51 protein-coding genes and 6 tRNA genes (1 of these 57 running past the window's edge) are annotated in these 56,222 nt (G+C 71.0%); 33 read left to right on the top strand and 24 right to left on the bottom strand.

Annotated elements, in window-relative coordinates; all coding sequences use genetic code 11:
- The 3 genes in view from ACWGPF_RS01295 to ACWGPF_RS01285 are tightly spaced (at most 8 nt apart) and all read right to left on the bottom strand, a layout consistent with a single transcriptional unit that may run on beyond the window.
- Positions 1–23 carry the beginning of a hypothetical protein gene (locus tag ACWGPF_RS01295; protein WP_452331092.1) on the bottom strand. 385 nt of this gene lie to the left of the window's left edge, so 23 of the gene's 408 nt are visible here — the first part of the coding sequence; the start codon lies at positions 21–23; the stop codon falls past the left edge of the window.
- Positions 20–472: a hypothetical protein gene (locus ACWGPF_RS01290; protein WP_452331091.1), complete on the bottom strand. Its 453-nt coding sequence runs from the start codon at positions 470–472 to the stop codon at positions 20–22. The genes ACWGPF_RS01295 and ACWGPF_RS01290 overlap by 4 nt, the downstream gene beginning before the upstream one ends.
- Before the next feature lie 8 nt (positions 473–480).
- On the bottom strand, positions 481–948 hold the full coding sequence (locus ACWGPF_RS01285) for a hypothetical protein (protein WP_452331090.1): 468 nt from the start codon (positions 946–948) through the stop codon (positions 481–483).
- Between the two features lie 35 nt (positions 949–983).
- On the opposite strand from ACWGPF_RS01285, the gene ACWGPF_RS01280 reads away from it, so the two are divergent.
- Positions 984–2,102 (top strand): hypothetical protein, encoded by a 1,119-nt coding sequence (locus tag ACWGPF_RS01280; RefSeq protein WP_452331089.1) that lies wholly within the window; start codon positions 984–986, stop codon positions 2,100–2,102.
- Positions 2,103–2,119: 17 nt separating this feature from the next.
- Here the strand turns inward: ACWGPF_RS01280 and ACWGPF_RS01275 are convergent, their stop codons facing one another.
- From ACWGPF_RS01275 to glnA, 3 genes are all read right to left on the bottom strand, one after another.
- Positions 2,120–3,304: a tyrosine-type recombinase/integrase gene (locus ACWGPF_RS01275; protein WP_452331088.1), complete on the bottom strand. Its 1,185-nt coding sequence runs from the start codon at positions 3,302–3,304 to the stop codon at positions 2,120–2,122.
- Between the two features lie 23 nt (positions 3,305–3,327).
- The gene (locus ACWGPF_RS01270; RefSeq protein WP_452331087.1) at positions 3,328–3,531 is read right to left on the bottom strand and encodes a helix-turn-helix domain-containing protein; all 204 of its coding nucleotides are present in this window, start codon (positions 3,529–3,531) and stop codon (positions 3,328–3,330) included.
- A 193-nt stretch (positions 3,532–3,724) separates the two neighbouring features.
- Positions 3,725–5,149 carry a type I glutamate--ammonia ligase gene (gene glnA, locus ACWGPF_RS01265; RefSeq protein WP_452331086.1) on the bottom strand — a complete coding sequence of 475 codons (1,425 nt, stop codon included), beginning with the start codon at positions 5,147–5,149 and terminating at the stop codon, positions 3,725–3,727.
- A 137-nt stretch (positions 5,150–5,286) separates the two neighbouring features.
- Here glnA and ACWGPF_RS01260 point away from each other — a divergent pair, with 137 nt between their 5' ends.
- Positions 5,287–5,718: an RDD family protein gene (locus ACWGPF_RS01260; RefSeq protein WP_452331085.1), complete on the top strand. Its 432-nt coding sequence runs from the start codon at positions 5,287–5,289 to the stop codon at positions 5,716–5,718.
- A 59-nt stretch (positions 5,719–5,777) separates the two neighbouring features.
- On the opposite strand, the gene ACWGPF_RS01255 is transcribed toward ACWGPF_RS01260, so the two are convergent.
- On the bottom strand, positions 5,778–6,485 hold the full coding sequence (locus ACWGPF_RS01255) for a DUF4191 domain-containing protein (protein ID WP_452331084.1): 708 nt from the start codon (positions 6,483–6,485) through the stop codon (positions 5,778–5,780).
- A 144-nt stretch (positions 6,486–6,629) separates the two neighbouring features.
- Between ACWGPF_RS01255 and ACWGPF_RS01250 the strand changes: the two genes are divergently transcribed.
- Positions 6,630–7,976, top strand: coding sequence for a hypothetical protein (locus tag ACWGPF_RS01250; RefSeq protein WP_452331083.1), 1,347 nt, complete (start codon positions 6,630–6,632; stop codon positions 7,974–7,976).
- A 42-nt stretch (positions 7,977–8,018) separates the two neighbouring features.
- Here ACWGPF_RS01250 and sucB read toward each other — a convergent pair whose 3' ends face one another.
- The 3 genes from sucB to ACWGPF_RS01235 all read right to left on the bottom strand — a co-directional run bounded on the left by sucB (position 8,019) and on the right by ACWGPF_RS01235 (position 12,699).
- Entirely contained in the window at positions 8,019–9,767 is a 1,749-nt protein-coding gene (gene sucB, locus ACWGPF_RS01245) for a 2-oxoglutarate dehydrogenase, E2 component, dihydrolipoamide succinyltransferase (protein ID WP_452331082.1), read from the bottom strand.
- A gap of 68 nt (positions 9,768–9,835) precedes the next feature.
- Positions 9,836–11,209: a dihydrolipoyl dehydrogenase gene (gene lpdA / locus ACWGPF_RS01240; RefSeq protein ID WP_452331081.1), complete on the bottom strand. Its 1,374-nt coding sequence runs from the start codon at positions 11,207–11,209 to the stop codon at positions 9,836–9,838.
- A complete protein-coding gene (locus tag ACWGPF_RS01235) occupies positions 11,206–12,699 on the bottom strand; it encodes a leucyl aminopeptidase (RefSeq protein WP_452331080.1) in 1,494 nt (497 codons plus the stop codon). The genes lpdA and ACWGPF_RS01235 overlap by 4 nt, the downstream gene beginning before the upstream one ends.
- Positions 12,700–12,774: 75 nt before the next feature.
- Between ACWGPF_RS01235 and ACWGPF_RS01230 the strand changes: the two genes are divergently transcribed.
- The 3 genes from ACWGPF_RS01230 to ACWGPF_RS01220 all read left to right on the top strand — a co-directional run bounded on the left by ACWGPF_RS01230 (position 12,775) and on the right by ACWGPF_RS01220 (position 15,914).
- Complete coding sequence (locus ACWGPF_RS01230) at positions 12,775–13,707, top strand: proteasome assembly chaperone family protein (protein WP_452331079.1); 933 nt, start codon at positions 12,775–12,777, stop codon at positions 13,705–13,707.
- Positions 13,708–13,923: 216 nt separating this feature from the next.
- Positions 13,924–15,219, top strand: a complete 1,296-nt coding sequence (locus tag ACWGPF_RS01225) for an RNA polymerase sigma factor (protein ID WP_452331078.1) — start codon at positions 13,924–13,926, stop codon at positions 15,217–15,219.
- Complete coding sequence (locus ACWGPF_RS01220) at positions 15,219–15,914, top strand: coenzyme F420-0:L-glutamate ligase (protein WP_452331077.1); 696 nt, start codon at positions 15,219–15,221, stop codon at positions 15,912–15,914. Before ACWGPF_RS01225 ends, ACWGPF_RS01220 begins: the two co-directional genes overlap by 1 nt.
- Positions 15,915–15,963: 49 nt before the next feature.
- Here the strand turns inward: ACWGPF_RS01220 and ACWGPF_RS01215 are convergent, their stop codons facing one another.
- On the bottom strand, positions 15,964–16,986 hold the full coding sequence (locus ACWGPF_RS01215; protein ID WP_452331076.1) for a sugar-transfer associated ATP-grasp domain-containing protein: 1,023 nt from the start codon (positions 16,984–16,986) through the stop codon (positions 15,964–15,966).
- Positions 16,987–17,035: 49 nt separating this feature from the next.
- On the opposite strand from ACWGPF_RS01215, the gene ACWGPF_RS01210 reads away from it, so the two are divergent.
- Positions 17,036–17,719: an alanine racemase C-terminal domain-containing protein gene (locus ACWGPF_RS01210; RefSeq protein ID WP_452331075.1), complete on the top strand. Its 684-nt coding sequence runs from the start codon at positions 17,036–17,038 to the stop codon at positions 17,717–17,719.
- Entirely contained in the window at positions 17,716–18,753 is a 1,038-nt protein-coding gene (locus tag ACWGPF_RS01205; RefSeq protein WP_452331074.1) for an alanine racemase, read from the top strand. Before ACWGPF_RS01210 ends, ACWGPF_RS01205 begins: the two co-directional genes overlap by 4 nt.
- A gap of 61 nt (positions 18,754–18,814) precedes the next feature.
- Here the strand turns inward: ACWGPF_RS01205 and ACWGPF_RS01200 are convergent, their stop codons facing one another.
- Positions 18,815–19,030, bottom strand: coding sequence for a DUF7455 domain-containing protein (locus ACWGPF_RS01200; RefSeq protein WP_345435982.1), 216 nt, complete (start codon positions 19,028–19,030; stop codon positions 18,815–18,817).
- 166 nt (positions 19,031–19,196) lie between these two features.
- On the opposite strand from ACWGPF_RS01200, the gene ACWGPF_RS01195 reads away from it, so the two are divergent.
- Positions 19,197–21,278: a DNA gyrase/topoisomerase IV subunit B gene (locus tag ACWGPF_RS01195; RefSeq protein ID WP_452331073.1), complete on the top strand. Its 2,082-nt coding sequence runs from the start codon at positions 19,197–19,199 to the stop codon at positions 21,276–21,278.
- 75 nt (positions 21,279–21,353) lie between these two features.
- Here ACWGPF_RS01195 and ACWGPF_RS01190 read toward each other — a convergent pair whose 3' ends face one another.
- On the bottom strand, positions 21,354–23,801 hold the full coding sequence (locus ACWGPF_RS01190) for a DNA gyrase/topoisomerase IV subunit A (protein WP_452331072.1): 2,448 nt from the start codon (positions 23,799–23,801) through the stop codon (positions 21,354–21,356).
- 110 nt (positions 23,802–23,911) lie between these two features.
- On the opposite strand from ACWGPF_RS01190, the gene ACWGPF_RS01185 reads away from it, so the two are divergent.
- Complete coding sequence (locus ACWGPF_RS01185) at positions 23,912–25,039, top strand: alkaline phosphatase family protein (protein WP_452331071.1); 1,128 nt, start codon at positions 23,912–23,914, stop codon at positions 25,037–25,039.
- Positions 25,040–25,045: 6 nt separating this feature from the next.
- Here ACWGPF_RS01185 and sepH read toward each other — a convergent pair whose 3' ends face one another.
- Positions 25,046–26,086 carry a septation protein SepH gene (gene sepH, locus ACWGPF_RS01180; protein ID WP_452331070.1) on the bottom strand — a complete coding sequence of 347 codons (1,041 nt, stop codon included), beginning with the start codon at positions 26,084–26,086 and terminating at the stop codon, positions 25,046–25,048.
- A gap of 230 nt (positions 26,087–26,316) precedes the next feature.
- Here sepH and ACWGPF_RS01175 point away from each other — a divergent pair, with 230 nt between their 5' ends.
- Positions 26,317–26,610 carry a DUF4193 domain-containing protein gene (locus ACWGPF_RS01175; protein ID WP_345435972.1) on the top strand — a complete coding sequence of 98 codons (294 nt, stop codon included), beginning with the start codon at positions 26,317–26,319 and terminating at the stop codon, positions 26,608–26,610.
- 15 nt (positions 26,611–26,625) lie between these two features.
- Here ACWGPF_RS01175 and ACWGPF_RS01170 read toward each other — a convergent pair whose 3' ends face one another.
- On the bottom strand, positions 26,626–27,123 hold the full coding sequence (locus ACWGPF_RS01170; protein ID WP_452331069.1) for a DUF3093 domain-containing protein: 498 nt from the start codon (positions 27,121–27,123) through the stop codon (positions 26,626–26,628).
- 12 nt (positions 27,124–27,135) lie between these two features.
- Between ACWGPF_RS01170 and dut the strand changes: the two genes are divergently transcribed.
- From dut to dxs, 5 genes are all read left to right on the top strand, one after another.
- The gene (gene dut, locus ACWGPF_RS01165) at positions 27,136–27,585 is read left to right on the top strand and encodes a dUTP diphosphatase (RefSeq protein ID WP_345435968.1); all 450 of its coding nucleotides are present in this window, start codon (positions 27,136–27,138) and stop codon (positions 27,583–27,585) included.
- Entirely contained in the window at positions 27,582–28,196 is a 615-nt protein-coding gene (locus ACWGPF_RS01160) for a DUF3710 domain-containing protein (protein WP_452331068.1), read from the top strand. Before dut ends, ACWGPF_RS01160 begins: the two co-directional genes overlap by 4 nt.
- On the top strand, positions 28,193–28,918 hold the full coding sequence (locus ACWGPF_RS01155) for a DUF3159 domain-containing protein (protein WP_452331067.1): 726 nt from the start codon (positions 28,193–28,195) through the stop codon (positions 28,916–28,918). Before ACWGPF_RS01160 ends, ACWGPF_RS01155 begins: the two co-directional genes overlap by 4 nt.
- A gap of 189 nt (positions 28,919–29,107) precedes the next feature.
- Positions 29,108–31,951 carry an aconitate hydratase gene (locus ACWGPF_RS01150; protein WP_452331066.1) on the top strand — a complete coding sequence of 948 codons (2,844 nt, stop codon included), beginning with the start codon at positions 29,108–29,110 and terminating at the stop codon, positions 31,949–31,951.
- Between the two features lie 118 nt (positions 31,952–32,069).
- Entirely contained in the window at positions 32,070–34,022 is a 1,953-nt protein-coding gene (dxs, locus tag ACWGPF_RS01145; protein WP_452331065.1) for a 1-deoxy-D-xylulose-5-phosphate synthase, read from the top strand.
- Positions 34,023–34,074: 52 nt separating this feature from the next.
- Here the strand turns inward: dxs and ACWGPF_RS01140 are convergent, their stop codons facing one another.
- The 4 genes from ACWGPF_RS01140 to ACWGPF_RS01125 form a co-directional block, all read right to left on the bottom strand.
- A complete protein-coding gene (locus ACWGPF_RS01140) occupies positions 34,075–36,213 on the bottom strand; it encodes a 3-hydroxyacyl-CoA dehydrogenase NAD-binding domain-containing protein (protein ID WP_452331213.1) in 2,139 nt (712 codons plus the stop codon).
- 5 nt (positions 36,214–36,218) lie between these two features.
- On the bottom strand, positions 36,219–37,427 hold the full coding sequence (locus ACWGPF_RS01135) for a thiolase family protein (RefSeq protein ID WP_452331064.1): 1,209 nt from the start codon (positions 37,425–37,427) through the stop codon (positions 36,219–36,221).
- A gap of 73 nt (positions 37,428–37,500) precedes the next feature.
- A complete protein-coding gene (locus ACWGPF_RS01130; RefSeq protein WP_452331063.1) occupies positions 37,501–38,697 on the bottom strand; it encodes an HRDC domain-containing protein in 1,197 nt (398 codons plus the stop codon).
- A complete protein-coding gene (locus ACWGPF_RS01125; RefSeq protein ID WP_452331062.1) occupies positions 38,694–39,269 on the bottom strand; it encodes a DUF3000 domain-containing protein in 576 nt (191 codons plus the stop codon). Before ACWGPF_RS01125 ends, ACWGPF_RS01130 begins: the two co-directional genes overlap by 4 nt.
- Before the next feature lie 25 nt (positions 39,270–39,294).
- On the opposite strand from ACWGPF_RS01125, the gene ACWGPF_RS01120 reads away from it, so the two are divergent.
- Positions 39,295–40,491, top strand: coding sequence for an alpha/beta hydrolase family protein (locus ACWGPF_RS01120; protein WP_452331061.1), 1,197 nt, complete (start codon positions 39,295–39,297; stop codon positions 40,489–40,491).
- A 3-nt stretch (positions 40,492–40,494) separates the two neighbouring features.
- Here the strand turns inward: ACWGPF_RS01120 and ACWGPF_RS01115 are convergent, their stop codons facing one another.
- Complete coding sequence (locus ACWGPF_RS01115; protein WP_452331060.1) at positions 40,495–40,929, bottom strand: SufE family protein; 435 nt, start codon at positions 40,927–40,929, stop codon at positions 40,495–40,497.
- A 10-nt stretch (positions 40,930–40,939) separates the two neighbouring features.
- Positions 40,940–41,842, bottom strand: a complete 903-nt coding sequence (locus tag ACWGPF_RS01110; protein WP_452331059.1) for a sulfurtransferase — start codon at positions 41,840–41,842, stop codon at positions 40,940–40,942.
- Between the two features lie 109 nt (positions 41,843–41,951).
- On the opposite strand from ACWGPF_RS01110, the gene zapE reads away from it, so the two are divergent.
- The 4 genes from zapE (at position 41,952) to ACWGPF_RS01090 (ending at position 45,673) form a co-directional block, all read left to right on the top strand.
- Positions 41,952–42,974 (top strand): cell division protein ZapE, encoded by a 1,023-nt coding sequence (gene zapE, locus ACWGPF_RS01105; protein ID WP_452331058.1) that lies wholly within the window; start codon positions 41,952–41,954, stop codon positions 42,972–42,974.
- Positions 42,975–43,157: 183 nt separating this feature from the next.
- Positions 43,158–44,420: an ammonium transporter gene (locus ACWGPF_RS01100; protein WP_452331057.1), complete on the top strand. Its 1,263-nt coding sequence runs from the start codon at positions 43,158–43,160 to the stop codon at positions 44,418–44,420.
- Between the two features lie 108 nt (positions 44,421–44,528).
- Entirely contained in the window at positions 44,529–45,134 is a 606-nt protein-coding gene (locus tag ACWGPF_RS01095) for a type II toxin-antitoxin system PemK/MazF family toxin (RefSeq protein WP_452331056.1), read from the top strand.
- Positions 45,131–45,673, top strand: coding sequence for a GNAT family N-acetyltransferase (locus tag ACWGPF_RS01090; protein WP_452331055.1), 543 nt, complete (start codon positions 45,131–45,133; stop codon positions 45,671–45,673). The genes ACWGPF_RS01095 and ACWGPF_RS01090 overlap by 4 nt, the downstream gene beginning before the upstream one ends.
- A gap of 57 nt (positions 45,674–45,730) precedes the next feature.
- On the opposite strand, the gene ACWGPF_RS01085 is transcribed toward ACWGPF_RS01090, so the two are convergent.
- Positions 45,731–45,806, bottom strand: a tRNA-Val gene (locus tag ACWGPF_RS01085).
- Between the two features lie 199 nt (positions 45,807–46,005).
- Between ACWGPF_RS01085 and ACWGPF_RS01080 the strand changes: the two genes are divergently transcribed.
- From ACWGPF_RS01080 to ACWGPF_RS01050, 7 genes are all read left to right on the top strand, one after another.
- Positions 46,006–46,078: transfer RNA gene (locus ACWGPF_RS01080), tRNA-Gly, on the top strand.
- 50 nt (positions 46,079–46,128) lie between these two features.
- Positions 46,129–46,199: transfer RNA gene (locus ACWGPF_RS01075), tRNA-Cys, on the top strand.
- Positions 46,200–46,226: 27 nt separating this feature from the next.
- Positions 46,227–46,298: transfer RNA gene (locus tag ACWGPF_RS01070), tRNA-Val, on the top strand.
- 1 nt (position 46,299) lies between these two features.
- Positions 46,300–46,372, top strand: a tRNA-Gly gene (locus ACWGPF_RS01065).
- Between the two features lie 37 nt (positions 46,373–46,409).
- Positions 46,410–46,484, top strand: a tRNA-Val gene (locus ACWGPF_RS01060).
- A 68-nt stretch (positions 46,485–46,552) separates the two neighbouring features.
- Complete coding sequence (gene thrS / locus ACWGPF_RS01055; RefSeq protein ID WP_452331054.1) at positions 46,553–48,526, top strand: threonine--tRNA ligase; 1,974 nt, start codon at positions 46,553–46,555, stop codon at positions 48,524–48,526.
- Between the two features lies 1 nt (position 48,527).
- On the top strand, positions 48,528–49,097 hold the full coding sequence (locus ACWGPF_RS01050; protein ID WP_452331053.1) for an HIT family protein: 570 nt from the start codon (positions 48,528–48,530) through the stop codon (positions 49,095–49,097).
- Positions 49,098–49,175: 78 nt separating this feature from the next.
- Here ACWGPF_RS01050 and ACWGPF_RS01045 read toward each other — a convergent pair whose 3' ends face one another.
- The gene (locus tag ACWGPF_RS01045; RefSeq protein ID WP_452331052.1) at positions 49,176–50,504 is read right to left on the bottom strand and encodes an aminotransferase class I/II-fold pyridoxal phosphate-dependent enzyme; all 1,329 of its coding nucleotides are present in this window, start codon (positions 50,502–50,504) and stop codon (positions 49,176–49,178) included.
- 98 nt (positions 50,505–50,602) lie between these two features.
- On the opposite strand from ACWGPF_RS01045, the gene pdxS reads away from it, so the two are divergent.
- Both pdxS and pdxT read left to right on the top strand, forming a co-directional pair.
- Positions 50,603–51,493 (top strand): pyridoxal 5'-phosphate synthase lyase subunit PdxS, encoded by an 891-nt coding sequence (gene pdxS, locus ACWGPF_RS01040; protein WP_452331051.1) that lies wholly within the window; start codon positions 50,603–50,605, stop codon positions 51,491–51,493.
- Positions 51,490–52,086, top strand: a complete 597-nt coding sequence (gene pdxT / locus ACWGPF_RS01035) for a pyridoxal 5'-phosphate synthase glutaminase subunit PdxT (RefSeq protein WP_452331050.1) — start codon at positions 51,490–51,492, stop codon at positions 52,084–52,086. The genes pdxS and pdxT overlap by 4 nt, the downstream gene beginning before the upstream one ends.
- A 158-nt stretch (positions 52,087–52,244) precedes the next feature.
- On the opposite strand, the gene pdxY is transcribed toward pdxT, so the two are convergent.
- Positions 52,245–53,096, bottom strand: coding sequence for a pyridoxal kinase PdxY (pdxY, locus tag ACWGPF_RS01030; protein ID WP_452331049.1), 852 nt, complete (start codon positions 53,094–53,096; stop codon positions 52,245–52,247).
- A gap of 98 nt (positions 53,097–53,194) precedes the next feature.
- Here pdxY and ACWGPF_RS01025 point away from each other — a divergent pair, with 98 nt between their 5' ends.
- Genes ACWGPF_RS01025 through ACWGPF_RS01015 form a run of 3 tightly spaced genes read left to right on the top strand, consistent with a single transcriptional unit; the run spans position 53,195 to position 56,130 of the window.
- Positions 53,195–54,115 (top strand): L,D-transpeptidase, encoded by a 921-nt coding sequence (locus ACWGPF_RS01025; protein ID WP_452331048.1) that lies wholly within the window; start codon positions 53,195–53,197, stop codon positions 54,113–54,115.
- Positions 54,116–54,135: 20 nt separating this feature from the next.
- On the top strand, positions 54,136–55,314 hold the full coding sequence (locus ACWGPF_RS01020; RefSeq protein ID WP_452331047.1) for a pyridoxal phosphate-dependent aminotransferase: 1,179 nt from the start codon (positions 54,136–54,138) through the stop codon (positions 55,312–55,314).
- A 57-nt stretch (positions 55,315–55,371) separates the two neighbouring features.
- A complete protein-coding gene (locus ACWGPF_RS01015) occupies positions 55,372–56,130 on the top strand; it encodes a YebC/PmpR family DNA-binding transcriptional regulator (RefSeq protein WP_345435924.1) in 759 nt (252 codons plus the stop codon).
- Positions 56,131–56,222: the final 92 nt, after the last annotated feature.

Genomic DNA, 56,222 nt, shown 5'->3' with positions numbered 1-56,222 from the left:
GCCTCCACGATGATGGGTGTCATTTCGTCACCTCGAGGTGCTCTTCGACCACCCCGGCGCCCGCGAGCATCAGCGTGCGCACATCAGCGCCGAGCGGCGCTCGTAGCCACCGAATGTCGCGTCTCAGGGACGGTGAAACTGCGGCGTGCGTGATCGTGACGATGGGCACCTGGTTCTGTGTGGCGATGGCGCCGAGCACATCAAGACGGGGCCGTTGAGTGCTCCACCGCGCACGACGTGGCAATAGTCGAGCGGCCCCACGCCAACCGAGATCGAAAAGCGCCTTCTCAGAGCGTTCGCCCTGCACGGGGACGGTCTCGTCGAGATGAAGGAGGGCGCCGAGGTCGAGATCGGAAAGCTCGCGCATCTCGTTTGCGGTTTCGAGGACTACGCGAAGGTCCGTGAGAGGGCTCGCGAGGACGCTGCTGTCCAGAAACACGAGCCCGCGCGGACTCTCGAGCGGCGCGAGCATCGCCTGCCTCACCACGGTTGCTCCGGGATGCGGTCGAGGAGAGATGCCAGCGCACGGTCGAGCATCTCGTTCGGGTCATCGGCAGCGATGTCGTGGTCGAACACCTGGATGTGTGAGGCCACTTGCTCCGAGAGCGGAGTGATTGTCAGCATCACAGTCGGTACCTGGGGCTGTGTGGCAGCGGCAGCAACGATGGCGGCTTCTCGGTCTCCGTGGGAGCGACCGAAAGGCAGCGCCGGCAACAGTGCCCATGCAGCTCGGTGGCCGAACAGTTCGATCGCACCCGCGACGTCGCGCCGAGCGCCACCATGGATGCTGGGAGTCCGCATCCCGCGGGGGTGGATGATTAAGACCTCGAGGTCATCGTGCAATATCGCCGCGTGTGCGCGAAGAACGAAGGACGCGACGTCCAAGAGCGGGTGTGCGACAAAGCTTGCACACACGATGACGCGCCCACGCTCCTCGACCTCATCCACGCATGTCTTATGCGCGGGCGCATACGCTGAGAATCATGCCGCTCAGCGTTCATCCAGTCGCAGACCTTTTGCCTGCGATGTCGGAAGACGAGCTTGCCGAACTCACACACGACATCGAGGTCCACGGCCAGCGCGAGCCTGCGATCGTGCTCCGCAGCGCTGACGGAACCCGTGCGCTTCTCGACGGTCGGCACCGGGCACTGGCGTGCGAGGCGCTCGGCATCGAGCTCACGACACGAGACGTCGAACTCAGTGACGACGAGGCGCGAGCGCTCGTGCTCAGCCTAAATCTGCATCGCAGGCACCTGACGGCGAGCCAGCGCGCCCTCATCGCTGCTCGCCTTGCTGCCGATTCGAGGCAGGGGCGCAAACCGGCAGCGCTGCCTGTTTGCGCCATGACACAGCCGGAAGCTGCTGCTGCGCTTGGCGTGAGCTCGCGCCTCGTCCGCGATGCCGTCGCCGTCGTACGTGGGGATGACCAGGAGCTCGTCGAACGGGTTGCCTCAGGCGAGGTCACAGTCACGGAAGCAGCTGCCGAGCATCGACGCGAGCGCACAGCTGGGCAGGCGGCATCCGCGATCTACCTGACGCATCGCAGAACGTCGGCGAGTGACGAATGGCTTACGCCGGCACATATCGTAGAGCGGGTCGTCGCGTGCCTTGGGGGAGTGGACCTCGACCCGGCCGCCGACCCTGAGCACTCGGTTCCGGCGGCCCGGCACGTCACCGCCGTGGACGATGGGCTCGCACAGGCGAACTGGGCGAACGAAGATGGGTCGCCCAGCTCCGTATTCTTGAACCCTCCGTTCAATGGTGGAAGCAACGATGGCCCGAGCACTTGGACACGGCGTCTCGTCACCGAGTGGGAGGCTGGCCACGTTTCGCGCGCACTGTTGCTCGTGCCGCATCGCCCCGGTTCCCAATGGCAGGCCGAGCTGGCCCGCTTCCCACGGGTCGAAGTTCGCGACCGTCAGGCCTTCGTGCCTGGTGCGACCAATCCTGCTCGCGTTCGTTGGGAGCGCGGCACCGCAGAGCGCAAGAACATGCTGGCCCAGTTCGCGACGATCATTCTCGGCATCGGTGTGTCGCCGGCGCAGCTCGCGGAGCACTTCGGTGACCTCGGGACCGTCATGGTGCGCTATGCAGGCGGGTAGTAGCGCACCTGACGGCATCACAGCCCGAAGACCGCGTCGATAGCGACGGCATCCACCGTCTCGACTTCTGGCGTGATGTAGTGCCTCTGGGTGGTCTTCGTGTTCGCGTGAGCGAGCAGCTCTGCAGCTCGGGTGACGTCTTCGGCGCGAGAGACAGCCGTCGCAACCGTGCGGCGAAGCGTATGAGGGGTCAGTTGCCGCGGAGTGAGCCCCGTCTCGGCCAGTGCCGCGACGACCTCGGGACGCCATGTCACTGAATCGAAATGAGCGCTGACGATGGACGGTGAGACCCATGGTGACTCATCGAGTTGTATGCGCCCGATCACCGGGTCGTCCTGGCCGCGCCTGAACGCCGGCGCCTCCTGTCGAGCGGCGCGAAGAGCGCGCATTGCAATGCCGTCGTCTGCGAGCTGGACGAACCGCTCCTGCCCCTCATACTTCAACTGCGGCTGACGGAAGACTGGCTGTCCAGTCAGTTGGACAACGGTTCCACACACCTCGACGACGCCGTTCTCGAAGTCAACGTCGCGCCAGCGGATAGCTAGAGCCTCAGCGATACGGATGCCGCCAAGCCCCACGATGATATCGACGGCCAGCTGCGCGTTCCTCCGATTGCTATAGCGCACGCCCTCGTCGACGAATGCCGCGAATGACGTACGGAAGACCCTCAGTTGGTGAGGGGTGATCGAGACCGGCTTGGCCACCTTCTTGGGCCGCGGCCGCTGGGTGACAGCGAGCGGGTCGACCGGCAGGATACGGGCAACGACCGCCCAACGGAGGGCCTGCGAGAGCACACCGCGGAGCACGGAGTACTCATGCGCAGAGTTCTCGGCGGCGAGCTCATTGACGATCTTCTGGACCCGCTGTGGCGTCAGCTCGATAGCCGGAATCGCGCCGTAACTGCGACCGAGCTTGCGCGACTTGACGTAGTACATCCGCTTCGTCTGCTCGCGGATGTTCCGAATGCTCACCACATCGGCACACCAAGTGTCCAGCAAGTCGCGAAAGGTTGAATCGGAACCCGCGAGGCCGTCAGTGAGCGCGAGCTGAGCCGCCTTGTTGCGGAGGAGGGCTGCTGCGTCGTCCTTGCTTGGTGCGGTCGCTCGGAGTTTGCGACGCTCGCCGGACGCGTCCCGCGTCCAGGCCGTTGCAGAGACCCTTGAGCCCGACACGGTGTACGCGATGCTGCCGAGCTCGCCCACAGCGAGGGCGGGCCGACCGCGACTCATGCTGCGGACCCGATGTTGGACTGAGCGCGCATCCACTCGAGGAGTTGGTCCTCGGGGTAGCGGATGTGCCGGCCGAAGGAGATGAACGGTGGGCCGTCGTCAGACTGTCGCCATCGGTCCAGAGTGCGCACGGGGATGCCCGTGTACTCGGCGAGGTCGTCGACGGTCAGGAGGACTGGGAGCAGGTTGTAGGTCTTCACCTCCGCCCTATGCGTCGAGTTGCGCGCGAGCGTGCGCGAGTGCGCAGACCGTGCTCGCGAGGGCGTCTCAGGACCAATATGTGGTCGTTTTGTGGACACCGCGGGGTGAATAAGTGGACTCCTGGAGGACAGCAAAAGGCCCAGCTCCCTTGATTTCTCGCGGGAGCTGGGCCGGATGCGGGCCTAGCGAGGGTCAGACGCCGAAGTACAGCTCGTACTCGAAGGGGTGAGGACGCTGCGCGAGCGGCTTGATCTCGTTCTCCTCCTTGTACTCGATCCACGTGTCGATGAGCTCCTGCGTGAACACGCCGCCCTCGAGGAGGAACTGGTGGTCGGCGCGGAGTGCGTCGAGCGAGTCCTGCAGCGAGTTCGGGACCTGAGGGATGTTCTTGGCCTCCTCGGCGGGGAGCTCGTAGAGGTCCTTGTCGACCGGCTCGTGCGGCTCGATGCGGTTCTTGATGCCGTCGAGGCCCGCCATGAGCTGCGCCGCGAACGCGAGGTACGGGTTGCCCGATGCGTCGGGGGCGCGGAACTCGATGCGCTTGGCCTTCGGGTTCGAGCCCGTGATCGGGATGCGGATGGCCGCCGAGCGGTTCCCGGCCGAGTACACGAGGTTGACGGGTGCCTCGAAGCCCTTCACCAGACGGTGGTAGCTGTTGAGGGTCGGGTTCGTGAACGCGAGCACGGCGGGCGCGTGGGCGAGGATGCCGCCGATGTACCAGCGCGCGATGTCGCTGAGCCCGCCGTAGCCGGCCTCGTCGTAGAAGAGCGGCTTGCCGTCGCTCCACAGCGACTGGTGCGTGTGCATGCCCGAGCCGTTGTCGCCGAACAGCGGCTTCGGCATGAAGGTCGCGACCTTGCCCCACTCCTCGGCCACGTTCTTGACGATGTACTTGAACTTCAGGATGTCGTCGGCCGCGTGCACCATGGTGTCGAAGCGGTAGTTGATCTCCTGCTGTCCGCCCGTGCCCACCTCGTGGTGCGCGCGCTCGAGGACGAGACCGGCGTCGATCAGCTTGAGGCTGATGTCGTCGCGCAGGTCGGCCGTCTTGTCGACGGGCGAGACGGGGAAGTAGCCGCCCTTGTACGGGGTCTTGTTGGCGAGGTTCCCGCCCTCCTCGGTGCGGCCCGTGTTCCACGCGCCCTCCTCGGAGTCGACCGAGTAGAAGCTCGCGTTCTGCTTCACCTCGTAGCGCACATCGTCGAAGATGTAGAACTCGGCCTCGGGGGCGAAGAACGCCGTGTCGGCGATGCCGGTGGAGGCGAGGTACTTCTCCGCCTTCTTCGCGACCTGGCGCGGGTCCTTCGCGTAGATCTCGCCGTTGCGCGGGTTGTAGATGTCGAAGACCATGATGAGGGTCTTCGCCTCGCGGAACGGGTCGAGGTACGCGGTCGTCACGTCCGGGATGAGCTGCATGTCGGACTCGTGGATGTTCGCGAAGCCGCGGATCGAGGAGCCGTCGAAGAGCTGGCCGACCGTGAAGAACTCCTCATCCACCGTGGAAGCAGGGATGTTGAAGTGCTGCTGCACGCCGGGAAGGTCCGTGAAGCGGATGTCGAGGAACTTGACGTCCTCGTCCTTGATGAACTTCAGGACCTCGGAGGAATCTTTGAACATTGAGGCTCCAGTTTCGGGAACTCGGGTGGGGCGATCCGTGGGACGGACGTCGCCGCCAACCTACGGGCAGAGGATTGCCTGGCGGTATCCCCTTTGTTTCCGGCATGTTACAGGGCGGGCTGATCTAGGCTCGACAGGTGACGACCTCGACCTCCGCCGACTACCCGGGCGCCCGCCTGGGGCTGCCCTCGACGGGCTCCGGCAGCATCGCGCGCCCCGGCCGCCGCATCGGCGCACTCCTCATCGACTACGCCGCCGCGACCCTCATCGCGACGGCCTTCTTCTCGTTCGACCAGTTCGCCCTGCCCGCTGAGGCGGGATGGACGCAGTTCGCCCCGATGGCGGTGTTCGCCGCGCTGCAGGTCCTCTTCATCCCGACCCTGGGCGGCAGCCCGGGGCATCGTCTGCTCGGCATGCGGGTGGTGCGGGCGGATGGCGCGTGGACGGGCGTCTGGCGACCGCTCGTGCGCACGCTCCTCCTCGTCGTCGTGATCCCCGCCGTGATCTGGGACGCCGACCAGCGCGGACTCCACGACAAGGCCGCGGGAACCATCCTCGTGCGAGCCTGAGCCGGAGACGACGAGAGCCCCGCCGATCAGCGGGGCTCTCGTGACGTTCGGACAGCGGATCAGCGCGGTCGCTGCGCGCGCACCTTCGTGGGGTCGATCCCCTTCGGGATCGGCAGGGACGCGAGCGACTGCGAGACCGATTCGATGCGCTGGACGACGGCGCCCATGGTGGCGCGGTCGATGGCCTTCGGAAGCGCCTTGATCGTCTTCGAGAGGCGGTCGATGGGAACCTCGCCTTCGCCGTGCCCGATGTAGAACTCGTGGACCGGCACGCCCTGTGCGACGCGCTGGGCCTTCATCCGCTCGTCGCGCATGAGGCGCGTGAGCCGCCCGCGCGAGCCCTCGCCCACGATGACGATCCCGCCCTTGCCGACCGCGCGGTAGACGGCCTCCTGCGTCTTCGGGTTGATGCCGACGGGCATGTCGTCGGCGCGCCAGCTCCGCCCCAGCATGTTGGCCAGCACATGGCCGGATGCGCCGGGCATGCCGTCGAGCTTGCGGTACATGGCGCGCGTGGAGAGCTGCGTCATCGTGATCATGGCGCCGAGCGCGCCGACCATGAGGCCTGTGATCGCCCAGAGCAGGATGCCCCACCAGACGGGCTGCAGGAGGAAGCCGGCGACGACGCCGAGCGCGACGCCCACCGCGATGATGGCGATGAGCAGCCAGCCGAGCCACGGGAACGCCTCACGGGTGAAGGTGAAGAGTGACTTGATCTGGGAGAAGAAGCCGGGTCGCTTCTCCGCGGGTGCGCTGCGTGCTGCCATAGCTCGATTCTACCGGCGTCGGATGGCCCTCCGCGGCCCGAGGGGGCCGTCCTCCCGTCCCCAGCCCTCGTCGTGCGGCGTGTGCTCTCCACATCGCCCGGTCCGGGGCGATCACGCCGGATGGATGCGTGCATCGTGGAGGGCATGAGCTGGGATGCCGTCGTCACGGGAACTGCTCCGCCTCCCACGGAGCCGACCGGTGCGTACCGCGCCGTCCGACGGGTGTCGCCGCCCTCGTCGCCGCTCGAAGGGATCATCGCCTCGCAGGGAGGAGAGGACTCGGTCGTGCTCGTCCCGGTCGAGCATCTCCACGAGTGGGAGGGGTGGCGCACCGCCGGCTCCCAGCACGTGCTGGCGCCGCTCGACGTCGTGCGCCTGGCCGACGGACACGCTGTCGTCCTGCCACGCTGCGACGACACCGTGGAGGCGCGTCTCGCGCAGCGCGTCGCCCGTGGGCCGGTGCTGCGCGGCGGAGAGGCGGTGACGCTCGCGGTGAGCCTGCTCCGTGGCGTGCAGGAGGCGTGGGCGCAGCGGCCGCCCGGCGCCGAGGCTCCGCGGGGGCGGTGGTGGCTCTCGGCCGATGCGCGGCCGCTGTTCGCCTTCGGTGACGGGGATCCCGCGGAGGTGTCGGCGGCCAGGCTGCTCGCGGCCGCGGGGGAGTGCTGCCCCGACAAGGTCGTGCGTCGTGTGCTCGACGATGTGCGGGTCGCGCTCGAACGACCGCGTGCGCTGCGGCGCACGGGTCCCGAGCTGGAGGCGCGCCTCTTCGAGGCGTGCGCGCCTCAGCCGTTCGCGGAAGACGGCCCATCGTTGGTCCGCCCGGACGACGCCGAGCTGCGTGAGGACGCGCGCCCCGTTACGCCATCGGAGGGATGGCTCGCACGCCGCGTCGACGTCGGAATCGGCGACCTCGTGGCGGATGCGTTCGCCGAGGTCGGCCGCCGGATACGCGCAGGAACCACCGCACGGGGCGTCCGACCGTCGCGCGCGGCCCGGCGACGCGCCTCGCGTGCAGGAGGTCCGGTCCGTCGACGTGCGCCGATCATCGTCGGTGCGATCTGCGGCGGTGCCGTGCTGGCGGTGGGGCTCGCGTGGCCGTCGACGAGCGACGACGCCGCGCCAGCGCCCGAGCACACCGGCATGGCGGATGACGGGGGCGCGTCTTCGGCCGGCGTGCTTGCGACGTCGACACCGCTCGCACCCTCTGCGGAGGCGACGCCTCCGGCCGAGCACGCGCCGGCCGAGCACGGGCCGTCCGCACACGCGAGGGCGTCCGCGGCGCCGACGCCGTCCGCCGAGGAGGAGACCCCCGAGCAGGCGACCGCACGGCTCATCGACGGCGCGGCGGCCCCTGCGCTCGTGGACGACTTCGGCGATGTCGCTGTCACGCGCGTCGAGGGTGACGGCATCGTGCGCCACGTCGTCCTCGAACGGGTCGACGGGGTGTGGCAGCTCCGGCAGACGTATGAGACGGCGGAGGGGGCGGGATGAGCGCGTGGCGCCCATCCCGCCCCCTCCGGGAGCGGCGGTGTCTCAGATGCCGAGGTCCCCCGCGAAGTCGGCTGCCTCGAGGCGGGCCTTCACGGTCGACAGGAAGCGCGCGGCATCGGCGCCGTCGATCGTGCGGTGGTCGTACGAGAGCGCGAGGTACACGTACGAGCGGATGCCGATCGCCTCCACGCCGTCGACCTTCACGACGCCGGGGCGCTTGAACACGACGCCGGTACCGAGGATGGCCGACTGCGGCAGGAAGACGACGGGCGTGTCGAACAGCGCGCCGCGCGAACCCGTGTTCGTGAGCGTGAAGGTGCCGCCGGCGAGCTCGTCGGGCTTCAGCTTGTTGTCGCGCGTGCGCGCGGCGAGGTCGGCGATCTCGTGTGCGATCTGCGCGAGGTTCTTCGACCCGGCGTCGCGGACGACCGGGGTGAGGAGGCCGCGCTCCGTGTCGACGGCGATCGAGAGGTTCTCGGATGCCGGGTACACGATGTTGTTGTCGGCGTCGACCGTGGAGTTCACGATCGGGAAGGCCTGCAGCGCCTCCGCGGCGGCGAGCGCGAAGAAGGGCAGGAACGACAGCTTGTCGCCCGTCTTCTCGAGGAACGAGCCCTTCACCTGGTCGCGGTAGCCGGCGAGCTTCGTCACGTCGACCTCGACGACCGTCGTCAGCTGGGCGGTCTGCTGCATCGACTCGACGGCGCGCGTGGCGAGCACCTTGCGCAGGCGCGACATCGGCGCGGTCGTCCCGCGCAGCGGCGACGGCTCGGGCTTCACGGCAGCGGGCGCGGCGGGGGCGGCGGTGGCGGGCGCCGAAGCCGACTCCGCCGCCTTCAGCACGTCCTCCTTGCGGATGCGGCCGCCGACGCCCGTGCCCGAGACGGTCGCGAGGTCGACGCCGTTCTGCGCTGCGAGACGTCGCACGAGCGGGGTGACGTAGATCTTGTCGTCGCCGGCGGGGGCGGCCGGAGCCGGGGCTGCGGCAGGTGCCGGGGCAGCGGCGGGCGCCGGGGCAGCGGCAGGTGCCGGGGCAGCGGCGGGCGCCGGGGCAGCGGCGGGCGCCGGGGCAGCGGGTGCGGCTGCCGCGGGGGCCGCCTCAGGAGCCGGTGCCGGTGCCGCAGCGGGTGCCGGTGCCGCAGCGGGTGCCGGTGCCGCGGGCGCGCCGCTTCCGACGCGTGCGAGCACGGAGCCCACCTCGACGGTCTCGTCCTCCTGGACGAGGATCTCCTGCACGGTGCCCGCGACGGGCGAGGGGATCTCGGTGTCGACCTTGTCGGTGGAGATCTCGAGCAGGGGCTCGTCGACCTCGACGCTGTCGCCGACCTGCTTCAGCCAGCGGGTGACCGTGCCTTCGGTGACGCTCTCTCCGAGCTCGGGGAGGACCACATCCGATGCGTCGGACGACGCGGAGGGCGCCTCGGCCGGAGCCTCGGCGGCGGGGGCCGGGGCCGCGGCGGCGGGGGCCGGGGCCGCGGGAGCCTCCGGGGCGGGCGCCTGCTCTGCGGCGGGCGCCTCGGCGGCAGGAGCCGCGGGCGCCTCCTGGGCGCCGGATCCGTCGCCCAGTCGGGCGAGCTCGGCGCCGACCTCGACGGTCTCGTCCTCCTGAACGAGGATCGCCTCCAGAACGCCGCTCACGGGCGAGGGGATCTCGGTGTCGACCTTGTCGGTCGACACCTCGAGAAGCGGCTCGTCCGCTGCGACGGTATCGCCGACCTGCTTCAGCCAGCGGGTGACCGTTCCCTCGGTGACGCTCTCTCCGAGAGCGGGGAGGACGACGGAAGTGCTCATGTCAGGAGTCTCCTTCGGAGTGTCGAATTCTCATCTAGCTTAGTGATGCTGCGGGGTGCTCGAGGGCGTCAGAGCGCGTGGAGCGGCTTTCCGGCCAGCGCGAGGAAGGCCTCGCCGAGCGCCTCGCTCTGCGTGGGGTGCGCATGGAGGAGCGGCGCGATGTCCTCGGGATGGGCCTCCCACGCGACGGCGAGCTGCCCCTCCGTGATGAGCTCGCCCACGCGGTCGCCTGCGAGGTGCACGCCGAGCACGGGCCCGTCGACGCGGCGGACGACCTTCACGAGGCCGGCCGTGCCGATGATCTCGCTCTTCGCGTTGCCCGCGAGGTTGAACTCGGTCGTCGCGATGGCGTCGTCGCCGTGCGCCGCGCGCGCCTGCTCCTCCGTGAGCCCGACGGAGGCGAGCTCGGGATGCGAGTACGTCACGCGGGGGATCTGCGCGTCGGCGACCGGCGCGCTCGTCAGCCCCGCGATGCGCTCGGCGACGGCGATGCCCTGCTGGAATCCGCGGTGGGCGAGCTGCAGCCCCCTGACGATGTCGCCCACGGCCCACACATGGGCGACCGAGGTGCGCAGCAGGTCGTCGGTGGTCACGAAGCCGCGGTCGCGGGCGACCCCCGTCTCATCCAGGCCGATGCCGTCGGTCGCAGGGCCGCGTCCGACGGCGACGAGGAGGACGTCCGCCGTGAGGGCCTCGCCGTTCTCCAGCGTCACGGTCACGGAGGAATCGTCCTGCGAGACCGACGAGAACCGCACGCCGAGCGACGTGCGGATGCCCCGCTTGCGGTAGGCGCGCTCGAGCGCCTTGCTGAGCGCGGCATCCTCGTTCGGCACGAGCCGGTCGAGCGCCTCGACGATCGTCACCTCGGCACCGAGCGAACGCCAGACGCTCGCGAACTCGACGCCGATGACGCCGCCGCCCAGGATGATCGCGCGGCCGGGCACGGTGGCCAGGGCGAGTGCTCCCTCGCTGTCGATGACGCGTCCGCCGAACTCCAGTCCCGGAAGGCCGCGGCTGTACGAGCCCGTCGCGATGACGACGTCGCCGCCGCGGTAGAGGTCGTCGCCGACGCGCACGGCGGGTCCCGGCTCCAGTGTGCCGGCGCCGGAGACGACCTCGATGCCGCGCGCCTTGACGAGTCCCTCGAGACCCTTGTGCTTCTTCGAGACGATGCCGTCGCGGTACGCGGCGATGCGCGCGGGGTCGATGCCCGTGAGCTCGGCGCCGATGCCGTAGGCGCCCGCCTCGCGGACGGTGTCGGCGACCTCGGCGGCGTGCAGCATCGCCTTCGTCGGCACGCAGCCGCGGTGGAGGCACGTGCCGCCCAGTTTGTCCTTCTCGACGACGATGACGCTCTTGCCGAGCTCGGCGGCTCGCAGCGCGGCCGCGTAGCCTCCGCTGCCGCCTCCGAGCACGACGACGTCGACGGTGCGATCGCTCACAGGACCTCGCCTCCTGCCGCGACGAAGTCGAGCAGCGCGCGCACCGTGGCGCCCGTCGGCCCCTTGTCTGTGAACCCGTACGCCGCTCCCGTGCTCATGGAGGAGCCGGCGATGTCGAGGTGCACCCAGGGGATGCGCGGGGCGTCGTCCTCGTCCGCCGTGCGCCCGACGAAGCGCTGCAGGAAGAGACCCGCGTAGAGCGCCCCGCCCGCGCGGTTGCCGACGTTCGCGTTGCGGACGTCGGCGATCCGCGAGTCCAGCTCGTCCGCGATGTGCTCGGGGAGGGGGAGTGCCCACGCGAGCTCGCCCGTGCGGTCGGCTGCGCGGAGGAAGGCGTCGACGGCGTCGCCGTGCCCCATGACGCCCGTGTGGCGCGTGCCGAGAGCCACCACCATGGCGCCCGTCAACGTGGCGACGTCGACGACGACGTCGGGGTGCTCGCGGCTTGCCGCGACGAGGCCGTCGGCGAGCACGAGGCGGCCTTCGGCATCGGTGTTGGTGACCTCGACCGTGGTGCCGTCGGCGATCACGAGCACGTCGCCGGGCCGCGTCGCGCGCCCCGACGGCATGTTGTCGGCGATGCACAGCCACCCCGTGACCCGCACGGGGAGGGCGAGCTGGGCGGCGGCCCGGACGACCGCCAGCACCTCGGCGGCGCCCGTCATGTCCTCCTGCATGCCGACCATCGACGCGGCGGGCTTGAGCGACAGACCGCCGGTGTCGAACGTGATGCCCTTGCCGACGAGCGCGACGTGCCGCGCGGCTCCCTCCGGCGCATAGTCGAGCCGCACGAGGCGCGGCGGTCGATCGGAGCCCTGGCCGACGCCGAGGATGCCACCGAAACCGTCCTCGGCCAGCCGCGCCTCGTCCCACACCGTCGCCGTCACCGGCAGGTCGGCGGTCGTCTCCAGAGCGATGTCGGCGAGTCGAGCGGGGCTCTGCCACTCCGCAGGCGTCGACACGAGGTCCTTGACGAGGGCGACGGCCTCGGCGCCCGCCCGGATGGCGGCGAGGTCGGCGTCGTCGGCACCGTCGGGAGCGTGCACGACGACGCGGCGCGCACGTCGGCGCTTCGCCTTCTTCTCCTCGGAATCGGACTTGTAGTCGTCGAAGGCGTACCCGCCGAGCGCCGCCCCCTCCGCGGCGGCGAGCCATCCGCCCTCGATCTCCGCCGGGACCGACACGGCGACGATGTCGAAGCCGGTGAGCTGCCGGATGGCGGCGCCCACCGCGTCGCGCACCGTGCGTGCGTCGGGGGCGCGTCCGAGGCCGACGACGGCGAGGGGGAGATCCGAGAAGCCGGGTGCGTGGACGCGGGCGAATGCGCCCTTCGCCGCGGTGAATCCGATGGCGTCGAGTGCGGCGGCGAGCTCTGCCGGTCGTGCCGGCGCGGCGTCGTCTCCTGCGGGATCGGGGATCGCGATCACGAGGGCATCGGCACCCTCCGCGGGGACAGCTGTCGGGGACAGCGCGATATCGGGGTGCGACATGCCTCCCATCCTAGGTTCCGGTCCTTCACCGGGTGCGACGGCCCGCGAGGGCGCGCCGCCTCGTAGCATGGAGGAATGCCCGTCCCCCGAGACCTCAGCGAACGCGCCGCCGACGCCCCCGTCGTCCCCGGCGGGCTTCCTCTCGTCGTGCTGCTCACCGGGTTCACCGACGCGGGCGGCGCGGTGTCCGGCGCGATCGACTACATGCGCGCGGTCGTCGACCAGCGCATCGTGGCCGTGTTCTCGAACGACGCGCTCCTCGACTACCGTGCGCGCCGCCCGATCGTGACCTTCGACAAGGACCACCTGACGGAGTACCGTCCGCCGCGCCTCGAGCTGTCGCTCGCGCAGGACGCGCTCGGGCAGCCCTTCCTCCTGCTCTCGGGGTACGAGCCCGACTTCGTGTGGGACGGCTTCGTCGACACGGTGCTGTCCTTCGCGCGCGAGTTCGACGTCTCGGGGCTGACCTGGGTGCATGCGATCGCCATGCCGGTGCCCCACACGCGCGATCTGGGGGCGACCGTCAGCGGCAACCGGCCGGAGCTCATCGCGGCGCAGTCGATCTGGCAGCCGCGCACGCAGGTGCCCGCGACAGCCGGGCATCTGCTCGAGTTCCGGGCGGCGCAGACGGGGCTCCTCGTCGCCGGCTTCGTCCTCCTCATCCCGCACTACCTCGCGGAGACGGACTACCCCGCGGCGACGCTCTCGGCGATCGACCGGATCGCCTCGTCGACGGGGCGCGTCTTCGACGTCGACGCCCTGCGCACGGAGAACACCGAGTACCTCGCGAAGGTGGGGGAGCAGATCGCCGGGAACGACGAGCTCGGCCGCATGATCGCGGGTCTCGAGGAGCGCTACGACGCCTACATGGCCGGTCTCGTCGACGGCACGTCGCCGCGCTCGGGTCTGCACGAGAGCGACCTGCCGAGCGCGGACGAGCTCGCCGCCGAGCTCGAGCGCTATCTCGCGTCCCGGCCGACGGGCGACGACGACAAGCCGATCGGCTGAGGCGTCCGCGGGGGAATGCGGCGGCCGCGGCCGCTGTTGTCGCAATGTGGGTCACCCGGGCGCCGCGTCGGATCGCGCGGCGGAGTGTGAGACAATGGTCCGACGACCCATTGGCGAGTCCCGTGCTGGCGAGGCGCAGGACTTGACAAGGGTCTTACTAGTGCCCGAAGACACCCGGGGGCGAGGCGCACAGCGCCATCGGTGAAAGGCGAGAACGTGACAACTGCCACGAAGGCTTCGCGGAGCACCGCGAACGACGACGAGGCCGTCGAGGACGAGGCCGCTGCGGCCGCCGGTCCCGCGGCCAAGAAGACCACGAAGAAGACCGCAGCCAAGACCGCGTCGACGAAGAGGACGAAGGCGGCGAAGAGCGCGAAGGCGTCCGACGAGGACGAGGAGGAGCTCGATGGCGACGTCGAGCTCGAGGCGGACGACGCCGACGAGACGTCCGACGACGCCGACGAGGCGAAGGACGACGCCAAGGGCGACGACGACAAGGGCAAGCCGGCGACGGCCGAGCCGCTGCCCACGGGCGCCATCGTCATCAGCTCGAGCGACGAGGAGGACGTCCCCGTCTACTCGACGCAGATCACGGGCGCCACGGCCGACCCCGTCAAGGACTACCTCAAGCAGATCGGCAAGGTCCCGCTGCTGAACGCCGCGGAGGAGGTCGACCTCGCCATGCGCATCGAGGCCGGCCTGTTCGCGGAGGAGAAGCTGTCGAAGATGTCGGCGGCGGAGAAGTCGAGCCAGCTCGGCCTCGACCTGCAGTGGGTGTCGCGGGACGGTCAGCGCGCGAAGAGCCACCTGCTCGGGGCGAACCTCCGCCTCGTCGTGTCGCTCGCGAAGCGCTACACGGGACGCGGCATGCAGTTCCTGGATCTCATCCAGGAGGGCAACCTCGGTCTCATCCGCGCGGTCGAGAAGTTCGACTACACCAAGGGCTTCAAGTTCTCGACGTACGCGACGTGGTGGATCCGCCAGGCCATCACGCGCGCCATGGCCGACCAGGCGCGCACCATCCGCATCCCGGTCCACATGGTCGAGGTCATCAACAAGCTCGCCAGGGTCCAGCGGCAGATGCTGCAGGACCTGGGTCGCGAGCCCACGCCCGAGGAGCTCTCGAAGGAGCTCGACATGACGCCCGAGAAGGTCGTCGAGGTCCAGAAGTACGGCCGCGAGCCCATTTCGCTCCACACGCCGCTCGGCGAGGACGGCGACAGCGAGTTCGGCGACCTCATCGAGGACACCGAGGCGGTCGTCCCGGCCGACGCGGTGGGCTTCACGATGCTGCAGCGTCAGCTCGAGAGCCTGCTCGACTCGCTCTCCGAGCGCGAGGCGGGTGTCATCCGCATGCGCTTCGGCCTCGGCGACGGGCAGCCGAAGACCCTCGACCAGATCGGCGACACCTTCGGCGTGACGCGTGAGCGCATCCGCCAGATCGAGTCGAAGACGATGGCGAAGCTGCGCCACCCGAGCCGCTCGCAGTCGCTTCGGGACTACCTCGAGTGATGGCGGAGGCGAACGAGGGCAAGCACCTCGAGGTCGAGGTCGACGGCGTCCGCTACGCGCGCATCCCCCTGCGCACGAAGGTGGTGATGCCGGACGACCGGATCGACGAGATCATCGCGGAGTACGCGAAGGACGCCGTCGAGCCGGGCGACCTGCTTTTCGTGACGGAGAAGATCGTCGCCATCACGCAGGGACGTTCGTACATGATGGACGAGATCCAGCCGCGCAAGCTGGCGACGTTCCTCTCGAAGTACGTCACGAAGACCGCTTACGGCATCGGCCTCGGCATCCCCGAGACGATGGAGATGGCGCTGCGTGAGGTCGGCACGCCCCGGATCCTCTTCGCCGCGGCCGTGTCGGCCGTGACGAAGCTCTTCGGGCGCCGCGGCGACTTCTACCGCATCGCCGGCGACAAGGCGCGCGCGATCGACGGCCCGACGCCCGGCACCATCCCGCCGTACAACAAGGCGGTCGTCCTCGGTCCCGAGCGTCCGCGCGAGGTCGCGGCGCACGTCCGCTCGCTCCTCGGGGTCGACGCCCACGTCGCCGTCGTCGACATCAACGACATCGGCGGCAACATCCTCGGCTCGACGCTCGACAAGGCGGGGGAGAGGCGACTGGTGCGCATCCTCGGCGACAACCCGCTCGGCCAGGGCCACCAGTCGACGCCGCTCGGCATCATCCGCGAGGTGTGAGACCAGACGACGAACGCCCCTCCGCCGAGGGGCGTTCGTCGTTCGCGGGTCAGAAGCCGATCGCCGTGCGGTACCGAGGCTTGTGGCCCGTGCGGATGCCCGTCACCGACGGCTTGTTCTCGTAGACGCCCGCGCCCCAGTTGCCTTCCACGAGCACGGGGCCGTCCGGCGTGACCACGACGTCCCATCCGACGTACTGCACCTGAGGCACGATGCGCGCGACCGCGTCGATGAACGTGCGCACCTCGTCCATGAGGGGCAGCTGGAACGACGCGATCGGGAAGCCCGTGTCGGGGTGCTTCTCGTGCACGTGCCCGTGCGAGTCGTAGCCGGATCCGAGCGCGCGCCCGGCATCGTCGAGCATCGTGTAGAAGCCGCCGAACGACATCTGGTCGCTCACCGCGCCGCGCCCGAACTTCTGCGCGATCGCGAGGATGTGCACATCGGCGCCGTCGTGGAACGCCGTGATGCGCGTGGTGTTGACGGTTCCCGGGCAGACCGCGGCGAGGTCGGGGTGCTGCACGATGACCTCCTCGAGCAGGACCTCGTCGCGGTCGAGCAGCCCGCGGTGGAAGGCCGCCCAGTCGTCGACCTCGCTCGCGTGGTACCGGTGGACGCCGAGCCCCATGTGGCTCACGGGCACCTTCGCGACGATCGTGCCGTGCTTCTCGACGAACGCGCGCACAGCGTCGGCGTTGCTCGTCTCGACGACGAGCCACTCCCGACGCAGGAACCGGTCGAACCGCTTGTTGAACTCGATCTTGTTCTCGAACAGCACGCGGTAGTCGGGATGCGCGTACCGCGCGGCGAGCTGCATGGACACGGGGTGCGTCATGAAGGTCGCACGCTCCGCCTTCGACAGGATGGCGAAGTCGTAGTCCACGTAGTCCTGGAAGGCGACATCGCGGCGGCCGGCCGACCACAGCATGTCGGCGACGACGAGCGGCACGGGCTTGCCGTGCTGCTCGTGCACCTCCTTGGCGCGTTCGATCACCGACGAGACGTCGATGCGGCGCGCCCGCTCCACGAGATAGCGGAGCTTGGGGCCGAGGCTGAGGCCGGTCGAGGGCATGCGGGCGTCCTCCAGGTCGCGGGCGGGGGGCCTGGCTAGTCTAGATCGGGTGACTTCGCCCCGCCTCCGGACCGCGGCCCCGTGGACGCGCGTGTCGCCCGCCTCCCTCGCCGCGAACCTCGAGTCGGCATCGGTCGGCGCCTCGGACGTCGGCGATCTGCGCCGCGACGCGTGGGGCCACGGGCTTCTCGTGGTGGGTCGCGCCCTCCGGCACGCAGGAGTCGGCGCTGTCGTCGTCGACGCCGTCGACCGCGCGATCGCCGAGGACCTCGGCTTCGTCGTGACGGATGCCGTCCCGACCGTCCCGATGGGGCGCATCCTGGGACTGGAGGGCGGCGCACCCGTGATGTCGCTGAGGGCGCGTGTGCTGTCGACGAAGCCGCTCCGCGAGGGCGAGGGCGTGTCGTACGGCTACATCCACCGTGCCGCGGCGGACACGCGCGTCGCCCTCGTGCCCGGCGGGTACGCGCAGGGCGTCGTCCGCGCGCTCGGCAACAGCGTGCACGTCGACATCCGAGGTCGTCGCCGGAGGATCGTCGGACGGGTCGCGATGGACGTGTGCGTCGTGGATGTGGGATCGCACGGGGATGTCGTCCCGGGTGATGAGGTCGTGTTCTTCGGGGATGGCGCGGTCCGCGACGAGCTCGTGCAGTGGGCGTCTGCGACGGGGCTGCGTCCCGGCGAGCTCGCGGCGCGTGTGGGTCTCGGCACCGCGCGGGAGGTGGCGGGATGACCGAGCTGAGGATCGACCTGGCGCGTCTGCGGGCCAACGTGCGCGCGGTGGCCGATCGTGTGGCGCCCGCCGCGCTCCTCGTCGTCGTGAAGGACGACGCGTACGGGCACGGCGTCGAGCCCGTCGTCGCGGCGGCGCTCGACGAGGGCGTGTCGTGGTTCGGCGCCATCGACGTGCCGTCGGCGGCGCGCGCGAAGGCGGCGGCCGGCGATCGCGCGCGCGTGTTCTGCTGGGCGACGCTGCCGGAGGAGGCGATCGGCGGCGCCCTCGATGCCGGGCTGGAGCTCGGCGTCGGCGACGGCGGCTACCTCGAGCGTGTGGCGCGCATCGCGACCGGCCGCGGGGCGGCCGCTCCCGTCCACCTCAAGATCGACACGGGACTCCACCGCAACGGCGTGCGACCGGAGGAATGGCCGTCGTTCACGGCGCGCGCCGCCGCGCTCGAGCGGGACGGCGCCATCCACGTCGTCGGCCTGTGGAGCCACATCTCGGAGGCGAGCGACGCCGAGGACGACCTCTCACGGGCGGTGTTCGAGGAGGCGGGCCGCGTCGCGCTCGACGCGGGCCTCCGCCCCGGCGTGCGGCACCTGGCGGCGAGCGCCGCGGCGTGGCACCGGCCGGCGTTCCGCGGCGACCTCGTGCGCATCGGCGCCTTCTGCTACGGCATCCGATCGGCCGGCGACGACGACGTCCCCGGTGTGGCACCGGCAGCCTCGCTCGTCGCCGATGTCGTCGGCATCGGCGCAGACCGCGTGGAGATCGGCGTCGGATGGCTCGACGGCGTGTTCTCGACGCTCGCCGGGCGTATCGACGTGGGGACGCCAGCGGGCCCTCGCACGCTCCTCGACGTCGCGGAGACCACGTCGACCGTCGCGTCGTGGCCGGGTGCCGCCGTCGGCGACGAGGTCGTGGTCTTCGGGCCGGGCACGACGGGGGAGTGGACGCCGACGAGCGTCGGCGAGGCGGCGGGCACGGTCGGCGAGGAGCCTCTGCTGCGGCTGTCGCCCCTCATCCCGCGCGTGCACGTGGGCTGAGGGCGCGCCCCGACGACGAAGCGCCCGTCCTCGCGGACGGGCGCTTCGGAAGCACGGTGTCTCAGCCGGCCTCGGCGAGACGGGCCGTCTCGTCGATCCACGACGTGGCGACGGCGCGCAGCTTCTCCTCGTACTTGCGACCGTGGTGGGCGCAGTAGAGCAGCTGGCTGCCGTTCACCTCGGCGGCGATGTAGGCCTGCGCGCCGCAGCTGTCGCAGCGGTCGGCGGCCGTGAGGCGGTAGGCGGCAGGTGCTTCGGGTGTCGTTGTCGCGGTCATGGTCTGCCTCCTGTTCGAACTGCCTGATCCGAGTTCACAGTATGAAACCACGCCCACCTCGGAAAGATGCCCGAAGGGCGGCGTGTTTCGCTCAGCGCGTACGTCGGCCCCCGGCAGGGGAGTGTCATGCAGGCGGTCTGCCGCGTCGAAAGTATGATCGAACACTGTGACCGCCGAGTACTCCGCCCACCACCTCCAGGTCCTGGAGGGCCTCGAGGCCGTCCGCAAGCGCCCCGGAATGTACATCGGCTCGAACGGCTCGCCCGGGCTCATGCACTGCCTGTGGGAGATCATCGACAACGCCGTCGACGAGGCGGTCGCGGGCAACGGCTCGCGCATCGACGTCATCCTGCACGGCGACGGCTCGGTCGAGGTACACGACCGCGGTCGCGGCGTCCCTGTCGACATCGAGCCGCGCACGGGACTCTCGGGCGTTGAGGTCGTCTACACGAAGCTGCACGCGGGCGGGAAGTTCGGCGGCGGCTCGTATGCCGCGTCCGGTGGTCTTCACGGCGTGGGCGCGTCCGTCGTGAACGCGCTCTCGGAGCGGCTCGACGTCGAGGTCGATCGCGACGGGAAGACGTGGGCGATGTCGTTCCACCGAGGCGAGCCCGGCCTCTTCGACGATGCCGGGGCTCCGGCGCCGGATGCGCCGTTCCGCCCCTTCGAGGAGCGCAGCGAGCTGCGTGTCGTCGGCAAGGTCGGGAAGGGCGTCAGCGGAACGCGCGTGCGCTACTGGGCCGACCGTCAGATCTTCACGAGGGATGCGGCATTCCAGCTCGACGAGCTCGTCACGCGGGCGCGGCAGACGGCGTTCCTCGTGCCGGGCCTCGAGATCGTCATCCGCGACGAGCGCGGCGACGACGCCGTGGAGACCTCGTACCGCTTCGACGGCGGCATCTCCGAGTTCGTCGACTTCCTCGCCACCGACGCTCCCGTCACCGACGACTGGCGGCTGCAGGGCTCCGGCACGTTCCAGGAGACCGTGCCGATGCTCCAGCCGGACGGCTCGATGCGCTCGACCGAGGTCCAGCGCGAGTGCACGGTCGACATCGCCCTGCGATGGGGGACCGGCTACGACACGGCCATCCGCTCGTTCGTCAACATCATCTCGACGCCCAAGGGCGGTACGCACCAGCAGGGGTTCGAGCAGGAGCTGCTCAAGCAGCTGCGCGCCGAGGTGGAGAAGAACGCCCGGCGCCTCAAGGTGGGCCAGAACGACAAGCTCGAGAAGGACGACGTGCTGGCGGGCCTCACAGCCGTCCTCACCGTCACGGTCCCGGAGCCGCAGTTCGAGGGACAGACCAAGGAGGTCCTCGGCACCCCTGCCGTGCGCGCGATCGTCGCGAAGGTGGTTCGCGAGGGGCTCCGCGAGCGCTTCACGTCGACGAAGCGCGACGACAAGAACCAGACCTCGATGCTGCTCGACAAGGTCGTCGCCGAGATGAAGGCGCGCGTGTCGGCGCGCGCCCACAAGGAGACGCAGCGTCGGAAGAACGCGCTGGAGAGCTCCTCCCTCCCGGCCAAGCTGATCGACTGCCGTTCGAGCGACGTGGCGCAATCGGAGCTGTTCATCGTCGAGGGCGACTCCGCGCTCGGCACGGCGCGTCGAGCGCGAGACAGCGAGTTCCAGGCGCTGCTGCCCATCCGCGGCAAGATCCTCAACACGCAGAAGGCGTCGATCGGCGACATGCTGTCGAACGCCGAGTGCGCATCCATCATCCAGGTGATCGGCGCGGGATCGGGCCGGACCTTCGACATCGAGGCCGCGCGCTACGGCAAGGTCATCATGATGAGCGACGCCGATGTCGACGGCGCGCACATCCGCACGCTGCTGCTGACGCTGTTCTATCGCTACCTGCGGCCGCTCATCGAGGACGGTCGCGTGTACGCGGCCGTCCCGCCGCTGCATCGGGTCATCGTCGTCAACCCCGGCTCCAAGCCGAACGAGACGATCTACACGTACAGCGACGTCGAGCTGCAGCGGCTGCTCGCGAAGCTGCAGAAGCAGGGCAAGCGCTGGCAGGAGCCCATCCAGCGGTACAAGGGCCTCGGCGAGATGGATGCCGACCAGCTCGCGGAGACGACCATGCAGCGCGATGGACGTCTGCTCCGCCGGGTGCGGATGGAGGACGCGGAGGCGGCAGGCCGCGTCTTCGAGATGCTCATGGGCAACGAGGTCGCGCCGCGCCGCGAGTTCATCATCGACTCCGCCGACCGCCTCGACCGCGAGGCGATCGACGCCTGACGGTCCGAGCCCCTCCTGGTCGGTCGACGGGCGAGGGTGTGCTGCGACCGAGTCGAGACGTCGCGAGGTGCGACGTCAGACGATCGTGCGGCCGATCGACGAGATGACGGCCTCGAGCGGCTGACCCGACGCGTCGCGCTTGGCGAGCGTCTGGGGGAGCTTGCGCGCGGAGCCGTTCTGGTCGACGGCGAGCGCCGGGTCGGGCCCCACCCATGCGAGCGTGAGCCGGTCCTCGCCGCGGAGGAAGGCGTGCGCGCGGACCCCGCCCGTCGCGCGGCCCTTGCCCGGGAACTCGGAGAAGTCCGAGATCTTCGCGCGCCCCGTGTCGGCGCCCGGCAGCATCGCCTCCGAGCCCGACACGGTGACGACGACGTCGCCGTCGCCCGAGACGGCGCCGAAGAACAGCGCCGACGCGTTCGCGCCGAGCTTGATCCCGGCCATCCCGCCGGCCGCCGCACCCTGCGGGCGCACCGACGACGCGGCGAAGTGCAGCAGTTGCGCGTCGGTGGTGACGAACACGAGCTCCGTCTCCTCGCCCGCGGGCGAGGCGCCGACGACCTCGTCGCCGGGCTTCAGGGCGATGACCTCGACGTCGGGCTTCGCCGACAGAGCGGCCGGGACGATGCGCTTGACGACGCCCTGCGCCGTCCCGAGCGCGACCGGCGTCTCGTCGTCGAGGCGGATGAGTGCGACGATCCGCTCCGCGCGGTCCGTGAGGCCGACGTAGTCGTGCAGCTTCACGCCCACGCCCAGCTGCACGGCGTTGGCCGGCACCGACGGGATGTCGACGGGGTGGAACCGCACGAGCCGGCCGCGGTTCGTGAGGGCGCCGGCCTCGCCGCGGATGGTCGTGGCGACGGTGGAGAGGATCGCATCGTGCTTGCTGCGCCGCCCCGAGGCCGCGAGCGTCTGCCCCTCGGGAACCTCCACGCGCACGGCGCGCCCCGTCGTCGACAGCGCGACGAGCGTCGGGCCGTCGGCGATCTGGAGGTCCGCGTCGTCGGTCTTGCGCGAGCGGGTCGCCGCCGGCTTCGCGTTCATGAGGAGCGTGCGCCGCGGCGTGCCGTACTTGTCGACGACCGCGTCCAGCTCGGCCGACACCTGGCGGCGCAGGAGGGCATCCGATCCCAGCAGCTCCTCGAGGTGCGCGATCTCCGCGAGCAGCTCGTCGCGCTCCTTCTCGAGCTCGATGCGCGAGAACTTCGTGAGGCGGCGCAGCCGCAGCTCGAGGATGTACTCCGCCTGCACGTCGTCGAGGTCGAACACCTGGCACAGGCGCGAGCGGGCCTGCTCGGAGTCGTCGGACGTGCGGATGACCTGGATGACCTCGTCGATGTCGAGGATGGCCACCAGCAGGCCCCGCACGAGGTGCAGACGCTCCTGCCGCCGCGCGAGACGGTAGCGGCTGCGGCGGGTGACGACCTCGATCCGGTGCCCGACGTACACCCGCAGGAGCTCGAGCAGGCCCAAGGTGTGCGGACGCCCGCCCACGAGGGCGACGTTGTTGAAGTTGAAGGAGTCCTCGAGCGGGGTGAGGCGGTAGAGGCGCTCCAACACGGCCTGCGGGTCGAAGCCGGTCTTGACCCCGATGACGATCCGCAGCCCGTTGTTGCGGTCCGTGAGGTCGGTGACGTCGCTGATGCCCTGCAGCTTCTTCGACTGGACGGCGTCCTTGAGCTTCTCGATGACGCGCTCCGGCCCGACCATGTACGGCAGCTCCGTGACGACGATGCCCGTCCGCCGCGGGCCGATCTGCTCGATCGACACCTTGCCGCGCACCTTGATCGCGCCGCGCCCCGTCTCGTAGGCGTCGCGGACGCCGTCGAGCCCCACGACGATCCCGCCCGAGGGGAAGTCGGGGCCGGGGACGAACTCCATGAGCTGGTCGAGCGTGGCGTCGGGGTTCTCGATGAGGAAGTTCGCGGCCGCGACGACCTCCGTGAGGTTGTGCGGCGCCATGTTCGTCGCCATGCCGACAGCGATGCCGGTCGTGCCGTTGACGAGGAGGTTGGGGTAGGCGGCCGGCAGCACGTCGGGCTGCTGGAACTGGCCGTCGTAGTTCGGCACGAAGTCGACGACGTCCTCGTCGAGATTCTCGGTCATCGCCATCGCGGCGGCAGCGAGACGCGCCTCCGTGTAGCGGGCGGCCGCGGGGCCGTCGTCGAGGGAGCCGAAGTTGCCGTGACCGTCCACGAGGGGGACGCGGAGGGCGAAGTCCTGGGCGAGGCGGACGAGCGCGTCGTAGATGGCGGTGTCGCCGTGGGGGTGGAGCTTCCCCATCACCTCGCCCACGACACGGGCGCTCTTGACGTGACCGCGCTCGGGGCGCAGGCCCATCTCGGCCATCTGGAACAGGATGCGCCGCTGCACGGGCTTGAGGCCGTCGCGCGCGTCGGGGAGCGCTCGGGAGTAGATGACCGAGTAGGCGTACTCGAGGTACGATCCCTGCATCTCGGACTCGAGGTCGATGTCCTCGATTCGCTCGTCGACGGGTGCAGCGTCGGACGCCTGCCTGCGCGCCATTCAGCCCTCTTCCTCGCGTGATGCCCGGTGCTCGTCCGCGGTCCGATCCGCCGACGGCCGGATGGCCGGGTGCAGGGCGGCGTGGACGCCCCTGTGGGAGACTTGCCCGGATGTCCCTCATCGTACCCGGGGGCCCGGCGAACGCCCGGAGCCTCACCGAGCTCGCCCCCGAGTCGCTGCGTGCGCTCGACGGCCGCGGCACGTGGCTCGCCCCCGCGGCCTCGCTCGTCGTCGTCGTCGTCGACGGGCTCGGCGCCATCCAGCTGCGCGCCCACGCGGGACATGCGCGCCGCCTCGCGGGCGCGATGGCCCGTCGCGACATCGCGCGGAGCGTCTTCCCGTCCACGACGGCTGCCGCGCTCACGAGCATCCTCACGGGCGCTGATCCCGGCCGCCATGGCCTGGCGGGCTACCGTGTGCGCGATCCCGATCGCGGAACCCTCGCGAACCAGCTGAACGGCTACGAGCGCGACGGCCTCGATCCCGCGACGTGGCAGCGGGAGCCGACCGTGTTCGAACGCGCGCTGGCGGATGGCCGGCGCGCGTTCGCGGTCGGCCTCGGCGAGTACGCCGGCACGGGCTTCACCCGCGCGGTGCTCCGCGGGGCGGAGTACGTCGCGGAGGACGGGGTGCGCGCCCGCGTCGCGACGGCGTACGCGCTCGCCGCCGCCCATCCCGGGGCTTTCGTCTACTGCTACCTCCCCGAGGTCGACAAGGCGGGACACCGGCACGGCGTCGACTCGCCGCAGTGGCTCGCCGCGCTGGAGGACGTCGATGCGGCGTTCGCGGCGCCCGTCCCCTCCGGCGTCGGCGTCATCGTCACGGCCGACCACGGCATGGTCGACGTCCCCCGCCATCGCCACGACCTGCTCGACCACGGCGATCCGCGTCTCGACGGCGTCGCGCTCATCGGCGGCGAGCCGCGGCTGCTCCACCTCTACCTCGACGACGGCGCGCAGGCGGAGACCGTCGCGGCGACGTGGACGCGGCTCTCCGAGCGCAGCGGGGTCGTCTCGACGCGCGACGCGGCCGTCGCCGCCGGTCTGTTCGGCGAGGTGGACGACGCCGTGGCACCGCGCATCGGCGACGTCCTCGTCGCGGCGCGCGGCACGTGGGCGTTCTACGACGACCGCCTCGCCGACAAGCGCTCGCAGGCGATGATCGGCCAGCACGGCTCCGTCACCCCGGAGGAGTCGAGCGTCCCGCTCATCCTCCTCGGCGCCGTCGCACGGCGCTGAGGAGGGTCAGTCGTCGGCGCGGGCGCCGAAGACGATCTCATCCCACGACGGCATCGACGCGCGCCCGCGACGGCGGGGCGCGTCCTGCTCCGGGCGGGTGGCCGTCTCCCCGGCGGGTTCCGGTTCCGGGTCGCCCGCATACCCCGGCTCGAGGGCGTCGAAGATCGCGACGGGAGCGGCGCCGGGCTTCTCCGGCTCGTCCGGAGCATCGGGCTCGGTCTCGAGCACGGGCGCGGTCTCGCGCTGGCCCCGTCGACGGCGGAGGGCCTCGAGGAGGTCGGCCGTGTCGGGGTGCGGGGCGTCGGCGCTCGGAGCGCGCTTCGTCGCGGCGTCGCGCACCGACGGGATGGCCCGTGTCAGGCCGTCGGTCGCGGTCTCCGCTTCGGGGAGGCGGCGCGGTCCGAAGGCCCCGGAGTCGAAACGCTCGTCCTCGCGCGGCTCGACCGCGTCGAGGGCGCGCAGCCGGGGGATGAGACCCTCCGGGAGCGGACCCTGGCGCGAGAGCTGCGTGGCGTCGCCGTTCAGCGGGGCGAGCGCGCCGCGGCGCGGATCGAAGCTCCACCGCGCGTCGTGGTCGACGTCGGATGCCGTGAACTCGAGCTTGACGACCCAGCCCGTGTCATCCTTCCAGCTCGTCCATCGCTCACCCGTCGCGGCGATGTCCGACAGCTTGCCGCGGATGGCGTCGCCGAACGTCGGGTTCTGCTCGCCGCCGAGGTCGACGGCCATGAGCACGGGCACCGCGAGAGCGCGCCCGACGATGTGCTCGCGCTCGGCGACGACGGGGCCCTCGAACCTCCGCACGTCCTCGAGACGCGCTCCGAGGAGGGCGGCCACCTCCTCCGCGGAGAGGCCGGAGCGGATGTGCTGCTGGATCTCCCGCGGACTCACGGCCGGGAGCCGCGGCTCGTCGCTGTGGGCGGCCCTGTCGATCCGCCGGAGCTGGGTGCGCAGCAGATCGTCTGCGGGCAGCACGAACCGCACGCCCGAGTCGTTCGCCAGGACGAGCTTCCCGTCCTCGGTTCCCACGATCGTGAGCTGTTCCATGCGCCTGCTCCTCACACGATGGCCATCGGTGTCCCGTCATGGTGTCACGGGCAGGGCGTCCAGGCCGGGAATACCGCGGGCGCGCCGCGGGTTCGGATGCGTGCAGGCGCCGGAGGCGCCGCGTCGGGCGGAACGCATTTGCGAAAGCGCGACGCGTCGTGCAAGATAGCGCCGCCCCGCCACGCGGCGGGGATGAGCAACACCCGATGACGAAAGAAGTGACGCCCTAGATGGCAACCGACTACGACGCCCCGCGAAAGAGCGAAGACGACAACAACGAGTCGATCGAGGCGCTCAAGGCGCGCCGCCCCGACAACGCGGGGTCGATCGACTCGGAGGACGCCGACAACCCGTCGAGCTTCGACCTGCCGGGTGCCGACCTGTCCAACGTCGAGCTCGATGTCGTCGTGCTGCCGCCGCAGGACGACGAGTTCACGTGCATGAGCTGCTTCCTCGTGAAGCACCGCTCGCAGCTCGACCACGACGGCGCAGACGGCCCGATCTGCCGCGACTGCGCGGCCTGATCCGACCGGCCCGCGTCAGCGGGCCGTGCCGCGCGCACGCCGCACGGCCGCCGCGAGGCGGTCGGGCGTGCGCGTGGACACCGTCCACGACGTGACGGGGTCGTCCTCGTCGGTGTTCGGGATGACGACCACCCCGTCGATGCCGCCGCGCACGAGATACCAGCCGCGCGGGTCGAGACCCGTCCCGCGCGCCGCGCGGGCCTCCTCCCCGACGAGCGGCACGGGCTCGCCGAGGTAGCGGGCCTCGATGTGCGCGCGCCCTGCGCGCAGGCTGCCCTCCCGCACCTCCACGACGGGGGAGCCCGCGAGCAGCAGCGCGATGATCGCGACGGCGCCCGCCGCCCCCAGCGCCAGCGCCAGCGCCGGCTCGATGCGGATGAAGACGAGCGCGATCATGGGGCCCGTGACGGCGGCGGACGCGAGCGCCCACAGCGACGGAGACAGGCGCTCTCGGTACGAAGCGGCGGCACCCGCGGAAGAGGTGCTGTGGGGGGACGGCACGGTGTTCTGCATTACCCTCGTTGCGTGACCGATATCGTGGACGTCCCCATTGTCGCACCCGCGGTGCCCGTCTACTCGCACCCGGGCGACGCGGGAGCCGACCTCGTCTCGGTCGAGGACGTCGCGCTCGCGCCGGGGGAGCGCGCCCTGGTGGGCACCGGCGTGCGCGTCGCTCTGCCCGACGGGTATGCGGCTTTCGTCGTCCCCCGCAGCGGGCTCGCCGCGAAGCACGGCATCACGATCGTGAACGCGCCGGGGACGATCGACGCGGGCTACCGGGGCGAGATCAAGGTCGCCCTCCTCAACACGGACGCGCGCGAGACGTACCGCGTCGCGAAGGGCGAGCGGATCGCGCAGCTGATCCTCATGCCCGTCCCGCGCGCGAACTTCATCCCCGTCGACGAGCTGCCCGGATCCGTGCGCGGTGACGGCGGCTTCGGTTCGACGGGCAAGCAGACACGAGGAGACGCATGAGCGATGACAGCGGGCAGGGTCCCGACGAGATCGAGGTCGCGGAGACGACGGGGCCGACCGCGCGCGACCGCGCGGCGGACGGGCCGTTCGACGAGTCCGAGGCCAACCCCGTGCGCCCGTACATCGATCTCGGAGGCATCAAGATCCTGCCGCGGGAGGGGCTGAACCTCCGACTCGAAGTGGAGGAGCAGTCCAAGCGCATCGTCGCGGTCGGGCTCGACTACGCCGACTCGACGCTCCAGGTGCAGCCGTTCGCCGCTCCCCGGTCGGCGGGACTCTGGGACGAGACGCGCGACCAGATCCGCGACCAGGTGCGCCAGCAGGGCGGGCGTGTCGAGGAGCGCGAAGGCCCCCTCGGCCCCGAGCTCCTCGCCGAGGTGCCCGTCCTCGCCGGCGGCGCCTCCGAGAAGCGTCTCGCCCGATTCATCGGCGTCGACGGGCCGCGCTGGTTCCTGCGCGGCGTCGTCGGCGGGCGCGCCACGAGCGATCCCGAGGCCGCGGAGCGCGTGGAGGACCTCTTCCGGTCGATCGTCGTCGTGCGCGGCGGCGCCCCCATGCCGCCCCGCGACCTCATCCCCCTGAAGATGCCGCAGACGCCGGGAGCGGCGTGAGCGCAGCGGGCGATCGAGAAGAGGACACACCCCTCGAACCGCCGCGCGCCTCCGACGCGCTGGGCGCCGCACTGGGCGGAGCCGCCCGCCGCATGGGCTTGGACCCGTCTGCGCAGGCGGGTACGGGCCAGGTGGTGTGGAAGGCGATGGGCGGATGGCGGGGCGTGCTCGAGTCCGTGCTCCCGAGCCTCGCATTCGTCGTGCTCTTCACGCTCTTCCCCGACGCGCTGGTGCTCGCGCTGGGCGTCTCCGTCGGGGTGGCCGCCCTCTTCACGCTCGTCCGCCTCGTCCAGAAGTCGCCGCCATCCGCCGCCCTCGGGGGGCTCATCGCGGCTGCGGCCGCCGCCGCGCTCGCGCTGTGGACGGGGCGCGGAGAGGACAACTTCGTCCCCGGCTTCCTGACGAACGCCGTCTACGGAACGGCCCTCCTGCTCTCCGCCCTCATCGGGTGGTCGCTCATCGGCCTCGCGGTCGGCTTCCTCATGGGGGAGGGGACGGCGTGGCGCAGGGATCGCCGGAAGCGCCGCGTCTTCCTGTGGCTCGGGCTCGCGTGGGCCGCGCTGTTCTACGCGCGCCTCGCCGTGCAGCTGCCGCTGTACTTCGCGGGCGACGTGACGGCGCTCGGCACCCTCAAGCTCGTCATGGGCCTCCCGCTGTTCGCACCGCTCGTCGCGGTGACGTGGCTCGCCGTGCGCGCGCTCTACCCGCGCCCCGCCGCCTGACACGCGCTCGTCCGAGCCGTCCGCGAGCATCCGCGCATGCTAGATTTATCTTGACATCGAGATAAATCGCGCAGCAGTCGCGCCTCGCCCGCCGTGGTCGTCGGGTTAGGTCCGCCTTCCTAGCCTTCCGCTGCGGGCGGCGAGCAAGATGGGGGCGTAAGTGCGCGGTCGACCAGGAGGAGACAGCCCGTGTCAACGGTGAACAGCTTCGGTGCGAAGAGCACCCTGACGGTCGGCAGCACCGACTACGAGATCTACCGCATCGACGCCGTCGCCGGCTACGAGAAGCTCCCGTACAGCCTCAAGGTGCTGCTCGAGAACCTCCTCAGGACGGAGGACGGCGCCAACATCACGAAGGAGCAGATCGAGGCGCTCGGCTCCTGGGACGCCGCGGCGGAGCCCGACACCGAGATCCAGTTCACGCCGGCTCGCGTCGTGATGCAGGACTTCACGGGCGTGCCGTGCATCGTCGACCTCGCCACCATGCGCGAGGCCGTCACTGCGCTCGGCGGCGACGCGAACCGCATCAACCCGCTCTCGCCCGCCGAGATGGTCATCGACCACTCCGTCATCGCCGACCTGTTCGGCAGCGAGAACGCGCTCGAGCGCAACGTCGAGATCGAGTACGAGCGCAACGGCGAGCGCTACCAGTTCCTCCGCTGGGGCCAGACCGCGTTCTCCGACTTCAAGGTCGTCCCCCCTGGCACCGGAATCGTCCACCAGGTGAACATCGAGCACCTCGCGAAGGTCGTGTACGACCGCGAGGTCGGCGGCGTGCTTCGCGCCTACCCCGACACGTGCGTCGGCACCGACTCGCACACCACCATGGTGAACGGCCTCGGCGTGCTCGGATGGGGCGTCGGCGGCATCGAAGCGGAGGCCGCCATGCTCGGCCAGCCCGTCTCGATGCTCATCCCGCGGGTGGTCGGGTTCAAGCTCACCGGCTCGATCCCAGCCGGCGTGACGGCGACCGACGTCGTCCTCACGATCACCGACATGCTCCGCCAGCACGGCGTGGTCGGCAAGTTCGTCGAGTTCTACGGCGAGGGCGTCGCCTCCGTGCCGCTCGCGAACCGCGCCACGATCGGCAACATGAGCCCAGAGTTCGGCTCCACGGCCGCCATGTTCCCCGTCGACGACGTCACGCTCGACTACCTGCGACTGACCGGCCGCGACGAGCAGACGGTCGCGCTCGTGGAGGCCTACGCCAAGGAGCAGCACCTCTGGCACGACCCGTCGCGCGAGCTCGTCTTCAGCGAGTACATGGAGCTCGACCTCTCCACGGTCGTCCCCTCGATCGCCGGCCCGAAGCGCCCGCAGGACCGCATCCTGCTGTCGGACGCGAAGGAGCAGTTCGGCAAGGACATCCTGAACTACGCGGAGCCCGCGCAGGAGCCGGTCGAGGTCGACGGCACGTTCCCCGCCTCCGACCCGGGCGTCGCTCCCGGCGTCGAGCACGAGCACGTCGAGGCGCACGATCTGCACCACTCGCCGTCGGTGCTGGTCTCTGGTGCGCCGCACGCCGCGTCCAACCCCGTCAAGGTGACAACGCCGGATGGCGCGGAGTACCTCCTCGACAACGGCGCCGTCACCCTCGCCGCCATCACCTCGTGCACGAACACGTCGAACCCCTCCGTCATGATCGCCGCAGGGCTCCTCGCGCGCAAGGCCGCGCAGAAGGGCCTGACGCGCAAGCCCTGGGTCAAGACGACCCTCGGCCCCGGGTCGAAGGTCGTGACCGACTACTACGAGAAGTCGGGTCTCGACAAGGACCTCGAGTCGCTCGGCTTCTACACGGTCGGCTACGGCTGCACGATCTGCATCGGCAACTCGGGCCCCCTCATCGAGGAGGTCTCCGCTGCCATCAACGAGAACGACCTCGCCGTGACGGCCGTGCTCTCGGGCAACCGCAACTTCGAGGGCCGCATCAGCCCCGACGTGAAGATGAACTACCTCGCGTCGCCTCCGCTCGTCGTGGCGTACTCGCTCGCCGGGTCGATGAACTTCGACTTCGAGACGGACGCGCTCGGCACCGATGCGGACGGCAACGACGTGTTCCTGCAGGACATCTGGCCCTCGCCGGACGAGGTCCAGGACATCATCGACTCGTCGATCTCGCGCGAGCAGTTCATCAAGCAGTACGCGACCGTGTTCGACGGCGACGAGCGCTGGCGCAACCTGCCGACGCCGACCGGCCCCGTCTTCGAGTGGAACGACGAGTCGACGTACGTGCGCAGGCCCCCGTACTTCGAGGGCATGACGATGGACCTCACGCCGGTCACCGACATCGTGGGCGCGCGCGTGATGGCGACGCTGGGCGACTCGGTGACGACCGACCACATCAGCCCCGCAGGCAACATCAAGGCGGGCACGCCCGCGGCACAGTACCTGACGGAGCACGGCGTCGCGCAGAAGGACTTCAACTCGTACGGGTCGAGGCGCGGCAACCACGAGGTCATGATCCGCGGTACCTTCGCGAACATCCGCCTGAAGAACCTCCTCGTGAGCGCCGTCAATGACGGCGCCGTGGTCGAGGGCGGCTACACGCGCGACTTCACGAAGCCCGAGGGTCCGCAGTCGTTCATCTACGATGCGTCGCAGAACTACCAGGCGCAGGGCACCCCGCTCGTCATCTTCGGCGGCAAGGAGTACGGCTCCGGATCGTCGCGTGACTGGGCGGCCAAGGGCACGAGCCTTCTGGGCGTCAAGGCCGTGATCACCGAGAGCTTCGAGCGCATCCACCGCTCGAACCTCATCGGCATGGGCGTCGTCCCGCTGCAGTTCCCGGCGGGCGAGAGCTGGGCGTCGCTGGGCCTCGACGGCACCGAGATCGTCTCGATCGAGGGCCTCGAGCAGCTCAACGAGGGCGTCACGCCGAAGACGGTCAGGGTGACCGCCGCGCCGAGCGAGCACTCGGCTCCCGGCAAGGAGACGGTGCGGTTCGACGCCGTCGTGCGCATCGACACCCCCGGTGAGGCGGACTACTACCGCAACGGCGGCATCCTGCAGTACGTGCTGCGCAGCCTCGTCTGACGCACGTCCCCGACGGCCCCGGTGCCCCGCTCTGCGGGCACCGGGGCCGCTGCGCGCCGGGAAGTCAAGCCCGGTCGCGTCGCACGCTCCCTCCAGGCTGTCGGCGTAGGCTCGGAGCATGACTCTGCTCGACCGGATCCGCGGGCCACGCGACCTCGATGCGCTCTCCGAGAACGAGCTCGCGCAGCTCGCCGGCGAGGTGCGCGAGTTCCTCGTCGAGAACGTGGCCCGCACAGGAGGCCATCTCGGACCGAACCTCGGGGTCGTGGAGCTCACGATCGCCCTGCACCGGGTGTTCGATTCCCCTCACGACCCGATCATCTGGGACACGGGGCATCAGTCGTACGTGCACAAGCTGCTCACGGGACGGCAGGACTTCGCCCTGCTGCGCTCGCGCGGCGGCCTTGCGGGCTACCCTCAGCGCTCGGAGAGCGAGCACGACGTCGTGGAGTCCTCGCACGCGTCGAGCTCGTTGAGCTGGGCGGACGGCATCTCCCGCGCCTTCCAGCGCACGGGCCGGTCGGACCGTCACGTGGTCGCCGTCGTGGGCGACGGCGCGCTGACGGGCGGCATGACGTGGGAGGCTCTCAACAACATCACCGACGACAACGAGCGCAACCTCGTCATCGTCGTCAACGACAACGGCCGCTCCTACGCGCCGACGATCGGCGGCATGGCGCGCTACCTCAACCGCGTCCGCACGGGCGAGGTCTACCGCGATCTGGGTGAGAAGTCCGGCCGACTGGCGGGCCGCTTCGGCGCCGTCGGGCGTGCGCTCTACCGCGGGCTCCGAGGCGGGACCCACGGCTTCCTCTCCCGCCTCACCAACAACAGCGAGCTCTACTCGCAGCTCGACATCAAGTACCTCGGCCCCGTCGACGGCCACGATCTGCCGGCCCTGCTCGAGACGCTGCGTCTCGCGAAGGCGTTCGGCGCGCCCGTCATCGTCCATGCGATCACCGAGAAGGGCCGCGGCTACCAGCCCGCCCTCGACGACGAGGCCGACCAATTCCATGCCGTCGGCCGCATCGACCCGGTCACGGGACAGCCGATGGGCGGCTCGGGCGGCCCAGGGTGGACCGAGGTGTTCGCCGACGAGCTCGTCCGGGTGGGGGAGAAGCGCGACGACGTGATCGCCATCACGGCCGCCATGCTCCGTCCCACGGGCCTCGCGCCGTTCGCGGAGCGCTTCCCCGACCGCGTGTACGACGTCGGCATCGCCGAGCAGCACGCCGTGGCGTCGGCGGCCGGGCTCGCCTACGGCGGACTCCATCCCGTCGTCGCCCTCTACTCGACGTTCGTCAACCGCGCCTTCGACCAGGTGCTCATGGACGTGGCCCTCCACAAGGCCGGCGTCACCTTCGTGCTCGACCGCGCCGGCGTCACGGGACCCGACGGACCGAGCCACCACGGCATGTGGGATCTGGCCCTCCTCCACATCGTGCCTCACGTGCGGATCGCCGCCCCGCGCGACGCGGAACGGCTCCGCGAGGTGCTCCGCGAAGCCGTCGACGTCGCCGACGCCCCGACCGTCGTCCGGTTCCCGAAGGGGACCGTGGGCGAGGAGATCCTCGCCGTCGAGCGGCTGTCCGACGGGGTGGACGTGCTCTTCCGCGCCGAGGACGAGGACGTGCTCATCGTCGCCATCGGCCCCTTCGCCGTGACGGGGCTGGACGTCGCCCGGCGGCTGCAGGCGCAGGGGATCGGAGCGACCGTCGTCGATCCGCGCTGGGTGGTGCCGGTCGCGGGGTCGATCGTCGCCCTCGCCGCCCGGCACCGGCTCGTCATCACGCTCGAGGACGGCATCCGCGTCGGGGGTGTCGGCACGCGCGTGCGCCAGGTGCTCCGCGAGGCGGGCGTCGACACCGCGGTCGACGAGCTCGGACTCCCTGACGCCTTCATCGACCACGCATCGCGCGAGCAGGTGCTCGAGGACGCCGGGCTGACGCCCGCGAAGATCGCGCACGACGTCGTGGCGCAGGTGCTCGGAACCCGCATCCCCGTGGCGCGGCCCGAGGGTGCGACGGCTCCGCCGACGACCGGTCAGATCGAGCGCATCGCCGGAGTCTGAGGACGACGCAGGGGCGGGGCCCACGGCCCCGCCCCTGCGTCGTCCCGATGCGTCAGCCGTCGACGCCTCGGATGACGGGATCGTGGAAGGTGCGGCCGGAGACGCGCTCGGACGCACCGACCCTGTCGAGGTAGACCGACGCTCCGCCGTCGATGAACGGCCATCCGGCCCCGAGGATCAGCGCGAGGTCGATGTCCTCGACCTCGGGCACGACGCCCTCGTCGAGCATGAGCCGGATCTCACGCGCCAGCTCGTCCTCGACACGCCGCAGGATCTCGTCCTCGGTCGCGGGCGAGGAGCCGACGGAGAGCACACGCTGGGCCTCCTTCGTCCACCCCGTCACGCGGCCGCCCTTGTCCTTCTCGACGGCCTGCGGCACGTCGGCGAGCGCATGCAGGTTGGCCGAGGCGTGGAAGCGGTCGGGGAAGTGCGACACCATGGTGTCCTGCACGTGCGCCGCGACCTTCCACCCGACGAGGTCGATGAGCTGGAACGGCGTCATGGGCAGACCGAGCGGGCCGAAGGCGCGCTCCACGGTCGCCAGCGGCGTGCCCGCGTCGAGCGCCCGCGCCGCCTCGCCCATGACCTTCGCGAGCAGCCGGTTCACGATGAAGCCGGGCGCGTCGGCCGAGCCGATCGCGTTCTTGCGCAGGTTCTTCGCCACGACGTACGCCGTCGCCACCGCCTCCTCGCTCGCCTGCGGCGTGCGGACGATCTCGACGAGCGGCATGACGGCCACGGGGTTGAAGAAGTGGAACCCGACGAGGCGTTCGGGGTGCGCGAGAACCGAGCCGATCTCCTCGACCGACAGCGACGACGTGTTCGTCGCGAGGATGGCCTCGGGCGAGACGATGCCCTCGATCTCGGCGAACACCTGCTGCTTGACGGCGGTCTCCTCGAAGACCGCCTCGATGACGAAGTCGCAGTCGGCGAACTCGGTCTTGTCGACCGTCCCATGCACGAGCGCACGCAGCCGGTTGGCCTCGTCGGCGTCGATGCGCCCCTTCTGCTCGAGCGCGGCGATCTCGTCTCGGATGTACGCGAGCCCCTTGTCGATGCGCGCCTGGTCGACGTCGGTGAGGACGACGGGCACCTGGAGGCGGCGCAGGAACAGCAGCGCGAACTGGCTGGCCATGAGCCCCGCGCCGATGACGCCGATCTTCGAGACGGGGCGCGCGAGCTTCCGGTCCGGGGCGCCGACGGGGCGCTTGGCGCGCTTCTGGACGAGATCGAACGCGTACATCGACGCAGCGAACTGATCGCCCGCGATGAGGTCGGCGAGCGCCTCGTCCTCGCGGGCGAACGCCTCCTCCCTCGTGCCGGAGCGCGCCTTCTCGAGCAGCTCGAGCGCGCGGTACGGCGCCTGGGGCACCGTGCCGATGCGGCTCTCGAGCATGCCGCGCGCGACCTTGATCGCGATCGGCCACTTCGTGAGGCGCTCGATGCGTCCCGGTGCGTTCCTGCGCTCGACGCGGACGGATCCCGTCAGCACGCCGTCTGCCCACCGCAGGGAGTCCTCGAGATAGGAGGCCGGCGGGAAGATCGCGTCGAAGATGCCGAGCTCGAACGCCTGGCGCGGCTTCAGCGTGCGGTTCTGCTTGAGCGGGTTCGAGATGACGACCTCGAGCGCGTTCTCGATGCCGATGAGGTTGGGCAGCAGGTAGGCGCCGCCCCAGCCGGGGACGAGCCCGAGGAAGACCTCGGGGAGGGCGATCGCCGCGGCGGAGGAGTCGACCGTGCGGTAGGTCGAGTTCAGCGCGATCTCCGTGCCGCCTCCGAGCGCAAGGCCGTTCACGAAGGCGAACGTGGGCACGCCCAGCTCGGACAGGCGCCCCAGCACCTGGTGGCCGCGCTGCGCGATCCGCAGGGCGTCCTCGCGCCTGGTGAGGGAGCCGATCTGCGAGAGGTCGGCGCCGGCGGCGAAGATGTACGGCTTCCCTGTGATGCCCACGGCGTCGATCTCGCCCGCCGTGGCGCGGCTCTGCAGCGTGTCGAGCACGCCGGACAGCTCGGAGAGCGTCTTCGGGCCGATCGTGTTCGGCCGCGTGTGGTCGCGCCCGTTGTGCAGCGTGATGAGGGCGAGGGTGCGTCCGCTCGCGAGCATCACATCGCGCACGAGCGAGCGGGTCACGACCTCGTCGGCGCCGAGCGCCTCGAGGTCCGAGAAGTCGATGGCGTCGTAGTCGGTCATGTCGCTCACTTCCGCTTCCGCTTGCCGGTGTAGTGCGGGTTCTCCCAGACGACGCTGCCGCCCTGCCCGAGCCCGACGCACATCGCCGTGAGGCCGTAGCGCACCTCGGGGTGCTCGGCGAACTGCGCGGCGAGCTGGATCATGAGCCGTACGCCCGAGGCTGCGAGCGGATGGCCGAGCGCGATCGCGCCGCCCCACGCGTTCACGCGCGGGTCGTCGTCGTCGATGCCGAAGTGGTCGAGGAACGACAGCACCTGCACGGCGAAGGCCTCGTTGAGCTCGAAGAGACCGATGTCGTCGATCGTCAGTCCCGCCTTGGCGAGCGCCTTCTCGGTCGAGGGGATGGGGCCGATCCCCATGATCTCCGGCTGCACGCCGGAGAACGCGAACGAGACCATCCGCATCTTGGGCGCGAGCCCCAGCTCCTTCACCGCCCCCGATCCCGCGAGCAGGCTCACGGTCGCCCCGTCCGTGAGGGGCGAGGAGGTTCCGGCCGTCACGCGCCCGTGCGGGCGGAACGGCGTCTTGAGGCCCGCGAGGCCCTCGAGCGTCGTCTCGGGGCGGCGCCCCTCGTCCTCCGCGGCGAGGCGGAAGGCCCCGTCCGCATCGGTGACGGCGACGGGGACGAGGTCGGGCTGGATGCGGCCCGCCTCGTACGCGGCCTGCACCTTCTGCTGGCTGCGCATGCCGTAGCGGTCCGCGCGGTCCTTCGTGATGGCGGGGAACCGGTCGTGGATGCGCTCGGCCGTGACGCCCATGTTGAGCGCGCCGGGGTCGACGAGCTTCTCCGCGACGAAGCGCGGGTTGGGATCGGCGTTGGCGCCGATCGGGTGCCGCCCCATGTGCTCGACGCCTCCCGCGATGGCGAGGTCGTACATGCCGAAGCCGATCGAGGCGCCCATGGTCGTCACCGCCGTCATGGCGCCCGCGCACATGCGCTCGACGGCGAGGCCGGGCACGGTCTGCGGGAGCCCCGCGAGGATGGCGGTGCTGCGCCCCAGGGTCAGTCCCTGATCTCCTGTCTGCGACGTCGCGGCGATGGCGACGTCGTCGATGCGATCAGCGGGGACCCCGCCGTTGCGCTCCATGAGCCCGATCATCGCCTTGACGATGAGGTCGTCGGCTCGGGTATTCCAGTACATGCCCTTCTCGCCGGCGCGCCCGAATGGGGTCCGCACGCCGTCGACGAAGAAGACTTCCGAGAGCTCGGCCACTCTGCCTCCCTGTATCCGTTGCGATCAGCCTAGGCGGGCTGTCGGCGGCGGGACGGCATCGGTTGGGACGAACCTACGAAGCCTCCGCGCCGTCCTCGGGCGGGGTTTGCGCGGCCCGCACAAAGGCGGCGGCGATGAGCGGCGCCGTCTGCGCGATCTGCCACTCCCTGGCCCCCTGTGCCCGCAGCGCGTCCGCGACGGCGTCGACGGTCGGCTCGACAGGCGGCGCCCACGCGACGCGGCGCAGGGACTCGGGGGTGAGCAGGTTCTCCGTCGGCATCGAGAGCTCGGCGGCGCGCGCCTCGACGTCGGGTCGCGCCTGCCGCAGCCGCGCGTCCGCCTCGGGGTTTCGGTCGCCCCAGGCACGGTGCGGAGGGAGGGCGTCGCTCGGCACCCGCTCGGCGGGGAGGTCCTGCGACTCTCGCCCGGCGACGATCGCGTCCCACCAGCGGTCGATCTGAGTGCGGCTGGCGCGGCCCGTGAACTCCTTCAGCCCGGCGAGCGCCTGCTTGGTGCGGGGCCCCGCGAGCACGGCGGCGAGAAGCGCGCGGTCGGGCACGAGGCGGCCGGGGGAGACGTCCTCCGCCCTGGCGTACTCCTCGCGCGCGAGCCACAGTTCGCGCGCGACGGCGAGGTTTACGCGTCCGCGCACCTTGTGGAGGCCGCTGAGCCGTCGCCACGGGTCGGTGCGCGGCGGCTTCGGCTCGCGCGCGAGCGTCGCGGCGAACTCCTCCCTGGCGAACCCGTCCTTGCCGGCTGCGACGAGGTCGGCGGCGAGCCGGTCGCGCACGTCGACGAGGTGGAGGACGTCGAGAGCGGCGTACTCCAGCCAGTCCTGCGGCAGCGGCCGCTGCGACCAGTCCGCCGCGGAATGCGCCTTCGCGAGCTCGATCCCGAGCGTCGCCTCGACGACGGCGCCGAGGCCGACGCGCTCCATCCCGAGCAGGCGCGCGGCCAGCTCCGTGTCGAAGATCGACGTCGGCTCGAGCCCGAGCTCGCGCAGCGACGGCAGGTCCTGGCTCGCGGCGTGGAACACCCACTCCTCGCCGCCGAGCGCGCGCTGCACGACGGTGACGTCGGGCACGGCGATGGGGTCGACGAGCACGACTCCGCCCCCGCGCCGGAACAGCTGCACGAGGTACGCGCGCTGCGAGTAGCGGAAGCCGGATGCGCGCTCGACGTCGACCGCGACGGGACCCTCGCCAGCGGCGAGGCGGTCGACCGCCTCGGCGAACGCGTCGGCGGTCTCGATGACGGCGAAGTCGGTCACGTCGGTCTCCTGGCGCCGAACACGGCGATGTCCTCGGACCCCGGCGGGAGTCCTGCGAGCATGCAGACGAGCTCCGCCCAGGCCTCGATGTGCGCGCGGAACCCCCCTTGCGGCGTCCACGAGGCGCGCAGCTCGATCTGCGCGCCGTCTCCCTCCGCCGCGAGCCCGCCGAACCCCTTCGAGAGGATCTTCGTCGCGGTGCCCGATGCCGCGTGGTAGGGGGCCGCGCGCGAGTCGAGCGCGTCGACGAGCCATGACCACGTGACGTCGGCCAGGAGCGGATCCGTGCCGATCTCGGGCTCGAGCGGCGCCTGCGCGAAGGCCACGATGCGCCACGCCCCCGCCCAGGCGTCGGGTTCGGAGGGGTCGTGCAGGAGGATGAGCCGCCCCGTCCCGTAGGGCGAGTCGCCGTGGTCGCCCGGGCGGACGTCGGCGGACAGGGCGAGAGCGTGGGGTGCCAGTCCCTGCGGTGCGGGGACCGATGCGACGACGAGATCGGAGCGGAAGACCGCCGCGCGCACGGCGTCCGCGGCGGCGGCGAACGCCTGCGCACCGGGACGGTCTGAATTCACGTCGTCAGATTAGAGTGAGGGGGCCATGAACACCCCCAGGCGCGCCGCATCCCCGTTCTCCGCCGCCGTCCGCACCGCGCTCACGGTGCTCGCCGCGATGCTCGCCGGAGCTGCGGGCGCCGTCGCCTACGTCTCCCTGAGGATCGCCCGTCAGGCCGTCACGCCGGGCCCGCGGGTCGCCGACGTGGCCGTGCACGGCCTCGACACGGGCGCGCAGACGATCACGCTCTCGCGGACCCCCGACACGGTGCTGCCCGGACGCTACGGGCTCTTCACGGGCGGCAGCGAGCACTATCTCAAGCTCGGCGCCGTGCTCGCGGAGGACGACCGCCGCGTGCGTCGCAAGCTGCTCACCGAGGTGGACTCGAGCACGCAGATCGGCCCGTACGCGGCGTTCAGCGGCTGGTACTACGAGCGCGCGGAGGAGCTGCATCTGCCGTTCACGACGGAGTTCATCGGCGCACCCGTCGGCCCGTGCCCCGCGTGGTTCTTCCCGGTCGACGACGAGTCGGCGGACACCTGGGTCGTCGCCGTGCACGGGCGGGGGACGACGCGCGCCGAGGTGCTGCGCGCGGTGCCCGTGCTGCACGCGGAGGGTCTGCCCGTCGTGTGCGTCTCGTACCGCAACGACGGCGAGGCGCCGCGCAGCAAGTCGGGCCGCTACGGACTGGGGGCCACCGAGTGGCGCGACGTCGACGCCGCCATCGCGTGGGCGCTGCGTCGCGGCGCGCGGCGCATCGTGCTCATGGGGTGGTCGATGGGCGGCGCCATCGCGCTCCAGGTCGCCCTCAACTCGGCGCACCACGAGGCCATCGCGGGTGTCATGCTCGAGTCGCCCGTCGTCGACTGGCGTCTGGTCCTCGGGTTCCACGCACGGGAGATGCGCGTGCCGTCGCCGTTCTCGCGTCTTGCGATGGGCGCACTGGGCCAGGGGTGGTCGTCGCGCATGATCCGGCACGGCGATCCGATCTCGCTCGACGACCTCGACATCGTCGCGCGGGCCGACGAGCTCGCGCACCCCGTGCTGCTCCTGCACAGTGACGATGACGGCTTCGTGCCATCCGATGCGTCGCACCGTCTCGCGGACGCGCGCCCCGATCTCGTGACCATGGAGACGTTCCACACCGCGCGCCACACGAAGCTCTGGAACTTCGACGAGAGCCGCTGGAACGGCGTCATCCGCGACTGGCTGCGCGGCAACGGGCTGTCGGCGCGCGGCTGACCCTCAGGCGGCCCGCGCGCGGATCTGGCGCTTCGCGCGCAGGAGCATTCCGGTCATCCCCGAGATCCGCAAGGGCGAGACGATGCGCGTGAGCCCGAGCGTCTGGGGGAAGTCGTCGGGCACGCCGAGCGCGTCGTCGACGGCGAGCCCCGTCAGGCCCTGCGCGAGGATGCTCGCGAATCCTCGCGTCGTGGGCGCCTCCGCAGGGGCGGTCGCGTGCATCACGACGCGGCCGTCGTCCACCTCGAGGACGATGAACACGGGGGACTGGCACTCCGCGACGCGCTCGGCGAGCTCCGGATGACCCTCGAGACGCTCGGGGAACGCCGGCAGCTCGTTCGCGAACTCGAGCAGGAGCTGAAGGCGCTCGGGCTCGTCGAGCGCGAGGAAGTCGTCGCGGATCGCGGCGAGGGGGGCGGGGAGGGGCGCGTCGCTCATCCGCCCCAGACTACGTCGTGGGCACGGCCCCCGGCTCGGCGCCCGTCACGATGGGCACGCGAACGGCGCTGCCCCACTCGGTCCAGGACCCGTCGTAGTTGCGAACGTTCGCGAATCCCAGCAGGTGGCGCAGGACGAACCACGTGTGGCTCGAGCGCTCGCCGATGCGGCAGTAGGCGATGATGTCGTCGCCGTCGGCGAGGCCGATCTCGTCGCGGTACACCGCCTCGAGCTCGGCGCGCGGCTTGAAGCCGCCATCGTCGGAGACGGCTCGCGCCCACGGCACGTTGTGCGCCGTCGGGATGTGCCCCGCGCGCAGCGCGCCCTCCTCGGGGTAGGCGGGGGCGGTCGTCCGAGCGCCGGTGTACTCCTCGGGCGAGCGGACGTCGACGAGCGGCCGGCCGATGTGCGCGAGCACGTCGTCCTTGTAGGCGCGCAGCTCGGAGTCGTCGCGCTCGACGACGGGGTAGTCCGTCGCCGGGCGCGCGGTCCGCTCGGTCGTCAGCCCGCGGCCCTCCGCGATCCAGCGGTCGCGCCCGCCGTCGAGGAGGCGCACGTCCTCGTGGCCGAACAGCGAGAACACCCACAGCGCGTAGGCGGCCCACCAGTTGCTCTTGTCGCCATAGATGACGACGGTGTCGTCGCGGGAGATCCCCTTCGCGCTCAGCAGACGTGCGAAGCCCTCTCCGTCGACGTAGTCGCGGACGACGGGGTCGTTGAGCTCCGTGTGCCAGTCGACCTTCACGGCGCCCGGGATGTGACCCGTCTCGTAGAGGAGGACGTCCTCGTCGGACTCGACGACGACGAGGCCGGGCTCGCCCAGATGGTCGTCGAGCCACTGCGTCGAGACGAGACGCCAGGGCTCCGCGTACTCGGCGAACTTCTCCTGCGAGGCATCGGGTGCGACGGCCATGGCTGCTCCTCGTTATCGTTGATGCGATCCGCTTCCGAGCCTATGCGGCTCGCAGCGACCTGGCGCGGCTCGTCGGCGGCGCCCGTAACCGACAGACATCCGAGGACCCATGACCTCCACCGCGACCGAGATCGTCCCGCTCGCCGAGCGCCATCCGCAGCTCTCCGGCGAGGAGATGCTCGCGAGCCTCGTACCGCCGCGGCAGTTCGACGGGGCGACCTTCGCGTCGTACCGGGTCGACCCCGCGTTCCCCTCGCAGCAGGAGGCGAAGGAGGAGCTGGAGCTGTTCGCGTCGGGCGGGATGGCGCCCAGGCGCGGCGGCCTCTTCTCGCGCAAGCCGAAGGCGCCCGAGATCAAGCCCGGCGTGTACCTCGACGGCGGGTTCGGCGTCGGCAAGACGCACCTGCTCGCGGCGATCTTCCACGCGGTGCCCGCCCGTCGGAAGTACTTCGGGTCGTTCATCGAGTACACGGCGCTCGTCGGGGCACTCGGCTACAAGAACACCGTCGACCTGCTGCGTGGTTCGGCGCTGCTGTGCATCGACGAGTTCGAGCTCGACGACCCGGGCGACACGATGGTCATGACGCGGCTGCTCGGCGAGCTCGTCGCGTCGGGGACGCGCCTCGCGGCGACGAGCAACACGCCGCCGAACGCGCTGGGGGAGGGCCGCTTCGCCGCGCAGGACTTCCTGCGGGAGATCCACGCCATGGCCGACAGCTTCCGCACGCTGCGCATCGACGGCGTCGACTTCCGCCAGCGATCGCTCGACGGCCAGGCGATCGTCCTCGACGAGGCCGCCTACCGCGCGGCACTGGACGCGGCGGGAGGGGTCGTGAGCGACGACGCGTTCGACGCCCTCATCGCCCATCTCGCCCGCGTCCACCCGTCGCGGTACATCCGCCTCGTCGACGGCATCGGCGCCGTCGGACTTCGCGACGTGCGCCCGCTCGTCGACCAGTCGGAGGCGCTGCGGTTCGTCGCGTTCGTGGACCGCGTGTACGACGCCCAGCTCCCCGTCCGCGCCACGGGCGTCCCGCTGCACGAGGTGTTCTCTCCCGAGATGCTCGCCGGCGGCTACCGCAAGAAGTACCTGCGTGCCATCTCGCGCCTCGTCGCGTCGACGCACGCGTGATCCATGGGCGGGCCTCCGCGCCCGACGAAACATGTTGTTTACCGGCGGCCGTCGCGCGTAACAGAGTCGAAACAGCGCGCGCACCAGTCGGGTAACGCGGCGTCGCCAGACTGGGGCCACCCGGATGGCGCGCGACCGCGACCCGAAGCTCTCCGGGCCCTGCGACCCGATCTGGAGAGACACATGGATCAAGGCAACACCGCGTTCATACTGATCGCCGCAGCGCTGGTGCTGCTGATGACGCCCGGCCTGGCGTTCTTCTACGGCGGTCTCGTCAAGGCCAAGAGCGTCATCAGCATGATGATGCTCAGCTTCGGCGCCATGGGGCTCATCGGCGTCCTGTGGGTGCTCTACGGCTACGCGATCGCCTTCCCCGGCAGCGAGGGGCTGGTGGCCCCCTGGCACATCGACTGGGCGGCGCTCGGCCTCAGCAGCCTGCTCGAGACGTCTGAGGATGCCGCATTCCCGCCGCTCGCGTTCGTCGCGTTCCAGGCCACGTTCGCCATCCTCACGGTCGCGCTCGTGTCCGGCGCCATCGCCGACCGGGCCAAGTTCGGCTCCTGGCTGCTGTTCGCGGGCATCTGGGCGACCGTGGTGTACTTCCCGGTGGCGAGCTGGGTGTTCAACTTCGGCCTCGCCGAGGACGGCTCGTTCGCGTACGGCGGATGGATCACGTACGGGATGCAGGAGTGGCTGGGCGTCGGTGCGATCGACTTCGCGGGCGGCACGGCCGTGCACATCAACGCCGGTGCGGCGGCCCTCGCGCTCGCCCTCGTCCTGGGACGCCGTGTCGGGTTCCAGAAGGGTGCGCACGTGCCCCACAACCCGCCGTTCGTGCTGCTGGGTGCGGGTCTGCTGTGGTTCGGGTGGTTCGGGTTCAACGCGGGCTCCGAGCTCGCCGCCGACGGCACCGCGGCCCTCGCGTTCGTCAACACGATCGCCGCTCCCGCCGCCGCGCTCCTCGCCTGGCTGGCCGTGGAGAAGCTCAAGGAGGGCAAGGCCACCTCGGTGGGCGCGGCATCGGGCGCCGTCGCCGGTCTCGTCGCCATCACCCCCGCGTGCGCCGCGCTCGACCCCGTCTGGGCCATCCTGCTGGGATTCCTCTCGGGCGCGCTCTGCGCTCTCGCGATCGACCTGAAGTTCCGCTGGGGCTTCGACGACTCGCTCGACGTCGTGGGCATCCACCTCGTCGGCGGCCTGCTCGGCACCGTCTACCTCGGCTTCTTCGCCAATGGCACCGGCCTGTTCATGGGTGGCGACGGCACGCAGCTGCTCGTCCAGATCATCGCGGCCGTCGCGGTGCTCGTGTACTCGTTCGTGCTGGCCTACATCATCGGCTTCGCGATCGAGAAGACGATCGGCTTCCGCGTGAAGAACGAGGACGAGGTCGCCGGCATCGACACGGTCCTCCACGGCGAGGAGGGGTACGTCCTCGACGTGCGCTGACTCCCCCCTTCGTCCGCAGGGGCGCTCCCGGTCCGCCGGGGCGCCCCTGCGGCGCGTCCGGGTGCCGCCGGGGGCTGCGGCAGCGGCCCGCGCCGGTAGGGTGGCGGCGTGGCACGACAGGGATTCCTCGGGGCGCTCGCAGGTCTCGCGCTCGACGTCCTCGCACAGGCGACACGCGGCGGGAAGAAGGGCAGGCGGGAGACGTCCCGTGCGCCCGCGGCGCCACGGCGATCCGCCGCCCGACCCTCGACGCCCGACCCCGCGCGGACGGCCGTACCCGGATCGGCCGCCGCGTCGTCGGGGACGACGACCGTCGAGGTCGATCCGCGCACGGTGCGCGATCTGCGCCTGTCGTACGCACCCGATCGGGATGGCGCACCGGACGCCGGCGAGATCATCTGGACGTGGGTGCCGTACGCGGAGGCCGACGGACGCGGGAAGGACCGCCCCGTGCTCGTGATCGCGCGGCAGTCCGCCGAGCGGGTGTACGCCGTGAAGCTCACGAGCAAGTCGCATGACGGCGATCGCGAGTACGTGTCCATCGGGTCGGGCGAGTGGGACGCGCAGGGCCGTGAGTCGTGGGTGGACCTCGACCAGCTGTACGTCGTCCATGAGGACGGCATGCGCCGCGAGGCGGCGGAGCTGGACGACGCGCGGTACGCCGTCGTCGCACGCGAGCTGCGGCGGCGGTACGGGTGGCAGGCGGGGGAGTGACGGGCGCGCACGATCTCGGCGGCGGCGTCCTGCTCCGCCCCCTCCGCGTCGACGACGCGTCGGCGCTCGCGGCGGCCTACACGCGCAATCGCGCGCACCTGGCGTCGTGGGAGCCCGAGCGCACCGAACGGTTCTTCACCTCGGAGGGCCAGCACGACGAGGTGCGCGGCGCGCTCGCTTCACGCACCTCGGGCACGAGCGAGCCCCTCGTGCTCGTCGGGAGCCGGGGGATCGTCGGGCGTCTCAACATCTCATCGATCACGAGGGGCGTGTTCCAGAGCGCGACGCTCGGCTACTGGGTGGACGCGGCGCTGCAGGGCAGGGGCGTCATGACGCGGGCCGTCGCCGCAGCGGTCGGGATCGCGCGCGTCGAGCTCTCGCTGCATCGGCTGGAGGCCGGCACGCTCGCGCACAACGCCGCGTCGCAGTCCGTGCTCCGCGCGAACGGCTTCGTCGAGTACGGCCGGGCCGAACGGTACCTCCGGATCGCGGGCCGGTGGCAGGACCACGTGCTGTTCCAGCGCATCCTCGAGGACTGATCCGCCAGGCGGGGCGTTCCGACGAGAGAAGCCCCGGGGCGACCCGGGGCTTCTCGATGGTGGGCGATACCAGACTCGAACTGATGACCTCTTCCGTGTGAAGGAAGCGCGCTACCAACTGCGCCAATCGCCCGTGTGATGTTGTCGTGCGCCGGAGGGGCACAGGTGTCGAGCATACCGGATCGGCAGGGCGCTGGCGAACCGGAGGCGCGCTCTCGCGTGTCGGACGTGAACGGCGGGTGACACGCCCGGAGCCGGTCGGCGGTTTGGCCGGTCGCCGAACGTGGGCTAATGTAGGTCAAGTGCCCGGGGCGAGCTCCGGTCGCGGAAATGCGGATGTAGCGCAGTTGGTAGCGCATCACCTTGCCAAGGTGAGGGTCGCGAGTTCGAGTCTCGTCATCCGCTCGAGTGCAGGGATCCCGTCAGGGTTCTCGGCACGTGGGTTCGATCCCCGCGGTGGCGTGGCCGAGAGGCGAGGCACCGGCCTGCAAAGCCGTTTACACGGGTTCGAATCCCGTCGCCACCTCGCTCATAACTGAACAGCTCTTTATGAGCGCGATTGGCGCAGCGGTAGCGCGCTTCCCTGACACGGAAGAGGTCACTGGTTCGATCCCAGTATCGCGCACGCGGATGTAGCGCAGTTGGTAGCGCATCACCTTGCCAAGGTGAGGGTCGCGAGTTCGAGTCTCGTCATCCGCTCGGTCGCAGGGCCTCCGCGAGGAGGCCCTGTTTCTTTGGGCGATTGGCGCAGCGGTAGCGCGCTTCCCTGACACGGAAGAGGTCACTGGTTCGATCCCAGTATCGCCCACCATCCGGACCCCGCCTCGGCGGGGTCTTCGTGTATCCGGGGGCGTTCCGCGCCGCGACTAGACTTGTCGGGTGACCACCGGATTCGATCTGTACCCCGACAGGAACGTCGTCGCCATCCGCGTCGACGGTGAGCTCAAGGACCTCGCGACCGAGGTCGCCGAGACGCAGACGACGGAGCCGGTGACGATCGACAGCCCAGACGGGCTGAACATCCTGCGCCACTCGACCGCGCACGTGCTCGCGCAGGCGGTGCAGACCATCAACCCGGCCGCGAAGCTCGGCATCGGCCCGTTCATCGCCGACGGCTTCTACTACGACTTCGGCGTCGACGAGCCGTTCACGCCCGACGACCTCAAGGCGATCAAGCGCGAGATGCAGCGCATCGTCAAGGAGGGGCAGCGCTTCGTGCGCCGCGTCGTCTCCGACGAGGAGGCCGGGGCCGAGCTCGCCTCCGAGCCGTTCAAGCTCGAGCTCATCGGGCTCAAGGGCGGCACCAAGGAGGCGGCCGAGGGCGCGAACGTCGAGGTCGGCGCCGGCGAGCTGACGATCTACGACAACGTCGACGCGAAGAGCGGCGAGACGCGGTGGAAGGACCTCTGCCGCGGCCCCCACGTGCCCTCGACCCGCCTGCTCGGCAACGGCTGGGACATCGTCCGCATCGCCGGCGCCTACTGGCGCGGCAGCGAGAAGAACCCGCAGCTGCAGCGCATCTACGGCACCGCCTGGCCCACGAAGGACGACCTCAAGGCGTACCAGGACAGGCTCGCCGAGGCCGCGCGTCGCGACCACCGCAAGCTCGGCAGGGAGCTCGACCTGTTCTCGTTCCCCGACGAGATCGGCTCAGGGCTGTCGGTCTGGCACCCCCGCGGCGCCATCGCCCGCGGCGAGATGGAGCAGCACGCGCGCCGCCGGCACATCGCCGAGGGCTACAGCTACGTCTACACGCCGCACATCACGAAGAAGGACCTCTTCGTGACCTCCAACCACCTCGTGACCTACGCGGAGGGCATCTGGCCGCCCATCCGGATGGACGAGGAGCGCGACGACGACGGCAACATCACCAAGCAGGGCGTCGACTACTACCTCAAGCCGATGAACTGCCCCATGCACATCCTCATCTACAAGGAGCGCGCCCGCAGCTACCGCGACCTGCCCCTCCGGTTCGCGGAGAACGGCACGGTCTACCGCAACGAGCTCTCCGGCGCGCTGCACGGCCTCACCCGCGTGCGCGGCTTCACCCAGGACGACGCCCACCTGTTCGTCACCCCCGAGCAGCTCGAGGAGGAGACGACGAAGGTCCTCGAGTTCGTGCTCTCGCTCCTCAAGGACTTCGGACTGGAGGACTTCCGCCTCGAGCTGTCGATGCGCGACGACGAGAAGTCGAAGTGGATCGGCGAGGAGGACGTCTGGGAGACGGCGACGAACGCGCTGCGCCGTGTCGCGCAGTCGACGGGGCTCCACCTCGTCGAGGAGCCCGGCGAGGCGGCCTTCTACGGGCCGAAGATCGACCTCAAGGTGACCGACGCCCTCGGCCGCTCGTGGCAGCTGTCGACGGTTCAGCTCGACTTCAACCTGCCAGAGCGCTTCGAGCTGGAGTACACCGCGGCGGACGGCTCCAAGCAGCGGCCGATCATGATCCACCGCGCGCTGTTCGGGTCGATCGAGCGGTTCTTCGCCATCCTGCTCGAGCACTACGCGGGAGACTTCCCGCTGTGGCTCGCCCCGCAGCAGGTCGTGGGGGTGCCCGTCGCCGACGAGTTCGCGCCGTACCTCGACGAGGTCGTCGCGACCCTCCGCGCGGAGGGCGTCCGCGCGGAGCTCGACCGCTCGGACGACCGCATGCAGAAGAAGATCCGGACCCATTCGACGGGCAAGGTGCCGCTCATCCTCATCGCGGGGGAGCAGGACCGATCGGCGGGCACCGTATCGTTCCGCTTCCGCGACGGCTCCCAGCGCAACGGCGTGCCGATCGACGAGGCCGTGCGCCTCGTCACGGGCGCGATCGCTGCGAAGTCGCTCATCCTGACCGACGAGGACCTCTGACATGACGGCCGAGCACGAGGCGCGCGAGGAGTTCGCGCGCCTCGAGCCGGCGTCGGGCTTCGCGTCGTCGTCGGACGCGTTCCAGCGGCTCTGGACACCGCATCGGATGGCCTACATCACGGCGGGCGCCGACGCGAACCGCGGCACGGGGTGCCCGTTCTGCGCCGCTCCGGACAAGAGCGATGAAGACGGCCTCATCGTCCACCGCGGGCGCCACGCCTTCGTGCTGCTGAACCTGTTCCCCTACAACTCGGGCCATCTGCTCATCTGCCCGTATCGCCACATCGGGCTGTACGACGAGGCCGATCCGCATGAGACCGCGGAGATCGCCTACCTCACGCAGACGGCCATGCGCGTGCTCCGCGGCGTCTCGCGCTGCGAGGGCTTCAACATCGGCATGAACCAGGGCGCGGTGGCCGGTGCGGGCGTCGAAGAGCATCTGCACCAGCACGTCGTCCCGCGATGGACGAGCGACGCCAACTTCTTCCCGATCATCGCCAAGACGAAGGCGCTCCCGCAGCTGCTCGGCGAGGTGCGCCAGGCCGTCGCCGACGCCTGGCCCGCGGACTGACGCGGTCCCGTCGGCCTGCGGCGTCGGGAGCCGTGTGCTCCCGACGTCCAGGCCGGGTCCCGGCGTGCTGTCGGCTCGTCAGGTCCGGATGGCGGCGGCGAGGTCGTCGGCGAGGCGCGCGGCCTCGGCGTCGTCGAGCGCATGCACCGTGAGACGCAGGGCGTGCGACGGGCGGCGCGCGTCGTCCAGGATGAACTCGTCTCCCGCGCGCGCAAGCCATCCGCGGCGCATGAGCCGCTCCGACACGTCGCGCGCGGCGCGCGGCAGGCGCAGCCACAGGTTCAGGCCGTCGCCGACCGCCGTGGCGAGTCCGCGTTCGGCGAGGAGCGCCGAGAACGCGGCGTTGCGCGCGGCGTAGTGCGCGGCGGCGTCCGCGATCGACCGGCGCACGCCGTCATCCGTCAGAAGCGCGAGGGCGAGACGCTGCAGCAGGTGGCTCACCCAGGTCGTCCCCGGGCTCAGCCGCATGGCGAGGCGATCGGCCGTCTCGCCGTCGGTGCCGACGACCGCGAGGCTCATGTCGGGGCCGAGGAACTTCGACACCGAGCGCACGAGGGCCCAGCGGCGGTGCGACGGGCCGATGATGGACCGGTACGGCTGCGTCGAGAGCAGCGAGTAGTGGTCGTCCTCGATGACGAGCACGTACGGATGATCGGCGAGCACCGCGCGCAGATCGCTCGCGCGCTGCTCGGTGAGGCCGGCCCCGGTCGGGTTCTGCGCGCGCGGCGTGCAGACGACGGCGCGGGCTCCGTCGGCGAGCGCCGCGCGCAGCCCGTCCGGGGTCATCCCCTCGCCGTCGACGGGCACCGCGATGGGACGGTAGCCCGCCAGCCGCGCGGTGCGGATGGTCCCGAGGAAGCAGGGATCCTCGAGAGCCACGGCGTCGTCGCGGGCGAGCGCCTGCGCGAGGAGTCGCTCCACGGCGTCGAACGCTCCGCTGGTGATCGTGAGCCGCAGATCCCCCGGCGCGGCGACATCGGGCTCGAGCCAGTCGCGGGCGAACGCGGCGAGGCCGGCGTCGATGACGGGCTCGCCGTACAGCACCGGACGGCCCGCGAGGGAGGCGAGCGCGGACGACAGGTCGGGGATGCGCGCGGGGTCGGGGTTTCCCGCCCCGACGTCGCGGAGCACGCTGTCGGGGGCGTAGCCGTCTTGCGCGAGCGGCGCCGAGTCGGCGACGCGGGTTCCCGCGCGGCCCTGCGAGACGAGGAGGCCGGCATGGGCGAGCTGCCGATAGGCGGCCACGGCGGTGTTGCGGTTGACCCCCAGCCCTTCGGCGAGCGTGCGCACGGAGGGCAGTGCCTCGCCCGCCGCGAGGCCGCCGCGCTCGACGAGGGCCCGGATGCTGTCGGCGATCTCGGCCGCCGTGCGCCCGGTGATGCCGGGGGAGATGTCGCCGTGTTCCATCGGGTCGATCCTATGTGCCGCACCGTGCTAGCTTTTGGCATAGGTCAAATAACGGACCGTATGGACAAGCCGCCGTGCGGCGGGAGAGGGAGATCGACGTGACCGGAGCGACGACGGGGACGGGGCGCGTCAAGCGCGGACTTGCCGAGATGCTCAAGGGCGGCGTCATCATGGACGTCGTCACCGCTGAGCAGGCGCGCATCGCCGAGGACGCGGGAGCCGTCGCCGTCATGGCGCTCGAGCGCGTCCCCGCGGACATCCGGGCCCAGGGCGGCGTCGCCCGGATGAGCGATCCCGACCTCATCGACGAGATCGTCGCGTCGGTCTCCATCCCCGTCATGGCGAAGGCCCGTATCGGGCACTTCGTCGAGGCGCAGGTGCTGCAGGAGCTGGGCGTCGACTACATCGACGAGTCGGAGGTGCTCTCGCCCGCCGACTACGTGAACCACATCGACAAGTGGGGCTTCGACGTGCCGTTCGTGTGCGGGGCGACCGACCTCGGCGAGGCGCTGCGCCGTATCACGGAGGGCGCGGCGATGATCCGCTCGAAGGGGGAGGCGGGCACGGGCGACGTGTCGGAGGCGACCAAGCACATCCGCCGCATCACGAGCGACATCAACGTGCTGCGCTCGAAGACCAAGGACGAGCTCTACGTCGCGGCCAAGGAGCTGCAGGCGCCCTTCGAGCTCGTCGCCGAGATCGCCGAGACGGGCACGCTCCCCGTCGTGCTGTTCACGGCGGGCGGCGTCGCGACCCCGGCCGACGCCGCGCTCATGATGCAGCTGGGCGCCGACGGCGTGTTCGTCGGGTCGGGGATCTTCAAGTCCGGCGACCCCGCGGCACGCGCCGCCGCGATCGTCAAGGCCACGACGTTCTTCGACGACCCCGCGGTCGTCGCCGCGGCGTCGCGCGGCCTCGGCGAGGCGATGGTCGGCATCAACGTCGCCGACCTCCCGGCTCCGCACCGCCTGGCAGAGCGGGGCTGGTGAGCGCTCCCGCGCCCCGCGTCGGCGTCCTGGCGCTGCAGGGCGGCGTGCGCGAGCACATGGAGATGCTCGCGCACCTCGGCGCCCGCGTGACACGCGTGCGCCGCCCCGAGGAGCTCGCGGCGGTCGACGGGCTCGTCATCCCGGGCGGAGAGTCGAGCGTCATCGACAAGCTCGCGCGCGCGTTCGATCTGCGCGCCCCGATCGTGACGGCCATCCGCGCGGGGCTCCCCGTCTACGGGACGTGCGCCGGGCTCATCCTGCTCGCCGACCGCCTGCGCGACGGCATCGCGGGGCAGCTCACGTTCGGCGGCCTCGACATCGCCGTGCGGCGCAACGCGTTCGGCAGCCAGGCGGAGTCGTTCGAGGCGGATCTCGACGTGCCGGCGCTGGGGGATCCGCCCGTGTCGGCGGCGTTCATCCGCGCGCCCGTCGTGGAGGAGGTCGGCGCGGCCACGCCGCTCGCGTCCCTGCCCGACGGCCGCATCGTCGCGGTCGAGCAGGGCCCGCTCCTCGCGACGTCGTTCCACCCGGAGGTCTCGGGAGAGACGCGCTTCCACGCCCGTTTCCTGCGGAACATCCGCGCCGCGGTCTGAGCGCGCACCCGCCACCCCCCGACCCGGCTCTCTCTCGCGCCGAAAGCACACCCGCCTGCCGAGAGCACAGGTGATTTCCCGGTATCGGGTGTGCTCTCGGCAAGCGGATATCCGTTGGATGAGAAGGGGCGACGCGAAGCTGCGACGAGGAGGGGAGCTCAGCGCACCTGGCGGACGGGGAACTCGAGGCGCGGGTGTGCGAAGTGCTCCTGCGCCTGCACGAGCTGCAGCTCGCGGTCGCCGACGGCGTGGGTCTGCTCGAGCAGGCCGAACACGCTCGACGCCGTCCGGGCGAGGGCGTCGGGCGCGGAGCCCGTCGCGACGTAGTGCGACGTGAAGAGCGCGGCCGTGACATCGCCCGACCCGTTGGCCTTCATCGGCAGATACGGCGTCTGCACGACCCACGCGCCGGCGTCGTCGACGACCATCATCTCGATCGTCCCCTCGGGGCGATCCGGCCGCTCCACCGACGTCACGAGCACCGTGCGCGGCCCCATCTCCCGAGCGATGTCGGCCGACGCGATGGTCGACTCCAGCGTGTCGGGGCTCGTGCCCGTGAGGAACCCCAGCTCGAACTGGTTCGGCGTGAGGATGTCCGCCACCGGCACGACGCGGTCGCGCAGCAGATCGGGGATGGCCGGGGCCACGAAGCAGCCCGACTTGGCGTTGCCCATGACAGGGTCGCACGCATACAGCGCCTTCGGGTTCGCGGCCTTCACCCTGGCGACCGCGTCGATGACGACATCGGCGATCCCCTCGCTGCCCTGGTAGCCCGAGAGCACGGCGTCGAGCTCCGGGAACACTCCGCGCTCCTCCACGCCCCTGATGACGTCCGCGACGTCGGTCGGGGGGATGAGCGGACCGCGCCACGCGCCGTAGCCGGTGTGGTTGGAGAAGTTCACGGTGTAGACGGGGAGCACCTCGACGCCGATGCGCTGCATGGGGAACACGGCGGCCGAGTTGCCGGCGTGCCCGTACGCCACCGCCGACTGGATCGAGAGGATCTTCATCCTGCGATCATCTCATCCGGCTCGCGTCGGCCCCGCCGGTGGGCGGCGGATGGCCCCGCCAGGTCGGGCGTGGTGGAATGGGCGGGAGAGGGGGCGTCATGGCGGAGAGACGGACTGCAGGGAGGTCGCGCGCGATCTGGATCGCGGCGGGCGCGGTCTCGGTCGTCGCGGCGACCGTGGGCGCTGTGCTCTTCGCGACGCAGGGGCGCGCACCGGCGCCCGTCGCCTCGCCGACCGAGGCCGCGGCGCCGCCCGCCTCGCTCACTCCCGAGCCGGCTCCGACACCGTCGCCCACGCCCTCGGGGTTCGCCGCGAACACCGTCGCCTACGACCTCGCGGCGCTGCAGCTCGTCGACGTCTTCGAGGTCAATGCGGCCCTTCCCGTCGACGACGATCCCTACGGCGAGACCGAGCCGCTCGTCGCGCAGCCGCTCGGCGCCGGCGCCCCCGTCTTCGCCGACCCCGAGGGCGATCCGGTCGCCTACCTCCCGCGCGAGCAGCGCTACGGGGGCACGATCGTCCCCGTCGTGGAACGCCAGGAGAACTGGGTGCGCGTCCTCCTGGTGGGACGTCAGTCGACGCCGTCGCAGGGCGATCCCGGTCAGGTCACCGGATGGCTGCGCGCCGCCGACGTGGAGCTCTCGGCGAACCCCTACCGCGTCGAGGTGAGCCTCTCGGAGCGCACGGTCGACATCGTCGGCGCAGACGGCTCCGAGCGGATCGCGACCGACTTCGCGTCGGGCGCTGCGGCGACGCCGACCCCGCTCGGGCGCTCGTACGTGATGCTGACGGAGGTCGTCGAGAGCCTCGGGTACACGCGCGGGCATCCGCTCGTCTACCTGTCGGTGCAGTCGCCGACGCTCGACGGCTTCGACGGGCAGAGCGTGGCCGTCACGGCGTTCCACTACCATGACGCGCACTCCGGGGCGATCTCCAACGGGTGCCTGCGGATGGATGCCGACGCCATCGCGCGCCTCGCGGAGCTCCCGGCGGGCACGCCCGTGTACGTGCGGGCCTGACACGCCGGTAGCGTGGGGCGATGCCCCGGCCCGCCCCGCACATCCCCGGTGTCCCCGAATCGGGTACGCGCCGCATCTTCGAGCTCGCCCTGACCCTCGACGACGTCGTGATGCTCGTCGTCGGCGAGCCGGACGACCCCGTCGCGCCCCACATCCGCGCGGCCGCGCAGGCGGCCTGGGAGCGCGACGAGACCGATTACGCGCCCAACGGCGGCATCCCCGCGCTGCGGCGCGCGATCACCGCCAAGCTCGCCCGCGAGAACGGCGTCTCGGTGGACGTCGAGCAGGTGTGGGTGACGATCGGCGGAACGCAGGCGCTCGCGCAGGCCTTCACCATCGCGCTGGGGCCGGGCGACGAGGTGCTCGTGCCCGATCCCGGGTACACGACCTTCACCATGTATCCTCGCTCGATCGCCGCCGTGCCGGTGCCGTACCCGTTGCGCTCCTCCCGCGGGTTCGTGCCCGACGTCGAAGAGCTCGCGCGCCTCGTCACGCCGCGCACGCGCGCGATCGTCGTGAACTCCCCGTCGAACCCGCTGGGCGTCGTCTTCGATGCGGACGTTCTCGCCTCGCTCCTCGCCTTCGCGGCCGAGAACGACCTCTGGGTCATCAGCGACGAGGTGTACGAGCACTTCACGTGGGATGCCCCGCACGTGTCGACAGCCGCCGTCGCGGCGCGCCTCGGAGAGCAGGATCGCGTGCTGAGCGTCTTCTCCACCTCGAAGAGCCATGCGCTGACGGGAGCGAGGGTCGGGTGGCTCGTCGTCCCGCCAGGGTACGGCCCCACCATGCGCGCACTCCAGGAGTCGATGATCGCGTGCGCGGGGATGCCCGACCAGCACGCGGCGCTCGCGGCGCTCGAGGGCGGTGACGCCCACATCCGGGCCGCGCGCGAACGGTACCGCCGTCACATCTCCCTCGCGACCGAGATGCTCGAGGCGCGGGGAATCCGCAGCCACCGCCCGGGCGGCGCCTTCTACCTGTGGATCGACATGTCGCATGCGACGGAGGGCGACGTCGCGGCGTGGGCGGAGCGCTTCCTCCTCGACGAGCGCGTCGCGGTGGCTCCCGGCACGGCGTTCGGGCGCGCGGGAGAGGGATGGATCCGCATCTGCCTCGCGGCGTCGGAGGACGACATCCGACGGGCCGTCGCCCTGCTGCCCGCGCTCGATCCCGCGGGGATCGAGGGGAGCGAATAGAATCGTCTGAGGCATGCGCGCGACGCGCGCTGTCGCAGGCAGACGAGCGGGAGTTTCATGTCAGGGCATTCCAAGTGGGCGACGACGAAGCACAAGAAGGCGGCCATCGACGCCAAGCGCGCGAAGTCGTGGGCCAAGCTCATCAAGAACATCGAGGTCGCGGCGAAGCTCGGGGGGCCTGACCAGGCCGGCAACCCGACCCTCTTCGACGCCGTCCTCAAGGCCAAGAAGACGTCGGTCCCGAAGGACAACATCGATCGCGCCATCAAGCGCGGCGCCGGCATCGGCGGGGAGTCGGTCGAGTACACCTCGATCATGTACGAGGGCTACGCGCCCGGCGGCATCGCGATGCTCATCGAGTGCCTCACGGACAACAAGAACCGCGCGGCCGCCGAGGTCCGCACCGCGATGACGCGCAACGGCGGGAACATGGCCGACCCCGGCAGCGTCGCCTACAACTTCGAGCGCAAGGGCGTCATCGTCGCCTCGCTCGAGGGCACCACGGAGGACGACGTCATGATGGTGGCGCTCGAGGCGGGCGCGCAGGAGATCGAGCCTCACCCCCAGGGCTTCGAGATCATCACCGAGGCGAGCGACATGGTGTCGGTGCGGACCGCGCTGCAGGACGCCGGAATCGACTACGAGTCGGCCGACGCCGAGTTCGTGCCGAACCTCAAGGTCGAGGTCGACGCGGACACGGCGCGGAAGGTGTTCCGGCTCATCGACGCGCTCGAGGACAGCGACGACGTGCAGAACGTCTTCACGAACATCGACCTGTCGCCCGAGGTGCAGGCGGAGCTCGAAGCCGACGACTGAGGTCGTGCACGCCGCGAGGGCGGGGGCGTCGGGCGCGAGGGACTGTGCCCGCTCACCGGAGGCCTCGGCCACGGGGGCGTGGGCCTGGGCCG

This window comes from Microbacterium sp. NPDC055683 (genome assembly GCF_053617895.1).
The sequence above is the reverse complement of the archived record's forward strand: the minus strand, read 5'-3'. Positions and strand labels throughout refer to the sequence as shown.

What these genes read in the sequence shown, in the direction of transcription:
- ACWGPF_RS01290 (WP_452331091.1), bottom strand. Translation starts at nt 472, where the DNA reads ATGCTCGCGCCGCTCGAGAGTCCGCGCGGGCTCGTGTTTCTGGACAGC.
- ACWGPF_RS01280 (WP_452331089.1), top strand. Translation starts at nt 984, where the DNA reads ATGCCGCTCAGCGTTCATCCAGTCGCAGACCTTTTGCCTGCGATGTCG.
- glnA (WP_452331086.1), bottom strand. Translation starts at nt 5,149, where the DNA reads ATGTTCAAAGATTCCTCCGAGGTCCTGAAGTTCATCAAGGACGAGGAC.
- ACWGPF_RS01255 (WP_452331084.1), bottom strand. Translation starts at nt 6,485, where the DNA reads ATGGCAGCACGCAGCGCACCCGCGGAGAAGCGACCCGGCTTCTTCTCC.
- ACWGPF_RS01250 (WP_452331083.1), top strand. Translation starts at nt 6,630, where the DNA reads ATGAGCTGGGATGCCGTCGTCACGGGAACTGCTCCGCCTCCCACGGAG.
- sucB (WP_452331082.1), bottom strand. Translation starts at nt 9,767, where the DNA reads ATGAGCACTTCCGTCGTCCTCCCCGCTCTCGGAGAGAGCGTCACCGAG.
- ACWGPF_RS01235 (WP_452331080.1), bottom strand. Translation starts at nt 12,699, where the DNA reads ATGTCGCACCCCGATATCGCGCTGTCCCCGACAGCTGTCCCCGCGGAG.
- ACWGPF_RS01230 (WP_452331079.1), top strand. Translation starts at nt 12,775, where the DNA reads ATGCCCGTCCCCCGAGACCTCAGCGAACGCGCCGCCGACGCCCCCGTC.
- ACWGPF_RS01220 (WP_452331077.1), top strand. Translation starts at nt 15,219, where the DNA reads ATGGCGGAGGCGAACGAGGGCAAGCACCTCGAGGTCGAGGTCGACGGC.
- ACWGPF_RS01215 (WP_452331076.1), bottom strand. Translation starts at nt 16,986, where the DNA reads ATGCCCTCGACCGGCCTCAGCCTCGGCCCCAAGCTCCGCTATCTCGTG.
- ACWGPF_RS01205 (WP_452331074.1), top strand. Translation starts at nt 17,716, where the DNA reads ATGACCGAGCTGAGGATCGACCTGGCGCGTCTGCGGGCCAACGTGCGC.
- ACWGPF_RS01200 (WP_345435982.1), bottom strand. Translation starts at nt 19,030, where the DNA reads ATGACCGCGACAACGACACCCGAAGCACCTGCCGCCTACCGCCTCACG.
- ACWGPF_RS01190 (WP_452331072.1), bottom strand. Translation starts at nt 23,801, where the DNA reads ATGGCGCGCAGGCAGGCGTCCGACGCTGCACCCGTCGACGAGCGAATC.
- ACWGPF_RS01185 (WP_452331071.1), top strand. Translation starts at nt 23,912, where the DNA reads ATGTCCCTCATCGTACCCGGGGGCCCGGCGAACGCCCGGAGCCTCACC.
- sepH (WP_452331070.1), bottom strand. Translation starts at nt 26,086, where the DNA reads ATGGAACAGCTCACGATCGTGGGAACCGAGGACGGGAAGCTCGTCCTG.
- ACWGPF_RS01175 (WP_345435972.1), top strand. Translation starts at nt 26,317, where the DNA reads ATGGCAACCGACTACGACGCCCCGCGAAAGAGCGAAGACGACAACAAC.
- ACWGPF_RS01170 (WP_452331069.1), bottom strand. Translation starts at nt 27,123, where the DNA reads ATGCAGAACACCGTGCCGTCCCCCCACAGCACCTCTTCCGCGGGTGCC.
- ACWGPF_RS01160 (WP_452331068.1), top strand. Translation starts at nt 27,582, where the DNA reads ATGAGCGATGACAGCGGGCAGGGTCCCGACGAGATCGAGGTCGCGGAG.
- dxs (WP_452331065.1), top strand. Translation starts at nt 32,070, where the DNA reads ATGACTCTGCTCGACCGGATCCGCGGGCCACGCGACCTCGATGCGCTC.
- ACWGPF_RS01140 (WP_452331213.1), bottom strand. Translation starts at nt 36,213, where the DNA reads ATGACCGACTACGACGCCATCGACTTCTCGGACCTCGAGGCGCTCGGC.
- ACWGPF_RS01120 (WP_452331061.1), top strand. Translation starts at nt 39,295, where the DNA reads ATGAACACCCCCAGGCGCGCCGCATCCCCGTTCTCCGCCGCCGTCCGC.
- ACWGPF_RS01115 (WP_452331060.1), bottom strand. Translation starts at nt 40,929, where the DNA reads ATGAGCGACGCGCCCCTCCCCGCCCCCCTCGCCGCGATCCGCGACGAC.
- ACWGPF_RS01110 (WP_452331059.1), bottom strand. Translation starts at nt 41,842, where the DNA reads ATGGCCGTCGCACCCGATGCCTCGCAGGAGAAGTTCGCCGAGTACGCG.
- zapE (WP_452331058.1), top strand. Translation starts at nt 41,952, where the DNA reads ATGACCTCCACCGCGACCGAGATCGTCCCGCTCGCCGAGCGCCATCCG.
- ACWGPF_RS01100 (WP_452331057.1), top strand. Translation starts at nt 43,158, where the DNA reads ATGGATCAAGGCAACACCGCGTTCATACTGATCGCCGCAGCGCTGGTG.
- ACWGPF_RS01050 (WP_452331053.1), top strand. Translation starts at nt 48,528, where the DNA reads ATGACGGCCGAGCACGAGGCGCGCGAGGAGTTCGCGCGCCTCGAGCCG.
- ACWGPF_RS01045 (WP_452331052.1), bottom strand. Translation starts at nt 50,504, where the DNA reads ATGGAACACGGCGACATCTCCCCCGGCATCACCGGGCGCACGGCGGCC.
- pdxY (WP_452331049.1), bottom strand. Translation starts at nt 53,096, where the DNA reads ATGAAGATCCTCTCGATCCAGTCGGCGGTGGCGTACGGGCACGCCGGC.
- ACWGPF_RS01025 (WP_452331048.1), top strand. Translation starts at nt 53,195, where the DNA reads ATGGCGGAGAGACGGACTGCAGGGAGGTCGCGCGCGATCTGGATCGCG.
- ACWGPF_RS01020 (WP_452331047.1), top strand. Translation starts at nt 54,136, where the DNA reads ATGCCCCGGCCCGCCCCGCACATCCCCGGTGTCCCCGAATCGGGTACG.
- ACWGPF_RS01015 (WP_345435924.1), top strand. Translation starts at nt 55,372, where the DNA reads ATGTCAGGGCATTCCAAGTGGGCGACGACGAAGCACAAGAAGGCGGCC.